A 54,317-nucleotide genomic window follows, 5' to 3' on the forward strand; every position below is an offset into this window, starting at 1 on the left:
GTCCCTTTTCGGGTTGGTCAGGCGCGCACCGCTGAAGTCGAGTTGACCGGCTACGCGAGCCCCGAGGAGGCGGACCTCGCCTTGTGCTTGGAACCCTTCTCGGCAGAAGATGTCTCCCCCGACGACCAACCCGTCGGCGCTGAGAGTGTCCCTTTTCGGGTTGGTCAGGCGCGCACCGCTGAAGTCGAGTTGACCGGCTACGCGAGCCCCGAGGAGGCGGACCTCGCCTTGTGCTTGGAACCCTTCTCGGCAGAACATGCTTCCCTCGACGACTAATTGGTCGGCGTTGAGGGCGTCCCCGTTCGGGTTGGTCAGGCGCGCACCGCTGAAGTCGAGTTGAGCTATGCGAACCGCGGGGAGGCGGACTGTGCCTTCTGTCTGGAACCCTTCTCGGCAGAACATGCTTCCCTCGACGACTAATTGGTCGGCGTTGAGGGCGTCCCTTTTCGGGTTGGTCAGGCGCGCACCGCTGAAGTCGAGTTGACCGGCTACGCGAGCCCCGAGGAGGCGGACCTCGCCTTGTGCTTGGAACCCTTCTCGGCAGAACATGCCTCCCTCGACGACCAACCGGTCGGCGCTGAGGGCGTCCCCGTTCGGGTTGGTCAGGCGCGCACCGTTGAGGTTGAGTTGACCGGCTACGCGAGCCCCGGGGAGGCGGACTGCGCCTTGTGCTTGGAACCCTTCTCGGCAGAACATGCCTCCCTCGACGACCAACCGGTCGGCGCTGAGGGCGTCCCCGTTCGGGTTGGTCAAGCGCGCACCGTTGAAGTTGAGTTGACCAGCGATGTGAACATCGGTGAGGGCAATGCTCTGAACCCGACACCTCTCCAGGGTCAGATGCCCCTTGATCTTGCTGTCGTTCGCATCCAGACGTGGGATGGAGCTACCGGTGAGGTGTACCGACCGAGTCGCCGCTTCATCCAGGCAGATCGGCTCGTCGAAGCAGCAGTCCACCAACAGTAGGGGAGACGTCACTTCTGCATAGGCCAACGATAGGTCACCGATCACCCGGGCCCCCGCCAGCCACAGCATTGCTACCCGGCCAGGATCTGGCTTCACTGCCGACAGCAGCAACGCGACGATGATCTCGGCCCGCACCTGCCGCTCTTTGCCCCACTCCTTTCCACGCTCGGGATCGTCCTTCTCCTGATCCTTCGCCCTCAAATCGAGCACATCACCACGTAAGAACACATCGCATAGCTGGCGCTCGACCGTCGAAAGTTCTCCAAGGCCCAACTTGGAGGTGAATGAAAGCCTCTCGTGCATAGGCTCGATTCTCGTTGAAATATCCGTAACCTGCTTCTCTTTGCTCTATGCGGACAAGATCTCATGTCGACGGTCGAGCGCAGGCCACGCCTCTGGTTCTACGAGATCAGCGTGACCGGGGGCCCGGCGACCATAGGAGGAAGTGCTGAAGGACCCGGCTGTACAGCCACGAGTACAGCCAAGAGAGCGAAATTCGGCGGAACTCGGTGGACGTCCGCGGACGCCGCGATCGCAGGTCAGAGCCTCGGATGTCGATCGAATCGTCTTCTTTTGATCCGGAGGTTCCAAGGGCGATCGTGGGCGGGTACTGCCTTGCGGGATATATGCGGGATGATCATCCCCGATGAGGGTAGGCGGAAGATGTATGCCGAGGTCAGAGGCTTGATGCTGCAGGAACGTCGGCCCGCTGTAAAACCGTCGGCTCAGCCTACGCAAGTTCGAACCTTGCACCTGCCACACGAGCCTAAAGAGGCCCGTCATCAGCGGAAACGCCGGGGCGGGCCTCTCGTGTTGTGTCCGGCTGTCCACGGCGACCGCCGACCATCTACGGTTGATCGTCCCAATGCGTTCCCACTTGATCAAGGGCACCTGACGCATCGGTGTGTGATCGTCGGCGAGGCATTTGCATCCCTGAGGGCGTTCCAGACGCGAACGCTTGGGCGCATGATGTCCGAGGCGACTCCGGTCAGACCGGAGGAGGAGCCTGCGCCTGGGGCCCACGGGAAGATCTGCAGTCTGCTCTACTCTGATCCATTTCAGCCATCTGGGTTCCGGCTCGCTGCGAGTGGCGACGTGTAGCTATAGCGAGCGGAATATTTTGATGGATCATTCGGAGGATTTACCTGCGCTATACTTGGAGGAGTCGCATCGGCTGGGAGGTGAAGGCGTGCTGCTAGAAGACATGACCGCGGATCCAGCCATGCTCGTCCTGGCCCGTGAGTCGCGGAGCTGGACGCAGGCTGATGTTGCTCAGGCCATGTCTCGATTGGAGGCAGACGCGCGCATCTCCCAGGGATACATCAGTCGGGCCGAGGCTGGGCGGTTGGCCGTTACTGGTGATCGGCTGTTACTGTTCGCCGCCGCTCTAGGGTATGCCCCAGAAGTGCTGTGCTCGCCCGCAGACGTTCATGGAGTGGGCATCGGACTGGTCCACCATCGCAAGCGCGCTTCCATGGGAGCTACTGGGCTGCGTCGTATCCACGCGATACTCGCTCTGACCCGCATGCAGATCAAGGCGCTAACGCACGCCGTCGGTCTGTCGGGAGAGCATTGTTTCTGTCACATTCCGATCGACGATCTAGATACTCCACAAGATGCGGCTGAGCAGCTCCGAGAGCGCTGGAGCCTGTCTAGGGGGCCTATCAGCAATCTCGTTGCTGTGATCGAGCAGGCCGGCGCCATGGTCGTGGTGCGCGATCTGGGCACGACGGAGTTGGATGCGGTAAGTCAGTGGTCGTACGGTGAGCCTCCGCTCTTCCTCCTGAATTCCGCCAGTCCACCAGACCGGTTTCGCTTCAGCTTGGCCCATGAACTCGGTCACGTCATCATGCATACCGACCCGGGCACTGGCCGGGAGCAGGAGGCCGAGGCCGACCGCTTTGCCGCGGAATTCCTCATGCCGCACGAGGACATTTCGGAGGAACTGAAGGACGGCGTAGACCTAACGCGGCTGCTCCATCTCAAGGGACGCTGGGGCGTGTCAATGGCCGCATTGGCTCGTCGCGCGTTGACATTGAGCGTCATTTCCGACTGGCAGTATCGCAATATCATGGTGGAGATGTCGGCCTTGGGATACCGCACGGCGGAACCTGGAGCTGTCTCCCGCGAGACGCCGCAAGCCTTGTCTAGCGTCGTCAAACAACTTCAAGAGCACGACGGCCTCAGCGTTGCTCAGATGGCGCAGTTGGCCGGGCTGACCCCCGATGAGTTCGACAAGATCTACCGGAGTGCTTCATCCCTGCCCGAGAGCCCCCTGCCCTCGGCACGTCTCTGAGGTGAACTGATGATCGACCCCTCCGTCCCGGGCCGTGCCACTGCCGAGCCCGAGATCACCGGTCCGCAGTCGACAGCGGCACAGCTGCTGACTGGCCGCGTGCTGTACCAAGAGAATGCTCGGTTCCGAGCCCGTGTGCGCAAGTCCGTCGACCGCCGGCTGAGCGGTGTGGTGATGACCGGCAAGAATGCTGATGACCGCGCCAGCCAGTTGCGTGACGCTGGCTATCGAGGGGTTGTCTTGATCGACAGCGCTGCATATTTGACCCACAAGGCCACTGTTGATGAGCCCTTCTTACTGCCGAAAGACACGCTGTTCCCGAGCCTTGAAGACTGTCTCGACTTCCAGCGTCACCGTGGCGCCGACGCGGCGTTGACCCCCACCGGATATGTCCGTGCGGCAGCCTCCAAGACGCTCAAGGCGATCATGCGTGCTGCTGAGCAGATCGAGCGCGAAGACACTGTAGTTGTCTTGCCGCTCGACATCGCGTGGCTCAATTCCGAGCACATCAAGCAGCTCATCGCCGTGTGCAAGGAGATCCGTCAGCCCAAGGCCATCATCTTGATCCGCCAGTTCGACCCGATGGCGGCCTTCAAGGAGACCACCGTGAACTTGCGGCGCCTGGTTACCGAGGCTGACCAGGTGGCCCTGTTGCGCAGCGATCTGGCTGCCTTGGACGCGATGGTCCACGGAGCGTTGTTTGCCGGGATCGGCGCCGACAGCTCCATCCGTCACGCTGTTCCGGCGGGAGAGCGACCGCAGAAGGCAGAGTCCAGCGGATTCGCGCAGTATCCAAGCGTGCTGATGCCCGAGCTGATGCGATTCAGCGGGGCGCAATCATTGGCGAGGCGGTACGCGAACGTTGAGCCCGCGCGCTGCAGTTGCGTGGTGTGCAGCGGGCGCGGTCTGGACCGTTTCAACAGTCCTGACGGCGAGGCCCGAATCGAGTCTGAGGACCACAACGCCTACGTTTGGGGCGCGTGGGTCAACGAGATGGCTGCGAAGAATCCTGGGCGTGAGCGCCATCTCTGGTGGCGCGACCGCTGTGCACGCGCCGTGAACTGCTACGAGTTGGAGAACGTGCGGATCCAGCAGCCCCGTGCCTTCAAGGTACCCCCGCCTCTTCGTGCGTGGGCCACCCTCCCGATCGAGGGTGATACGCCCGCCCCAGCTAGGGGTGCTTCTCAGGGGGTTAGTTCAACTGCTGGCTAACCTCCTCAAGGAACTGCCACGCGGCTACGGTGAATCGCTTGCGAACAAACGGCCGCGGCGGCACAACAACCTCTACGTCGTCTCCCCGGGTAGCTAGGAGGCCGATACCGTAGAAGTCCGTCTGTAGGATCGCATCCTCTCGGCGACGCAATGGTCCCTCTACCAAGATGGCGCGTGCGCAGAACGGTGTGAAGCGACCGACGCGTTCCAGTGCGGATTCCCACCCTCGAGCTGGAACCACGGCAAGATCCAAGCGGAGAGGGTGGACCGCATGTCGCACAATCCCTTGGTCTTGGCGGCTTACGGCTCCTCGTGGAATTCGCGCCAACATTCGCTGCTCGGCAGGTGTCAAGGAGGCTAGCGGTACCGGCTGGTCCAGCGGGAGGCTCATCAAGAAATCGAGAACCTCCGGCCGCAGAAGCGCTTCAGCACGAGCCAACGCTCGTCGCCGACGTTCTTGTTCATCCAGTTGGTAGGCGATCAGCGCCTGTGATCCGAGAACGTTCACCAGAGCAATCTGTGAGTCTGCTGGCACCAGACCACCCGGTCTTCTGGCAGCCGCCGACACCATGTCGATGGGTACCTGCATCGTGACTGCCATGCCTTCACCTTGCCCTAGTGCCGTGTCCGTCTCTCATCCGGGGTCATCTGAAGCCACCTCTGGTGGCGAGTAGTCCTCCAAGGCACGTGCCAGCGCCCGCAGCCCCCTCCACACTCGCGTGTCCCCGCACCGCTCATACCAGCGTCTTCGCTGCCCAGGAACGGCTTCGACCTGACGTACCAGTCCCAACGCCATCAGGTCTTTTGTCGGCTGGTAGTAGACCGACGCAGCGAGCCCATGTGAGGTGGCCAGATCGGTCAGGTTGACTCGGCCGTTCTTGGCCAGGGCCAGAGCTGTCACCACCGTTAGCTTGTGTCGGTTGCCCAGTAGGAGCGTCGACACGTCCTTCCGTGTTGCGCGGGCTAGTTGCCGCATGACTGCTCATTATGGATTCACGAATCATGAATATCAAGGTGATCGGAAGGATGGATCCCAGATGTTCATTGCACCAACGAGTCGTCACATCGACAAGCTCATGCACACTGCGCTTACGGCTGGACCCAATCAGCATGGACGGCCAGATGGTCGCAGGGCATCCGATCGCCGGCCTCGTCGCAGCCGAAGCTGGGGCTGAGTTGGCTAGGTAGAGGAACGTCGCTCCAGCGTGGCAGTCGCCGCCGGCATGCTCGCCCACTTCGACAAGTGGGGCCGTAGATAAGCACAATCGGGCCTTTGAGTGCCCTCCTGCTGGGACACGGCTTTCCCACCCGCGAGAGATGGCGGAGCGAGGTCGAGGGCATCCAACCTCAGCAATTCGGCCGGAATTTCATCCTGAAGATCGTTAATAGAGAAAGGTGCCTCCGACCTGCGATGATCGGATTGCCTAGATCACGAGACCGCAGAGAACGGGTGCACCTTTCGGGTGAACGCTACTTCATGGGACCGCCGCTTGTCCGTCCGAGGGGACGGCAAGGGGCTCATCGGGCACGCAGGAGCCGTACTCCTGCGCAAATGTGCTGATCAGACAGGGTTAACAGGAGCGCTGGGCAGTGTGTTCGCCCGGCTGGGCGGATCTGCGGTGTGGGACCGGGGCGTGGTGCTGGTCCAACTCGCGGTGGCGATCGCGCTGGGAGCCAGGAGCATGCGGCAGATCGCCCTGCTCGCTCACCAAGAGCAGCTCTTCGGCAAGCCCCCCTCGGACTCCACCGTGCGGCGGGCACTGGAACCCATCGGCACGTCGGAGCACCTGCAGGTCTGGATCGCCCGGGCCCGTGCGCGGGTACGCAGGCACGTGTGGCAACTGGTTGCCGCGACCGAGACGGGATTCGGAACCTCCCCCCGAGGTGTGGACACCTTGAGTACCGGATGATGGAGATCCGGAGACAAGGAGTTCCACGTGGCGATGAAGTCGTACCCGCCGGAGTTCAAGGCGGACGCCGTCGCGTTGTACCTGTCCGATCCGGGACGGACGCTGGCCTCGGTGGCCGAGGACCTGGGAATCAGCCGGGAGACACTGCGTAACTGGGTGCGTCAGGCGCAGGCGGAGGGCACCGCGGGCGCCAAGGTGCGGGGCCCGGCCGGGAAGCCGGCGCGTGGCCCGCTATCGTCCGACGACGTGCTGGAAGAGGAGAACAAGCAGCTCAAGGCCCGGATCCGGGAGCTTGAGCTGGAGCGTGACATCCTGCGCCGGGCGGCCAAATATTTCGCGGGAGAGACGAACTGGTGAGCCGCTTCGAGTTCGTTGACGACCACGCGGGCGCCTTCGGCGTCAAGCGGCTGTGCCGGGTGCTGAAGGTGTCCCGCTCAGGCTTCTACCGGTGGCGTAAGGCGGCGCCGGCCCGCGCGGAGCGGGCCGCGGCCGATGCCGCGCTGGCGGAGGAGATCAGGCAGATCCACGCCGCGTTCGACGGCACCTACGGCAGTCCGCGCGTCACCGCCGAGCTGCGGGCCCGAGGCCACACGGTCAACCACAAGAGGGTCGCGCGGGTGATGCGCCGGTCCGGCATCGTCGGGCTGCACCTGCGCAAGAAGGTGCGCACCACGGTGCCCGAGCCGTCCCATCAGAAGGTGCCCGACCTGATCCAGCGGGACTTCACCGCGCCGGCCCCGAACCAGCGCTATGTCGGCGACATCACATACCTGCCCGTCGGTGAGGGCCGGTTTCTGTATCTGGCGACCGTGCTGGACCTGGGCTCACGCCGGCTGGCGGGCTGGTCGATCGCCGATCGGATGCGCACCGAGCTGGTGACCGATGCACTGCGCGCCGCCGCCGCGACACGGGGCAGCCTGGCCGGGGCGATCTTCCATGCCGATCATGGAGCGCAGTACACCTCGGCCGAGTTCGCCAGAGTCTGCGCCGAGCTCGGCGTGCGCCAATCCATGGGCGCCGTCGGTACCAGCGCCGACAACGCCGCCGCGGAGGCCTTCAACGCCACGTTGAAACGCGAGACACTGCAAGGTGCCAAAGGTTGGTCCTCGGCGCGCGAGGCCCGCCTGGCCGTCTTCAAGTGGATCACCCGCTACAACACCCGAAGGCGGCATTCTGCCCTCGGCTACCTCAGCCCGATCGACTACGAGCAGCAGACCATCGATAGGGTGCAGCTCGTCGCATGACAACCGGTGTCCACACTGCGGGGTGAGCCCCCGACATCCGCCAACGCTATGACGGCGGCGGATGGTGGCCACGCGACGGCGAAGTGAAACTGTTCAACCCCGCAGCAGTGCGCACCGAGCGCTACCGCTACCGAGGCACAGCCATCCCCACGCCGTGGCCCAGCAGCGCAGTAAGAAGCACATCCACCTGACGGGACATGCGGAGAGCCGGTTGCCCGGAGACGGGCACGGCCGGTTCGGGGAACGGGCCGGGGAAACGGACTGACGGAAACGCCAGCACCGCGCCTCGACCCGATTCACCACGAATCGCCGGCGATGCTGCTGCGCACCGGATCGGCCGGCTCCAACACCGTGGCCGACCACGTACGCGTGCTCACCGAAGCCATCAGGCAGATCCCCGACAGCTTCCGAGCCAAGATCTGGATCCGGATCGACGGTGCGGGCGCCACCCATGAGCTCGTCGAACACATGAAGGGCCTGAACACCACCCGGCGCACCGTCCGCTTCACCGTCGGCTGGAAGATCACCGGCACCGACGAGAGCGCGATCGCCAAACTGCCCGCCACTGCCTGGCAGGCCGCCGTCCGCCAGGACGGCGAGGTCCACCCGCACGCCCACGTAGCCGAGCTGACCGGCTTGGACGAACGCGCCGCACTGTGGGGCGTCAGGTTGCTGGTCCGCCGCGTGCGCCCTTCGGCCCGCGACACAGCGCAGCTCACCGACCTGGAGAACAAGACCGATGGAAGTACGCCATCATCGCCACCAACCTCGGACCACGTGGCCTGCGCGGCATCCCCGGCAGCCACCGGCTCGCCTTCATTGACGCCGTCCACCGTGATCACGCCGAAGTCGAGGACAGGGTGCGGACGAACAAGGCCATGGGGCTGCGCAACCTGCCGTCCAAGATGTGGAATGTCAACGTCGGCTGGGTCCTGACCTGCAATCTCGCCGCTGATCTGCACGCCTGGACCCGGTTGCTCGGCCTGCACGACGACACCGAACTGGCTCGCGCTGAGCCGCAGACCCTCCGCTACTGCCTCTGGCACCTGCCCGCACGGCTGGTTTCTCACGCTCGCCGGAGGATGCTGAAGATCAGCGTCACCTGGCCGTGGAAGAACGCCTTCCTGATCTGCTGGCAGCGTCTGTGTGCTCTGCCGGCGCCCACCTGACCAGCGTGAACGTCTACCGACGATCCCGGAAAGGAGAGAGAGGGGATCCCCTCGCGGCCTGTGGAACCGCCGTCCGCCCGAGCGTCTCGGGTAAGCCGACGTGCCACTCGCCCGGATTGAACAGGACGATCAGGAAGAAAACTCCATCAGCCGAAATCGATCAGGAGGGACGACCACCCCGTGAGTCATCGAGGCCAGCAGAGCGATCTGCCGCATGCTGGTCGCTCCCAGCGCGATCGCCACCGCGAGCTGGACGAGCACCAGGCCCCGGTCCCATAACGGTGATCGGCCCAGTCGGGTGAATGCTGCGCCCAGCGCTTCGGTTAACCCCATCTGATCAGCGCATTTGTGCAGGAGGATGGCTCCTGCGTGTCCGATGAGTCCTTTGCCGTCCCCTTGGACGGACAAGCGGTGGTGCCATGCCGTACTGTTCACCCGGAAGGTGCGTCCGTTCTGTGCGATGTCTTGATCTAAGCAGTCGGATCATCGCAGGCCGGGGGCACCTTCTTCAGTTATCGATCTTCAGAGCGAACTCCCGGCTGAATAGCCGAGGTCATCGAGGCTAACGCTCAGTTTCGAAGCTTATGGCTGCGGGTTTTCACCAAGCGTGGCCTTGACGTCACAGATAACTACATTAGAGTGAGAGAGGCATTCTCCCGGGGTAGTGGCAGCCATCTTTGCACTGTCACAAATATCGACAAGTCGAGTCGAGAAGCGATCGTGCGACCAGAAGCATTAGCCTGCCGGTCGACGGTCCAGATGGGGGTACTGTGGTTGGTGGCGTTGCACTTATTCTTATTCCCTGCCCGCTGGCAATGGTTGCCTATGACTTCGGGAAGTTGCTGATAACCCCGGCTGTCCTGTGCCTCATAGTGTTCGTCCTCGCCGTTATGTTCGGACCTGGAAGAGGCGGGCAGATATCGAGCACTATTGACGTGATAGCTTGGATTTTCGGCGAACGCGTTCGTGCACTGACTTTCGCAGCAGTACTCCTGCTCGGCCTGCTGGGCTTCGGATTAATGAGTGGCGCAGATTACCTGGCCGCCGGCTGCATTTCTTGACGCGTATAACCTGCGGCGTCTCGATCAAAGCATACCCTGGCGCGAAACGCGGTATAGCTGCGTGAGGGACATGGTGGCGTGGGGAAGATATCTGCGCCCTCGATCATCGGTGCCAGAGTCCCAAGGGCCGTGCTGCCAGGTAGACAGGACCGCCTTGACGGTGTCCCGGTTCAAGTCATACCAGTCGATCTCTTCGAACTCATAGGCGCTATGAGCTCGTTGCGCAAGTTCGACGAGTTCCCCCTCCTCCAGCTTCGTCTTCACGTGAGCAAAGAAGTACGCCGACACCTCAACAGCATAGAGACCGAACCAGAAGAAAACAATGTTGTCATTATACAGCTCGGGATCGGTGAGATTCGCCTCTTCCACCAAGGCTCGAACTGCAAGATCATGGCAATTTTCGAGCGACCGTCCAGGTTCTCCCCAGTTCATTGTCTCATGGACACCGACCTGATAAAAATGCGGCCATACCCGCGCGCCCTGAGGTCTTCGAACCATCATTATCCGACCGTTGCGACTCTGCACTGTCACGTTGACGACGATGTTCGAGTTGGGCGAGCCTCGAATCAACTTACTCAGACCGCCTTCTTGGTCGCTGCGCAAGATGCGGCCCACAATGGCTTGGTAATCCTGAGGATGATCCCGCAGGTAGCGGCGGATTGCCACATGCTCATAATATTGACTCCGTGCGACACTAAGGCAGAGTTGCTGGTTCGCTGATTCCCGAGTGTCCTCATCGTAGGCAACAAGCGTCGGACATGGACTGCCAGGCTTTACAGACTCCTCCTCCAGATAAACTTGCAGGGAGACCGGGTCTACCCAATCCTGGTGGAGGGATGGAACGACTGTGATCGGACCGATATTATGCCGCCGGTCGAGGCGGCGGGAGAAGTTCCAATCGATTATGCGGAAGAAGCCGACTGACGCTGGATCGAATCCGAAAGGCTGAAAGTGCGTCTCGGTGGGCGGTGTCCCCAGGAATAGGGCAACGTATCTATGAGGAGATGCGCCAAGCGCTCTCTGTTCGGTCTCGATGTCGAAGCAGTGGTTCATCACGCTTTGGACTGCTTCAAGAAAGACCTGGCGCTGGTACGAGTCTCGCGGCAGAACGTTGTCCCCAGTCTTCAGGACGTTGAGAACAGTCTTACGGTCCCATCCAAGATCGAAATCCAGACCGTGTAATCGTGAATAGATCATGTCTGCCAGGTGTGGCCAACTCAGCCAGCCTCCGGTATAGAGACCGTACGATGCGTTCTCGTTCCGAGACAGATGCCTTCTCGTCTCCCTGTTTCCTTGGCACAACAGATCACGATCGCGCCTGACCGCGTCCCTGAAACGCCTGTTCAGGTCAGCACGATCTCTAGAAGAGAGAGGGGACACGGCGCCAGCATACCCCCGGCCCGCGACCTGTAACAGGGGGCAATTTGCCGACGATCGCAATACTCGCAGATCAGCACGGGTATGGATCATGGGCCTTTCCCCCCGTTCGCTCTCCTGCTACTGGGCTTACCCGCCGGAGCGCCTTCTGGCAACGTTTCTAGTAGACGTCGGGAGGTGAGCTGGATGAACAAGGTAACACCCGTCAGAGATATGTCGGGGCCTAGAACGATCGTCGTGCAGGTACCCAAGGTGAAGCAGCGCGTATGGAGGTCAGTTAGTCATATCGGCGTTCTTGTTCTTATCGCCACGGGGTGGGTATCGAGCACGCGCGACATCATTTCGATAGTCGTCATAAGTGTAATCCACGAGCTGTGCGCGGCACTGCGCGGCTGAATTAATTCCTAGAAGAGTGCGCTCGTGAGTGTTCGCAGAGTATCAGAGCAGATACGGATGCTCACGAGCCCTCTCGCAGGAAGTGACCAAGCGTTGCTTCATCTTCGAAATCGATTATCGAGTTAGCTCTGGAGGTTGAGAGCGGTAGCGAGGTGTCCTCGTAATGGACAAGGAAGATGTCGGCTGCCCGAAGAACTATCTTCACGCCTTCCTGTGAGACGAGCTCACGTGCGCGACCAAGACGCCTTGCAGCTTCTCGACTCTCTATTGCATCCGCATCATTCAGACCTCCCACAACCATATAAGCGTCCGGATCTGTCGCGTCTGGGGTCCGGTGATACTTGTGTGGAAATCCGTACCTTCCGCATTCTCTGCGCAACGTATCCAGGAGCGTCGTTGGATGATCGTTAATGATGGGCCATCCGATTGTCACACACTGGTTTCCCTGAAGCCAAAGAGTGCGGTCATACAGACGCAGCCCTCGGCTTGTGAACGCGTTGAGTGACTTATTGTAACCTCCGAACTGCACGGGCACCCCTCCGATAAACTCGGATCTGAGCATGCGTATCATCCGTAGGAGGCTGCCTAGCGACGCCGAATCGGTTGAGTGCTCCAAGCCGATGATGGTCGCATGGACCTCCTCTTGCACACGAGGCTGGAAAACGGGCCCCAGTAGCTGCTGCATCAATTCTTGAACGGTTCTGATGTAGTTATCGAGAAGAGCAGACTTCTCTCCGTACCAGGCAACTACAGTGACGCGTTGCATACCTGTTTCAGCCATGTCCCTTCCTTTCGCATTTCAGTGCCCAGTACCGTGAGCAGATGATCCGGGGTTCCGTCCGCCGGGATCGGCGGTGGTGCAGGCCGGCGGACCTTCCGTAATAGTAGAGGTACGACCCATACCAGTAAATACTCATTACTCGGTGGGATACTTGTTGCTCGCTCATCGAGATTGTCCGGCCGCGTCCCTATTCGCCTGATCGATACCTGGACGCCAATCGCATAGGTTCTGCGGATTGTGCTCGCAATCCATAAGCTGAAGCCGTTGTGGTCATCGCAGTTGACGCCTGGGGGCGTCCGAAGCTTAATCACGGCCAATACGCGGCCAAGTGGCTTCGTGAACCATAAAAGCCCAGGTCAGAGCTTGATCGCGACGGGACTGTAAAACCGTCGGCTCAGCCTACGCCAGTTCGAACCTTGCACCTGCCACCAGCAGTAACAGCAGGTCAGAGGCCCTACGGGGCCTCTTCTGCGTTTCAGGGTGTGCAGCCGGATGCCGCTACGTCGATGCACATCTGGCGGCCGCCAGGCCAGTCGTCGGCGAGGGCGGCCAAGGCGTGGACGCCGGCCAGGCGGACCGAGGGGGCCTCGGAGCCGAGTTTGTCGGTGGCCTTGTCGAAGCGTTCGGCGTACAGCTTCGTGTGCTCGCGGGCCTCTCCAGCTTCGGCGAGGCGTTGTTTACGGTAGGCGATGACCAGGGCGACCACCCCGCCGACGCCGGCGACCACGGCCAGGGAGATCTTGATGACTTCCAGCAGGTTGGTGACGTCAAGCTCGCCGCGGGGAAGGTCGGGCGAGCCGAGCCCGATCAAGGCAAGCACGATCAGTCCGACGGCCGAGGCCGCGGCCAGGACCAGGGTCAGCATCAGGGCGAGGCTGATCGGGATCAGAGGTACGGGGCGGCGCGGCCTGGAGACGGAGCGGCGGCGCTGGGGGAGTAGGCGCTTCAGGGGCGGAAGGCGGCGGGGGAGGCGCAGCATGTCTGCCACGATGCCGGGCCGATGCCATGGCTGTGAAGATCGGCAGCCTCCAGCGCATCGCCGAGTCCAAGCCAGCGCGAGGCGCGGTGAATAGTGTGCCGCCCACGCGACAAGTGCTTGATGAGGACTATCCCGCCAACCAAGTAGCGTAAAGCAGCGTCCCATATACCGTTCGTGTTCGCGCGGATCCGGAGGGGACGCCATGCCCAGCAAATCCAAGTCGGGCAAGCAGGGTGGGGCGTGGGGTTGCCTTGCCGTGCTCGCCTTTGTCGTCGTCGGCTGCAACGCGCTCTTCGTGGGCAACGACCCAGAGCCCGCAAACGACCCAGAGCCCGCAGCCGTGGCCAGCGCGCCGCCCACCATCACGTCGACGCCCTCCTGGACGCCGACACCGAAACCCGTCAGGCACATCAAAGACCTTGACGGTGACGGCATCGAAGACCGCTACGACGACGACAAAGACGGCGACGGCGTCACCAAGTCCCGCGATCGAGACGACCGCGATCCCGAAAAGGGGCGGCGCCGGCCGACGCGTACTCCCAAGCCCAAGCCGGAACGGGAACCGGAGCAGGCACCACTCGCCAGAGCACACCCGGGCGGCTTCTGCGGCAATCCAGGAGCGGTAGGCGTCGCGTCGAACGGGCGTACGTACATCTGCCGCGGCGGGCACTGGCGGAGGTAACGCCGTTCGGCCTGCTCGCCCCACGCGTACCAGGTGGCTGTGTGGCGCTTCTGGGCTCAGCGCTTTCAGGTCTCGGTCGATGGGGGCGGCTGGTGGTGCTGTGCGCCCCAGTCCCAGAGGGCTTGGAGGACGGGGCCGAGGCGTTGCCCCTGTGCGGTGAGTGTGTAGTGCACCCGGGACGGCCAGCCGGGCTCGCGGCGGCGAGCGAGCACACCGGCTTCCGTCAGGTGTGGCGAGCACACCGGCTTCCGTCAGGTGTGCCAGCCGGTCGGACAGGACCTTGTCCGACAGCGCGGGGAGGGCCTGGCGGAGTTGGGTGAAGGTGCGGTCGCCCTGGAGGAACTCGCGGATCACCAGGGTTGTCCACCGGCCGTGCAGGGCCGCGAGGGTGACCTCCACCGGGCAGGCGGGAACGGGCTCGGTGACATGGGCGCGGGGGTCGTCGGGCAGGAGGCCCAGGCCGCGAATGGTCGTTTCGTAGAGCTTGGGGTGCCGATCACGGTACGGCCTCGGCACGTCTACGCCACGGGCGACATCGCCTTGCTGATCGTCGATTGGGTCATCGACGGCACGGACCGCGACGGCCAGGCTGTGCACATCGAGGGCACGGCCACCGATGTCGCCCGACGTGGGCAGGATGGGCGCTGGCGCTATGTCATCGACAACCCTTTCGGCGTGCAACCAGAAGGCCACCAGGTCAGGTGACGGGACGGCGGGGTACGTGGGTGAGGGAGATGATCTAGGCTGGCGCTCCCATCTGCGACCATGTGGCGGCGATCTTGCTTCCGTTATCGGTGATCCCCCCGCGCTGGGGTGTGCCCCTGTTGACCGTGGCGGCTCTGGCGGCTCCCGCCTTGCGTATGTACGCCATGTACTTTCCTGAAGGGCCGACCTACTCCGCGCGAGGCTCCTACTGCGCTTTGAGCTCCGAGCCGCTGGTCCTCTCGGATCTCGACCGGCTGGCGGAGATCAACTTGCGGATCATCTTCGCGGAGATGAACGGCTGGCCCGTCGCGGTGATGGCGCTCGGGCTGTGTACGACCCTGGCTCTTCGGGGCAGGTGGGGGACAGTCGCCGCGTGGGTGACGGTGGCGGTGTTCGTGGTCTTCGCCGGGGTTTTCACCATTCCGTACGTCGTGCAGGTCATCTCGGACGGGTGCACGTCCACGATCCGATTCGGTGGGTGGCGCCTCGTCACGTACAGCCCGGTCCTGCACTATCTGGCGGGTGCGGTGCTGGTCGCGTTCTTGGCGTCGGTCCGTACGAGAGAACGGCTCTCCGACCGCCGATGGCGCTGACTTCCGCGTACGTCCCCGCACCCGTAGCCTGGCCCGAGCCGTCGACGGACAGGGACGCCCGCCTCATGAGCGCCATGCACGACTACTACCGCGCGCCCGATCGCGCCACCGCGACCTGGCGGCCGGACCGGTTGCGGGCGCCGGCCGAGCCTCTCCCCGGTGCGCCGGTGTTCGACGTGGTCGACACCAAGTGGATCGACCCCCAGGTGGCGATCGGTGAACTGGTGGCCCTCATCGGGAAGGTCCCCTACTCCGACGAGCTGGTCAAGACCGTCGTCCTGTATCCCCCGCCCGACGGCGCGCCCACGACCGATGTCGAGGTGGAGGCTCTGCCGAGGGACTCCCCTTACCTGGTGGGACCGCAGATCGAGGAGCTTCCCGTACGGGTGCGCGACGTGCTGGCCGGGTTCGATGATGCTCGCCTGCCTGACGTGGCTCGGCGGTGGCTGACGGAGGATCCCTCCGACAACCCGTACGAACGCGAGACGCGCGAGCTGGTCGAAGGGCTCGTCGCGCTGGCGCGGCGGGCCAAGGAGAGCGGCCAACTGCTCTACTGCTGGTCCATCGCCGGCTGACCGAAGTGATGAGTTGTCGCGCCCGCACCCGTCATACGTACGTCAGGACACGACGAGGCGGAAGGACGACGCGATGGGTACGGGCGGGCTGGGAGAGGTCGACGAGTCGGCGTTCTCTGGGTTGGCGGAGCGGCACCGGCGGGAGCTGCACGTGCACTGCTACCGGATGCTCGGGTCGTTCGAGGACGCCGAGGACACCGTGCAGGAGACGTTTCTCCGTGCCTGGCGGCGGCGGGAGACTTTCGAAGGGCGGTCGACGTTCCGGGCCTGGTTGTACCGGATCGCCACCAACGCCTGCCTGGACCTGCTGGCCAAGTACCGCCCGGAGCCCGCGACCGGCGGCGAGGTGCTGTGGCTGCAGCCCTACCCGGACCGGCTGCTCGACGAGTTGCCCGCGGGTGACGCGGACGAGCCGGAGGCCGTCGCCGTCGCGCGGGAGACGATCGAGCTGGCCTACCTGGTCGCGGTCCAGCATCTGGCGCCGCGCCCGCGGGCCGTGCTGATCCTGCGGGACGTGCTCGGCTGGCCGGCGAGAAACGTCGCGGAGCTGCTCGGCGACTCGGTCAACTCCGTGAACAGCGCGCTGCAGCGGGCCCGCGCCGGCATGCGGGAGCACCTGCCCGCCGAGCGGCAGGACTGGACCGGCGGCGAGGACGACGCCGGGACGCGCGAACTGGTGCGGCGCTATACCGACGCCAGCGTGGCCACGGACATCGACGCACTCGCCGCGCTGCTGCGGGACGACGTCCGCTGCTCGATGCCGCCCACACAGGGCCTGTACGTGGGCCGCGACGCGGTGGTGAGCGACTGGATCGAGAGCGGCTTCGCAGGCATGAAGAACCTGCGCACCGTCCTCACCTCCGTCAACCGGCAGCCCGCCGTGGCCTTCTACGACTGGCGGGAGCGGGAGGGCGCGTACCTGCCGCTGACGATCGACGTCCTGCGCGTCACCGGCGGGGCGATCAGCGAGATCGTCACGTTTCACGAGGACCGGTTCCCGCGGCTCGGGCTGCCGGAACGCCTGCCGGCGGACGGCACGGCGTAGTGCCGGAACTGACGCTCGCGCTGCGCGGCGGCGCGCGGGTGGCGGTGGTCGCGGCGGAGTGGCGCGATGCGTTCGGCGTCGTCATCCGCGGCCGGGTGCAGCTGGAGCTGCGCGACGGCGAGCTCGGGCCGGTCCTCGGACGCGACGCCGGGTTCTGGCTCCGCGGCACCGGCGTCCGCGCCCTGCGCAACCCCGGCCGCCGCACGGCGAGGGTGCGCATCGTCACCCCAAGGTCTCCCACATCCACGAACGATGGAGAAACGACATGAAGGACACCAAGACTGGGCTGGTCGGCCTCGGCGTCATCGCCGCGCTCGCGGCGATGGCGGCCACCACGCTCGCCGCGGCGCTCGCCCAGGCCGTCGGCGTCGTGTTCGAGATCCCCGACGGCGGTGAGACGATCCCGTTGGGCGGGTTCGCGGTGGTGACCGGGTTCTTCTCGCTCGTGGGCGTCGTCATCGCCGCGGCGTTTCTCCGGTGGAGCGCTCGCCCGGTTCAGCGGTTCGTGGGGACGACCGTGGCGCTGACCGCGATCTCGTTGGTCCCGCCCTTCGTCGTCGGGGCGAGCACCGCCACCTCCTTCGCCCTCCTGGTGCTCCACCTCGTCCCCGCGACGGTGATGATCTCCGTTCTGGCGCGCGGCCTCCGGGCCAGGACCGAGCGCGGGGTCCTCAGGGCGCATCCCAGGGCATGAACATGGGCCGAGAGCTCCACCCGGCGCTATCTGCGTCTCACGATGAGGCGCTGGGCCGGGCCGGTCATGTGCACGTGCTTTCTCATTTCGCCTGCCCGGTCACCGCAACGACTGGGATCCGTTGGCCGTGTTACCGCTGCCGACGTCATTGTTGCTGCCCGTGGAGCCGTTCACGTTCGAGAAGTTGCCGCTGTTGATGGGATCGCCTTCGCTATGGTAATTCCCGCTGTTCGTGGAGTTGCCGCTGTTTTCTGCGCCGTTGACGCATTTCGTGGGAGAATTAGACGAAGGAGAGTTGTAGTTGACCACCCGGTTGCCGCAGAAGACGGCCGGCACCATGGACAAGATGGTGCCCAGATCCGCGCCCACCAGCCGTGCGAGCTGCGAAGGCTCCTGGGATGGTGGTACGGCCGCCGCGTTGACGGCGCCGGTGAGCGACATGCCGCATCCGGTCATTGTCACGACCACGGCGAGCCGGACCAGGATTCTACTCAAGGGTTCCATGGCCGCCTCCGATGCGCAGTGACAGGTCGGTTCACGAACGCCGCCGAGCGTATAGCTCACCATGAGGCGGGGCCAATGTCCGCGATGCCGTGTCGGATTTCTCTGAGCGGCGATAAGAAAACACTGACCGGAAATTCCGAACAAGGCTCCCGGTCATAAAACGGAGTCGCGCAGGGCTTGGATGAGGGCGAGGGTGGCGGGCGGGTCCGGAGGGTCGCCGTAGGTGACAGCGTGGATCCTGCGCGCGAAGCCGGTCAGCTCGGTGGCGTGGATGTCGGGCCGGCGGTGGGCGCGCAGCGCGAGCCCGGGCAGGATGGTGACTCCCTTGCCGGCGGCGACGAGGGCCTGCACCACGACCATGTCGTCGCTGAGTGATCCGAAGCGCGGGGTGAAGCCCGCGTGCCGGCACACGTTGTCGAGCTCGCTCCGACAGCGTGAGCAACCGCCGATCCACGGGGAATCACGGTGATGGGCCATGCTGTCGTCGGGCTGCCGGCTTATGAGATAGATCGGATCATCGCAAAGGTGGACGAATCGGAATCCCGCTTCTTCTTCGAGCGAGGCGCCGGCGTGCTGGAAGATGAGAGCGATATCAATTTCGCCATGTTGCAACATTTGTAGCGCTTCGACTGGATGCCGGTCGACAAACACGAGCTCTATTCCGGGGTGTGACCGAGCCAGGGCGATGGCCGCCTGGGGCGCGATCGTGCTCAGCGACGAGGCGTTGGCGGCCAGGCGGACCCGCCCCGCCTGCAGGCCGACCTGCGCCGCCAGTTCGTTGGCCGCCGCGTCGACCCGCCCCATGATCTCGGTGGCCCGGAGGGCCAGGGTCCGACCTTCCGGGGTCAGGCGGATCCCGCGGCCGACCCGCTGAATGAGCTTGGCGCCGGTGGCCGCTTCCAGGCGGGTCAGGTGGTGACTCACCGACGATTGCGAGTAGTGCAACTCTTTCGCCGCTTCGGTCACGGACCCGTGTCGCGCCACCGAGGCCAGGACCTTGAGATGGGTCAGGTTGAGCATGCATCGAGAATATCGATGATATTGCCGGAAATTTGACATTAGACGTCATGAGAGTGTTCATCCATGCTGGTGGCTCGCCAGAAAATAGTTCACCTGAAGGAGCACACTCATGTCCGCAGTACGCGTGCACAATTTCGCGATTTCGCTCGACGGCTTCGCCACCGGGGAGGGTCAGGCCCCGAACGCCCCCTTCGGTCACGCTGGTGAACGCCTGCACGAATGGATGTTCACGACCCGGTTCTGGTACGAGATGGGTGGTGGCACCGGCGGCACCGCCGGCGTCGACAACGCGTTCGCCACCGCGCACAGCCGTGGCATCGGCGCCGAGATCATGGGCGCGGGCAAGTTCGGCCCGCCCGACTGGCAGGACGACCCCGACTACAAGGGCGCGTGGGGGCCCAACCCGCCGTTCCACACGCCGGTCTTCGTGCTCACCCACCGGCCGCGGCCTTCGATCGAGATGGACGGCGGCACCACCTTCCACTTCCTGGACGCCCCGCCGGCCGAGGCGCTCAAGCGGGCCCGTGAGGCGGCTGACGGCCTGGACGTCCGTCTCGGCGGCGGGGCCACGATGATCCGCGACTTCCTCGTCGAGGGGCTGGTCGATCACATGCACGTGGTGCAGGTCCCGATCCTGCTCGGCCGCGGCGTCCGGCTCTGGGACGGGCTGGAGTCGCTGGAGGAGGCGTACGACATCGAGTCGGTCTCCTCGCCCACCGGAGTCGTCCACCTGACGTTCACCGCCAAGGGCCGGTGAGCGCGATGCGAGTGAGTGCCACGAGAGCGGACACCCTGGACGCTTTCATCGAGGACGTGGCGTCGCTGGTCAGGAGCGTCGACGACCAGTACGAGATCACGAAACTGGTCGCGGATCGGCTGTCCGGACTGCTCGCCGACGGTTACCGGCTTCCCCAGGAGGTCACCCGGCCGTCGGCCGAGCATCACGTCACGTACCCGCTGTACATCGCCCCCGACGACAGCTGGTCGCTCGCGTCGGTGGTCTGGAACGTGGGCCAGCGCACTCCGGTGCACGGGCACGAGACGTGGGGCGTCGTCGGGATCTACGCGGGGGCCGAACGCGAGCTCCGCTACCTCAAGCCGGCGGAGTCCGAGCCGGCCGGCCCTCTGACGCCGGCCGGTGAGCAGGTGTGGGAGCGCGGGCAGGTCACGGTGTGCTGCACGACCGATGACGACGTGCACGCGGTCGCGGCCGTCGGCGACGAGCCCACCGTCGGGATCCACGTCTACGGAGGCAACATCGGCGTCATCAGCCGGCAGCTCTATGACCCCGCCACCGGAGAGGTCCGATGGTTCGTCTCCGGCTGGGACAGCCCGGCGGGGTGACCGGGCCCCGGCGTGTCACACGGTCTTGATCGGCGTCGCCGGGATGGCTAGCCTGATCGCCGTTTCGCCCGTAAGGCGAGGTCAGGGGATCGGGGGACGATGAGTGCGGAAGAGGACTTCAAGCGGGTCGGCGCCGAACTGGCCGATCTGGGGGTGGGGATCTCCAGGATGATGGGGCGTCCCGCGCTCAAGGATCAGGCGGGGAAGGTGTTCGCGAGCCTGCAGCGCGACGGCGCGATGGTGTTCCGGCTGGTCAGGGACACCCCTGAGCACGCGGCCGCGCTCCAGCTGGCCGGGGCGTCCCTGTTCGACCCCACGGGGCAGGGCAGGGTGGTGAAGGACTGGGTGGTCGTGCCCCACTCCTGGGTCGAGCAGTGGACGGACCTGGCCGAGGCCGCTCTCAGTCGTCCGCGCTGACCGCCTGAAGGCATTACCGGATAGGTCAGGATTCGAGAAGTGGTGATCACCGGGCCGCGTCTAGCGTGACTGTCATGGCTTCCATCGAATGCGTCACCCTTGAGGTAACCGATCAAGAGGCGGCCACCCGCTTCGCCGACGCCGTCCTCGGCCCGGACTCCTGGTTGCGGCTGCGGGCCGCGGAGGCGCCGACGACCGGCTTCCGCGGGTTCACGATGTCGCTCGTCGTGTCCCAGCCCGCCACCGTCAACGGTCTCGTCGACGCCGCACTCGACGCCGGGGCCAAGGCGATCAAGCCGCCCGAGAAGTCGCTGTGGGGGTACGGCGGGGTCGTCCAGGACCCCGGCGGGGTGATCTGGACGGTCGCCTCCTCGTCGAAGAAGGACACCGGCCCGGCCTCCAAGGAGATCGACGACATCGTGCTCCAGCTCGGAGCGGACGACGTGGCCGCGAGCAAGGCGTTCTACGTCGACCGCGGCTTCACCGTGGCGAAGAGCTACGGCCGCAGGTACGTCGAGTTCGCCACCCCGTCGAGCCCGGTCAAACTGTCGCTCTACAAGCGCCGCGCGCTGGCCAAGGTCGCCGGCGTCGCGCCCGAGGGCACCGGCTCCCACCGGCTCGTCATCGGCTCCGACGCCGGCCCCTTCACCGACCCGGACGGCTTCGTCTGGGAGGCGGCACGTCCCTCCTGACCCCTTGCTGGAACTTGGGCCTTGTGTGAAGGTTCCTTGTCAACCTATGCTGCGCCGCAAGTTAATAAAGTTTCCTAACCGATGGTCGGCATCGGGATCGGAGGCGCTCGTGAGGCGAAGCACAGGTGCGAGGATCTTCGCGGTGGCGGCCGCGCTGCTGGTGCCGCTGTTGGCGCCGTCCGGCGCGAGTGCGGCGGCCGACCCCCTGGTGTCCCAGGGCAGGACCACGACGGCCTCCTCGGTCGAGGCCGCCGGTCTGGAGCCGGGCAAGGCGGTCGACGGCAGCACGAACACGCGGTGGGCCAGCGCCGAGGGCGTGGACCCGCAGTGGATCCAGGTCGACCTCGGCTCCGCGCACACCGTCTCCCGGGTACGGCTGACCTGGGAGGTCGCCTACGCGCGGGCGTACCGGGTGCAGATCTCGCCCGACGGCTCCTCCTGGAGCGACGTCTACTCCACCGCGGCCGGCGACGGAGCGACCGACGACCTCACGGTCAGCGGCAGCGGCCGGTACGTGCGGGTGTACGGCACGGAACGCGGCACCCCCTGGGGCTACTCGCTGTGGGAGCTGGAGGTCTACGGGGCTCCCACCGGCGGCGGGGGCGGCGGCACCCCGGTCGAGGCCAACGGGCAACTGCACGTGTGCGGCCTCAAGCTCTGCAACGAGAACGGCAAGCAGATCCAGCTGCGCGGCATGAGCAGCCACGGCATCCAGTGGTACAACCAGTGTCTCAACAACGCCTCTCTCGACGCGCTGGCGACCGACTGGAAGGCCGACGTCCTACGCATCTCGATGTACATCCAGGAGGGCGGGTACGAGACCGACCCCCGGCTGTTCACCGACCGGGTGCACTCCCTGATCGAGATGGCCACCGCCCGCGGGATGTACGCGATCGTCGACTGGCACATGCTCACCCCGGGCGACCCCCACTACAACCTGAGCCGGGCCAGGACCTTCTTCACCGAGATCGCCCAGCGCCACAACGGCAAGCAGAACGTCCTGTACGAGATCGCGAACGAGCCCAACGGCGACGCCGTCACCTGGTCCGTCATCCGCGACTACGCGCACCAGCTCATCCCGGTGATCCGGCAGCACGACCCCGACGCCCCGATCCTGGTCGGCACCCGCGCCTGGTCGTCACTCGGCGTCTCCGCCGGGGCCGACGAGACCGAGATCGTGAACAACCCGGTCAACGCCGCCAACATCATGTACACGTTCCACTTCTACGCGGCCTCGCACGGCTCCACCTACCTGAACACCCTCTCCCGGGCCGCCGACCGGCTGCCGATCTTCGTGACCGAGTTCGGCACCCAGAGCGCCTCCGGTGACGGGGCCAACGACTTCACCCGGTCCCAGCAGTATCTCGACCTGCTGGCCCAGAAGAAGATCAGCTGGGTGAACTGGAACTTCTCCGACGACTTCCGTACCGGAGCGGTCTTCACCACCGGAACCTGCCCGAGCGGCCCGTTCGCCGGGACCGGCAGGCTCAAGGAGGCCGGCGTCTGGGTCCGCGACCGGATCCGCACCGCCGACGACTTCTGACGCGGTCGACGTACGCGCGCGGACCGCTCAGCCGGCGGACCGCGCGCGGAGCCACTCGGCGGCCCGGCGCGCGGACGCCCTCGACAGCCACGCGTCCTGCACCACCTCGGTCAGCTCGCCGAGGGTGATCTCGCCGATGCGGGCGGCCCTCAGCAGCACGGACGGGTGACCGTCGAAGTGCGGGGTGGTGAAGTACGGGGACGTCTCGTCCTGCACCATCGCCTGCTTGTCGGCCTCCGACTCGACCCAGAACACGATCACGTCGGGGTAGCGCTCGCCGGTGTCGGGGTCGAACGCGTCGGGCCGCGGGGTCCGGAAGAAGATGAACGACTTCCTGCCCACCTGGTAGATCGGGTTGCCGCCGCCGCCGTGCTCGACCGTGACGTGCGGCATGGCCAGGGCCAGCTCGTGCACGTCGTCGACCCGGGCGGGCCGGGTGTCGTCCTCGTCCGCCACGGACCCAGCCTAGCGAGCTGGACTCTCCCACGGGGGGAGGCCTCATGCTGGTCAGTCATGAGGAAGACCATCGTGCCCGGCGTCGAGCCGCGCGGCCTGCACCATTGTGAGACGACGACGCTGGGAGTGCTGCTCCGCCACGAAGGGTTCGACCTGTCCGAGCCCATGATGTTCGGGCTGGGCTCCGGCCTGTCGTTCGTCTACTGGGACCGCAAGGGCATGCCGTTCCCCTTTCTCGGCGGCCGGGTCAAGCCGTTCGAGCTCACCAGGAACCTGGCCGCCCGGCTGGGGCTGACGCTGACGGTCGAGGAGACCACGTCGGCGCGCAAGGCGTGGCGGAACGCGGCCGCCCCCGTCGACGCCGGCCGGCCCGTCGGCCTCCAGCTCGACTGCTACCACCTGGAGTACTTCGGGTCCAAGGTGCACTTCGGCGGCCATGTCGTCGCCCTGTACGGCTACGACGAGCAGGACGCCTACCTGGTGGACACCGACCAGCAGGGAGGCGCGGTCCGCACCGGCCTGGCGAGCCTCGCCGCGGCCCGGGCCGAGCGCGGCCCGATGACCGCCAGGAACCGCTCCTTCACCATCACCCTGCCGGACCGCCCGCCCGCCTGGCAGGACCGGATCGTCGGCGCCATCACGGACTGCGCCGGCGCCTTCCTCGCCGCCCCCATCGCCAACCTGGGACACCGCGGCATCGCCGAAGCCGGCAAACGGGTGCCCGGATGGCTGGACCGGGTCGCCGAGCCCCGGCGGGACCTGCCGGAGGTCGCCCTCCTCATGGAACGGGCCGGCACCGGCGGCGCCCTGTTCCGCGCCCTCTACCGCGACTTCCTGGACGAGTGCTCCCGGTTGATCGACGACCCCGGCCTCCGCACCGGTCACCGGCTGTACGCCGAGGCCGCCGAACGGTGGACCGAGGTGTCCACGTTGATCGCCAAAGCGGGGGATAGCGGCGACGCCGGCTGCCTGGAGCAGGCCGGCGCCGTCCTCCGCGAGCTCGCGCGCATCGAGCGGGACGCCATGGAGGCGCTCCGCCGGCTGTCCTGAGAGCGGCGGGCGCCCGTACGTCAGAGCAGGTCCAGCCGGCCGCTCAGGAAACGGCGCTCCGCGTCGGTGGGCGCCAGCTCGATCGCCGACCGGTAGTGGACGGCCGCCTCCGGCCCCCGGCCCGCGCGGCGCAGCAGGTCGGCGCGGGTGGCGTGCAGCAGATAGTAGTCGTCCAGCCGCCCGGACCCCGCGATCGCGTCGACCAGCCGCAGCGCCTCCTCGGGGCCGCTGACCATGCCGACCGCCACGGCCCGGTTCAGCTCCACGACCGGGCCCGGCGTCATGCGCACGAGCTCGTCGTACAGCCCGACGATCTGCGGCCAGTCGGTCAGGGACGCCAGCGGCGCGGTCGCGTGGCACGCCGCGATCGCCGCCTGGAGCTGGAACGGCCCGGCGCGGCCCCGGCGCAGCGCCTGCTCGCAGATCGCGGCGCCCTCCGCGATCCGCTCCTGGTCCCAGAGCGTGCGGTCCTGTTCGTCCAGGGTGACCACGTCGCCGGCCGCGTCCAGCCGTGCCGGCCGCCGCGCGTCGTGCAGCATCATCAGCGCGAGCAGGCCCTGCGCCTCCGGCTCGTCGGGCATCAGCTCCGTCACCAGCCGCGCCAGCCGGATCGCCTCCCTGCACAGCCTGGCCTTGCGCGGGTCGCCGTACCCCTCGTTGAACAGCAGATAGAGCACGTGCAGGACGGCGGGAAGGCGGTCCGGCAGCAGGTGCGCGGGCGGCACCCGGAACGGGATGGCCGCGTGCGCGACCTTCTGCTTGGCCCGGAAGAGGCGCTGGCTCATCGTGCGCTCGCGCACCAGGAACGCGCGCGCGATCTCGGCGGTGCTCATGCCGGCCAGGCTCCGCAGCGTCAACGCCACCTGCGCCTCGAGGTTCAGCGCCGGATGGCAGCAGGTGAACATGAGCTCCAGGCGCTCGTCGGGGATGTCCGCGTCGCTCAGGTAGGGCGGCGGTTCCTGGTCCATCGCGGCCACCTCTCGCAACTTCGCCGCCTCCGTGGACGCGCGGCGCATCCGGTCGATCGCGCGGTGGCGGGCCGTGGTGGTCAGCCACGCCAGCGGCTGGTCGGGCACTCCAGAGCCGGGCCACGTCTGAAGCGCCCGGGCGAACGCGTCCTGCGCGCACTCCTCCGCCAGATCCCAGTCGCCGCCGGTGAACCGGATCATGGCAGCCACGATCCGGCTCCATCCGTCGGCGTAGATCCCGGCGATCCGGTCCTTCACCCCGGCGTCCCGCCTAGTCCTCGTCGTCCGGCCAGAACGGACGCAGCTCGATCATCCCGGCCCACGCCATCGGGTGCTTGGACGCGACCTCGATGGCCTCGTCGAGGTCGGCGCACTCCAGGACGTCGAAGCCGGCGATCTGGTCCTTGGTCTCCGCGTACGGGCCGTCGGTCAGCAGCACCTCACGGTTACGGACCCGGACGGTGGTCGCGTCGCTCGCCGGTCGGGTGCGGTTGCCTATCAACCGGATCCCCTTGCCGTCCATCTCCTTGACCCACTCCTCCACATCGGGGGCGCCGTCCTCCTGACCAGGGGTGTAGTCGGGGTCGGTGCACACCAGCATGAGGTATCGCATCGGGTTGCTCCTGTCGTGAGTTTCTCGGTCGTCAGGTTGATGACGAACGGGAGAGCCTCTCTACTACACCCCCTTGGAGATTTTCTCGTCCGATTCGCCGGACGCTTGTCCCTCTCGCTAGCTACCCACGGCTGTCCACCGCGCGGTGACGCCTTCGCCTGGTGACCTGAGCCACCGGAACGAACCTCCCCACAACGGCGGCTCATCGGCGCCGCCAGGGAGGGCGGAGCGGGAATCCGCACGACGGCGGTTCGGCGACATCGCCGGGGTGGGTGGAGCGGAAATCCGCACGACGCGGTTCGGCGGCGCCATCGGGGTGGCGGAGCGGGAATCCACGCGACGGCGGCTTGGCGGCGCCTTCAGGGTGGCGGAGCGGAAACCCTACGACGATGGCTTGGTGGCGCTGACAGGATGAGCGGATGCCCCATGATCACCGACAGCTGCGCGCCACCTTCGACCAGGCGGCCGCCACCTACCAGGACGCGCGCCCCGACTATCCCGCCGAGCTCTACACCGACCTGCTGGACATCACGGGAATCACCCCACCCGCCCACCTGCTCGAAGTCGGATGCGGCCCGGGAAAGGCGACCCTGCCGCTGGCCCAGAGGGGATTCCGCATCCACGCTGTCGAACTCGGCGAAGCCCTGGCGACGGAGGCCCGGCAGCGCCTCGCCGAATACCCCGACGTCACCGTGGACACGTCATCGTTCGAAGCCTGGGAGCCGCCCCCGGGCCTCCGCTTCGCGCTGGTGTACGCGGCCACAGCCTGGAAATGGGTGGACCCGCGGATCGGCTACGCCAAGGCCGCCGCCCTCCTCGACGAGGGCGGCCACCTGGCCGTGTGGAACGCCGACCACGCGATGCCGGCAGACTTCGACCCCTTCTTCACCGAGATCCAACAGGTCTACGAGGAGATCGGCGAAGGCCACCCCGGCCCCTGGCCCGGCCCCACACCCGAGGACCGCCCCAACCCCCTGATCCCCGAGTTCGAGGCCTCCGGCCACTTCACCGTCGTAGGGACAAAACTGTACGTATGGGCCCTGCGCTACACGGCAGACGAGTACATAGCCCTCCTCGACACCTTCTCCGGCCACATCGCCATGGACCCGCCCAAGCGCGAACACCTCTACCAGGAGATCCGCCGCCGCCTCGCCACCCGCCCCGACGCCCGCCTCACCCGCCACTGGTCAGTCGTCCTCACCATCGGCCAACGCCGATAACCCGACGACCCTCCTCCCGACTGCAGGACGCACGCGAGCCCACCCTCAGCCCACCCGAGGCCGGGAGCCAGGCGCGAACCCGGTCCCAGCCCCTTGGTGCCCCAGGGCAGTGCGAACCCGCCCGGCGCCGGGGCCAGGTGGAGCCCGCCCGGTGTCGGGACCCGGCTCGGCCCCAGCCCATTCGGCGTTGGGATCAGGTGCGAGCCAGGCCCCAGCCCATTCGGTGCAGGGACCAGGCGTGAACCTGGCCTCAGCTTGCCTGGTGAACGGCCACATCATCTGTTGACGACCCGCTCCCCGGGACGGGTCATCCCCGTCAGGCGTCGCGGCGGGTGATCACCAGAGATGCCGTGAGGAGAGCCAAGGCGGCGTAGCCAGCGAGGAGCATGCTGGCCGTTAGAGAGCCGAAGGCGCCGGAGTCGGGGACCCCGGCCAGTTGCCTTGTCAGCGACGGGATCGTCAGGGATCCGGTCCAGTCGTTCCACGGGGCGGGGAGGAAGCGCTCCACCATGGTCGGGGTGAGCAGAAGCCCGGCCAGCGCGACGATCGCTCCTGGGGTCGAACGCAGCATCGTCGCCAGGCCCAACCCCAGCACCGCGGCGACGGCGGAGCCGGCTCCGGCCGACAGCACCTCGGGCAGGGCGGCCGGTTCCGAGAGTGAGGCGCCGATCGGGCGCGCGCCCACGACCGCCTGTGCGGTGCCGTAGGTGGCGAACGCCAGCATTTGGCCCACGACGGCGGCCACCGCGGCTACCACCACTGCCTTGGCCAGGAGCAGGACCCACGGACGCCGGACCGTGATCAAGGTCAGTCTGATCATGCCGGTGCCGTACTCGCCGGAGATGGCGAGCACGCCCAGCAAGCCGAAGAGCAGGGGAGTGAGGTCGGCGCTGAAGCCGAGCCCTGTGCCGACCGGCTCACCTCCGGCGCCGTGGGTGTCGAAGTAGCGCGAGATCGAGAAGGCGGCGAAGGCCGTGAGAGCCAGGGCGGAGAGCGTGGAGGCCAGGACGTAGGCGGTGGAGCGCAGCGAACGCAGCTTGAGCCATTCGGACGCCATGAGGTTGATCATCGAGTCAGCTCCAGGAAGGACTCCTCCAGCGACGCGCGGCGCGGCGTCAGCTCGTGGACGGCGCAGCCGCTCGCCAGCGCGGCGTCACCTATGGCGGCTGCCGACAGCCCGGTCACCAGCAGCTCGTCCTCGCCCGCGGACCGACTGGTCACTGGCAGCTCCTCTTTGCCCGTGGGCCGACTGGTCATCGGCATTTCGTCCTCGCCCGCGAACCGACTGGTCACTGGCAGCTCCTCTTTGCCTGTGGAGCGCCTGGTCATCGTCAGCTCCTCTTCGCCTGCGGACCATCCCGTCACCGGCAGCCCCTCCTTGCCGGCGGAGGGAGAGGCCGAGAGAGTGATCGTCTCGGTGGTGGTGGTTCGGGGGCGGTGGACGGTCGCTCCCGCCGCCTCCAGCACCCCGGCCAGGCGGGGCGCGTGGGGGGATCTCACCAGGACGTCGCCGGCGAAGCGGGCTTGGAGTTCGGCGACCGTGGTGTCTTCGATCAGTCGGCCGTGGCCGATGATGACGAGTCGGTCGGCGGTGAGGGACATCTCGGTCATCAGGTGGCTCGACAGCAGGACGGTCCGCCCTTCCGCCGCCAGCGATCTCAGCAGCGCTCTGAGCCAGCGGATGCCGTCAGGATCGAGGCCGTTGACAGGCTCGTCGAGGATGAGCACTCCCGGATCGCCGAGCAGCGCCGCCGCGATGCCGAGCCGTTGACGCATCCCCTGGGAGAACCCGGCGATCCGCTTGCGCGCCGCCCCGGTCAGGCCCACCTCCTCCAGCACGTGCACGACCCGGTGGCGGGAGATCCCGCCGGCGTGCGCGAGGGCGTGGAGGTGGTCGAACGCGGTGCGCCCGCCCTGCACCTCGGTGGCGTCGAGCATGGCGCCGACCTCGCGCATCGGGTGCCGGAGGTCATGCTTGCCGACGCCGTTGATCAGCGCCCTGCCCGACGTGGGTGCGTGGAGGCCGAGGATCACGCGCATGGTGGTGGACTTACCGGCGCCGTTGTGCCCGAGGAAGCCGGTGACCTGACCGGGCTCGGCGCGGAAGGACAGCCCGGAGACCGCGAGCGTGGAACCGTACACCTTTGTCAGGTCGATGACCTCGATCATTTTCCCACCTCCTGGATCCGCTCCGCGGGGCAGTGCGCGCCCGGCGCGGGCAGCGCGCCCGCCGTCAGGTAGGCCAGGACATGCCGCCGCAGGCAGGAGTTGCCCGCCCACGACGCGTGGCCGTCGCCGTGCGTCAGGACCCGCGCGGACGGAATCTGGGCGGCCACGCGCTGCTGGCCCAGGTAGTTGGTGTTGTTGTCGAGGTCGCCGATCGCGAAGAGGAGCGGCGGGATGTCACCCCTGACGCGCAGCGGGTGCGGCGCCCAGGACGCGCCCCCGCTGCGCCCCCAGCAGCGGCCCAGCTCGAAGCGTCCTTCGACCCAGCCGAACCGCGGCGCGATCGCGCGGAGCCTGGACTCGATGGCCTGGAACTCCTCGTAGGTCGGAAGGTCCGGCATGAAGTCGTTGCACAGCGAGTCTCCGCCGACGGATGAACTGCCCTCCTCAGGGCCCAGCACCGTCAGGAAGTCCGTGGCGTCGCCGTCGAGGGCCTTTCGGATGGCCGTCGCGAGCATCGGCCATCGTGGGGGAGTCATGCCGTTGACGGCACCCGCGTACAGCTGCCCCTCGTGCACCGTCCGCCCGGACGTGGCCGGCAGCGGCGCGCGGCGAGCCCGGGCGACCAGCTCGTCCCAGGCCTTGCCCGCGTCCCTGCCGTGCAGGGCACAGCTCTTCCGGCGGGCGCACCAGTCGTGGAAGCGGGTGAGATGCCGCTCCTGGGTCAGCGCGTAGGAGCGCAACCAGGCTTCCAGCGACGGCTGCGTGTGATCGGCGGTCCCGTCGAAGTAGATCCGGCCCACCCGCTGCGGGAACAGCTCGAGGTACGCCTGTGCGTAGACGGTGCCGTACGAGTTGCCCGCATAGCGCAGCTTCTCCTGCCCGAGCCGGTCGCGGAGGGCGTCGAGGTCGTGGGCGACGTTCCGTGCCGTCAGCCCGCGCCACGCGGACCTGGCCGCCTTGCGGCAGCCGGCCTGATGGGCGGCGTTCTGGGCGGCGTGGGCGTCCCAATCGTCCTTCGTACGGGCGATGATCAGGCCGAAGACGGAAGCCGCGGGCTCCGCGCAGCTCACCGCCTTGCCGGTGATCTGCTCGGACATGCCGCGGGGATCGACGGCGATGACGTCAAAGTGGCGCCGCAGCTCCTTGAGCAGGGCCGGCAGCTCGGGCGGAGTGTCGGGACCGGCTGCCGGCCGGAGCATCACCGTGCTGGTGCCCGGCCCTCCGAAGTTGACGATCAGCGGACCCGAGCTCCTGCCCGTCGCGGGCAGCATGGCCACGTGAACAGCGGTCTTCGGGCCGCCCGGATCGGCCCAGTCGACGGGGACGATCAGGTCGGCGCATCGCAGGCCGTCGCCGCACTCCTTCCAGGCGAGGCCATGAGCCCGCGCCGAAGCCAGCGCGACGCCCGCGAACGGCACGACGAGGCAGGCGGCGAGGCACAGGGCGGTGAGCGTGCGTCGATTCATGGGCCAACGATCGAACACATGGGCGGGTTCGCACATCGGATCGAGGTCTGATTTTGGATGTCGGACCAGGGGCGGATGACGCTTGCGTTCGAGGGCGGAGTAAGACCCTGGTCTGACGGCTCCTGGGCCGATTCGGATCGGGCCGCTCCTCGATAACGTCGAGGCGTGAATCCGTTCGCCCGGCCGTTGTCCATGCGAGTGCTCGTCCTCGCCGACGTCGCTCTCGCCGCGCTGCTGGCTGTGGCCGCCACGACGAGCGCGCCGAGCCTCACCGTGGGCGCCGCGTCGGCGCTGCTCTGCTGGCTGCCTGTGGCGGTGCGAAGGATCTGGCCGGTGCCGGCCTACTGCGGCGCGCTCCTGCTGAGCCTTCTCGTGCCCGTGTTCGGGGCGGGCCGCGTCATCATGATCGCGGCGATCGCCCTGACTCTCTATACGGTCTCGACCACCCAGCCGGTGCGGCGGTCGGCGATCGCTCTCGTGCCGGGGCTGCTCATCACCGGAGCCGTTCTGCTGGTCATGCTGAGCGGCGTCCCCCGGCAGGCCAACGGCTGGCCCGACCCCGTCTTCATCATCGGCACGGCCTGGCTGGTCGTGGGCGCGACCTGGAGCCTCGGCGCGGCCGCCCGTACCCGCCGTGAGTTCACCGCCCGCGAGGCGGAGAGGCAGGCCGAGAAGGCGGTGATGGACGAACGCCTGCGGATCGTACGCGAACTGCACGATGTCCTCGCCCACTCGATGAGCATGATCACCGTCAGGGCGGGCGTGGCGGCCAAGGTCTTCGACAAGCACCCCGAGGAAGGCCGCCGGGCGTTACGGGCCATAGAGGAGCTCGGGCGCGACTCGCTCGTCGAGATCCGGCAGTTCCTCGGCGCGCTGCGGTCGCCCGGCAGCACGCCCGAGAGCACGCCGCTCCCCGGCCTCGCCGACCTGCCGTCCCTGGCAGACCGGGCAGCGGAGGCCGGCGTACGGGTGGACCTCTCGGTGAGCGGGACCGTACCCGAGCCCATGGGGCTGTCCGTCTACCGCGTCGTCCAGGAGGCGATCACCAACGTCGTCAGACACGCCGCACCCACCCACTGCCGCGCCAGCGTGTCGGTCGTCGACGGGCTCCTGCGCATCTCCGTGGTCGACGACGGGCCGGGTCGGCGCGCCCCGCCGGGTGAGACTGCCGGCCACGGGCTCGCGGGGATGCGGGAACGGGTGGCGATGTACGGTGGCGTCTTCGAGGCCGGGCCGGTGCCGGGGGGCGGGTTCGGGGTGTCAGCCTCGTGGGAGGTCCCATGACGAGCCCCGTCGCGTGTTGGTCGCTGGGGCGTGGGGTGTTGTCTGGAGTCCGTGTTCGGGTCGGCCGGGCTTGCTGGGGCGGGGTGGGGCAATCAGGGCTGTGTTCGAGGTTGGCTGGGCTGGGGTTGCTGAGGCGGTGCTGGTCAGTAGCAGTCGGTGTTCGGGTCGAGCTGGGCTTGCCGTGGCGGAGTGGGGCAGCAAGAGTCGGTTTGGGTCGGGCCGGGTTGCTGAGCGGCGCTGGTCAGCAGGGGCCTGTGTTTGGGTCGGGTCGGGTTGCTGAGCGGCGCTGGTCAGTAGGGGCCCGTGTTTGGGTCAGGTCGGGTTGCCGTGGCGGTGTTGGTCAGCATGGGCTGGTGTTGGGGCGGGCTGGGCTTGCTGGGGTGGAGTGGGTCAGTCGGGGGTTGGGTTCGGGCAAGCTGGGTCTGCTGTGGGGGTGAGTGGTGATTCGGGTGCTCGTCGCTGACGATCAGGCTTTGGTACGAGGGAGCTTCCGTCTGTTGATCGAGTCGCAGGACGATCTGACCGTGGTCGGTGAGGCTGCTGACGGGCGGGAGGCGGTGGCGCTCACCCGGACGAAGTCGCCGGACGTGGTGCTCATGGACGTGCGGATGCCGGAGACGGACGGCATCACCGCCACCCGGGAGATCGCCGGAGAAACCCGTGTTCTTATCCTGACGACCTTCGACCTCGACGAGTACGTCTACTCGGCGCTGCGGGCGGGTGCCAGTGGGTTTCTGCTCAAGGACGCGCCGCCTGACGATCTGCTGAATGCGATCCGGGTTGTCGCCTCGGGTGAGACTCTGCTCGCGCCGAGCGTCACCACGCGTCTGATCGCGGAGTTCGTGAGCCGCCCCGCTCCCCGGGTCCTCCACGGGCTCGACACGTTGACGAACCGGGAGATCGAGGTGCTTACCCTCATCGCCCACGGACTGTCCAACACCGAGCTCAGTGCCCAGCTTCAGTTAAGCCCCGGGACCGTCAAGACGCATGTCGGTCGCCTGCTGGCCAAGCTGGGTGCTCGCGACCGTGCGCAGTTGGTTATCGCCGCGTACGAGGCGGGCCTGGTCGAGCCGCGTCGGCGCGGACCTGTCGACGGCTTGTGAACCACGAGGGTGTGAGAGGGCGGTTCGCGAGTTGATGTCCCATTGATCGCTTGCGCTGCATGAGGAGGGCCGGTCACAGGCTCTATGGGGCAGCAGGCTCCACTGGCAGCCGGTCCGGCTCTGGTAGACGATCGCGTTAACGATCTCCCACAATCTCGTAGTGGCCCGGGTGACCGCTGGCCGAAGGGGCGCGGCCTTCCACGCCGTGATCACCGGCTCGATAGGAGCCCAGCGTTCGTCGGATAAGTCGCTCGCGTACGGCTTGCGTTCACTCACCCGGCTATCCCCAGCACATCCACTCTCACCAGCCAGGCATAACGCTACAGATTCACCCGACCACAACGGGGCACGGCGGGCGGCAGCTCTGGAACCGCCCTCTCAGGCCCCGGGGTGGACGTTCGGGTCGAAGTCGACGTCGATGATGTCCTCGGGAACCGCGAACGGCTGCCGGTCGCCGAACAATCGCCGACGGCGCTCCGCCTGCTCGTGGCGGGTCTTCTCGCGGGCCCGCTCGACCACCTCGGGGCTGAAGGTCCGCCGGCTCCAGCGCTGCCCGCTGGCGTCGTCCGTGCCGGGGTTCGCCTGGCCGCTCGCGTCGGTCATGTCGTCCTCCTTCTCCCAGAGTAGCCGGAGGCTGGTGTGCCCGTCGCCTCCGCCTTGGGTGCCGGAGATCGAGCAGGGATTGTTAGCTCAGCCGCGCCCGTAGCCTGATCGGAGGGTTCGTGACCAGCTCTTCCAGGGCAATGCAAGCGATCAAAGGGACATCAACTCGCGAGAAACCCTCTGATGTGTTTGGGCTGATCGTGTTCGCGCTCGCGGTCGGCTGCTTGATGGCTTGGGTCAGGACGATTGGCCTGGCTGGGGTGTTCGCGCTCCCGGTGCAGCTCGTGCTCGTGATCGGGTCGCTCGATGGCTTGGGCCAGGACGTATTGGTGCGGCTGGGGTGTTCGCTCTCCCGGTGCAGCGCGCTTGTGATCGGGGCGCTCGATGGCTTGGTGCTAAGAGGGTGCGGCGTGGCTGGGGGTGCTCGGGCTTGCGGGGTGGAGTGCTCGATGGCTGCTGAACGTTCGGTGATTCGCGTAGCGGGTCGATTCTGTCGGTGGGACGGGGCATGGTAGCCACCTGGTCGGAAACGACTTTGGCTGGACCAGTCTGGTGATGGAGGTCTGGTTGGTGAGCGGAGCTTCACTCGTACGCGAGAGCTGTGGACGGGGGAGGTCTGGTTTGCGAGCGGAGCTTCACCCGTACCCGAGAGTTTTGAACGGAGCGATTCGATGAGTCGTCATATGCAGGTCACCTTCGATGCTCATGATCCGCGGGCGTTGTCGTCCTTCTGGCGTGAGGTCTTGGGCTACGTCCACCCGGGTCCGCCTGGGGTGGATGTGCCGGAGGGGGCCGACCCGCTGGCCGCGTGGGATGACTTCCTCGCGCGGATCGGGGTGCCGGAGGACCAGCGCAACAGCAGGTCGGCCATCGAGGATCCGGAGGGGCACGGTCCCCGGTTGTTCTTCCAGCGGGTGCCGGAGGGGAAGACTGCCAAGAATCGGGTGCACCTTGATGTCCGCGCGGCTCCTGGGTTGCAGGGGGAGGAGCGGATGGCGGCGTTGGAGGCCGAGTGTGCGCGGCTTGTCGCGTTGGGGGCGGAGCGGCTGCGTCGCATCGATCCCGCTCCTCCGCTGGACGCCGGAACCATCGTGATGGCCGATCCCGAGGGCAACGAGTTCTGCCTGGACTGATGGCCTGAGCTCTGACCGGCGGGGGCGTGGCAGCGGCTGGGCTGCTAGCTCTTGGGGGTTGTGAGCAGGTGGGCCGGGTCGGGGGTGTAGACGGTCATCCACTGTGGGCGGAGCCGGTAGTAGACGACCTCCTGTTCCCAGTCGAAGGCGTCGTCGCCGTAGAAGTTCTTGAGGTACGCGAGCAGGTCCGGCCAGTGCGGGGAGGCCGGGCCGCTTCGGGGGTTGAGGATCTCGGCGGTGCCGTGGGTGAAGACGCCGAGGTCCTCGCCGCGCAGGTGGGCGGCGCTGGCGGCGGGGCGGGCGGCGAGGTGGCGGGCTTTGGCGGCGTCGCGTGCGGTGCCGAAGTGCCACATGCCGTGCAGGAAGTGTCCGTCCACGCCGCTGATGCGGGGTTCGCCCTTCGCTGTCACGGTGGAGAGGGCGAGGGTGCACATGCCGGTGAGGACCTGGGTGAGCTGGGCCGCGGTCAGGGTGCGGTCGGTGTTGATGATCGAGCGCAGGTGTGAGGTGGAGCGGGAGAGTGAGGCGTCGAGGAGTGCTTGGAGTGCTTCCAGTTCCTCTGGGGTTTCACGCATCTGGTTCCTTGTCCTTCGATGGGTTGCCGTCACATGGTGGATGCGAAACCCGACACCTTGTGTCGTGTTTCTTGGTGTCAAGCTGATCGCCTCATGTCTGCTGTGCCCGCCGGTGACGGGCCTCAGACGGTGATCTGGAACGTCTGGGGTCCCCGGCCGGAGTTGGTAGGGCCTGGGCGGATGGGTCTGTCACCTGGTTGAGGAGGAAGGCGGGTCGGTCCAGCTCTGTCACGCCCGGGGCCGCGGAGTCCGTGGGGCCTGCTTCGTGGTGCCTCCTCCACCCCGTCCGTTGAGCGGTGCGGGCCTCGGGTCGGGGAGGGTGGGCTGGTACGTTCGCAGCGAGGCACCATGGAGATCCCCACCCCCCTCTCCGCCAGGTTGCACCGGGTCGCGCGCACGCTCGTCTCCCGGTTCTCACGGCTGCCGTTGCTGGCCGGGTTGGTCGCGACGACGGGGGCGGCCGGGGCGCTGGTGGCGGGGCCGTGGCCGGTGGCGGCGGCGCTGGCCGCGTTCGCGGGTGGGGTGGGGCTGGCGGTGGCGGGCATGCGCCGGTTGGTCGCCGCCCAGCAGGCGGAGCTGGACCGGCTGGGTGAGCTGGTCGAGCGGCGGGCCGAGCAGGTGACGTCGCTCAGTCACGAGCTCCGTACGCCGCTCAGCATGATGAAGGGGGCCGTCGACCTGCTGGTGGAGCGGACCCCGGGGCCGTTGACGTCGGCGCAGGAGCGGTTTTTGGCGGTGGTCGACCGGCAGTGCGCGCACGTGATCGCGCTCTGCGAGAGCCTGCTCATCCAGGCGAAGATCGAGGCCGGCCTGTTCACCCCGCGCCTGGAGCGGGTGGACGTGTCCGTGCTCGCCCGCGACGTGGTCACCGCGATGCGCCCGCTCTGCGCGGAGCGGCGGCAGCGGATCACGCTCGACACCCCGCAGGTCACCCCCGACATCGCGGCCGACCCGCTGCTGCTCACGCAGGCGCTCACCAATCTGCTGTCCAACGCGAGCCGGTTCACCAGCGTCGGTGGCAGCATCGACGTCCGGGTGGCGGTCATCGACACCGGGACGTATCTCGGCATCGCCGTGTACGTCACCGACGACGGCGCGGGGATGACCCGGGAGCAGCGGCGCAGGTTGTTCCACCGGTTCGCCACCGGCCGGCCGTTGGCCGACGGCACCGGGCTGGGGCTGGTGATCACCAAGACCATTGTGGAGTTGCACGGCGGGTCCATCATGGTGGACACGACGTCCATGCACGGCACCACCTTCCTGTTCACCCTGCCCGGCTGAGGGGGCGCGATGGCCACCGCTCTCGTCGTCGACGACGAACCGCAGATGACCGCGATCGTCGAGTTCGCGCTGCAGACCCAGGGTTTCACCGTGCACACCGCGCATGACGGGGCGACCGCGCTGCACCTGCTGCGTTCGTACGACGTGGATCTGGTGGTGCTGGACGTGCTCATGCCGACGCTCGACGGGCTCACGCTGTGCGAGCGGATCCGGGCCAGGTCGGACGTGCCGATCATGCTGCTCACCGCGCTGGCGCAGCACGAGGACATCATCGCCGGGCTGGAGTGCGGCGCCGACGACTACGTGACCAAGCCGTTCCATCCGCGGGAGGTGGCGCTGCGCGCGCAGGCGCTGGTGCGGCGCCGCCACGGCGGCAAGGGGGCGGTGCTGCGGGTCGGGGACCTGGTGGTGGACTCGGCGCTGCACACCGTCACGGTGGCCGGACGGCGGGTGGAGCTGCCGTACACCGAGTTCAAGCTGCTCGCCCATCTCGCGGCGCGGCGCGGCAGCCCGCAGTCGTGGCGGGACCTGCTCCGCGCGGTCTGGGGTACCGCCGACCTGGTGGGCGGCCGCGACGTGGTGAAGACGACGGTCTACCGGCTGCGGTCGCGGCTGACCGCGCTGGACGGGGACGCGACGAGATACGTGCAGACCGTGCGCGGCGTGGGCTACATGATGCCGGACCTGCTTCCCGGCGACGACCCGCCCCGGTGACGCCGCTGTCACCAAGCCTCACAGCGCTGTTACGGAGCGGTGCGCGCCCGCGACCTACGGTCGGTACACAGCAACCAAGCGGCCCGCCCCGGGCGCCGGTCGATCCCTGGAGGCATCCATGACTCCGCAACACATCTGTCGTTTCCGGCAGCCGGTGGTGGCGCTCGCCGGCGTGCTCGCGCTGGCCGTCTCCGGCTGCGCCCGTACCTCGGCGGCCCCGGCGGACGCGGCCGCCGCCGACGGCGGCAAGGTGACGGTGGCCTGCGGCGCCACGGAGGAGTGGTGCGCGGCGATGGCCGCCGGTTTCACCGCCGCGACCGGCGTCAAGGCGGAGTTCGTCCGCCTGTCCAGCGGCGAGGCGCTGGCCCGCATCCAGGCGGGCAAGGCCGACGCGGAGTTCGACGTGTGGCACGGCGGCCCGGCCGACGGCTACGCCGCCGCCGCCGACCAGGGGCTGCTGGAGGCGTACGTGTCGCCGAACGCCGCCGCCATCCCCGACCGGTACAAGGAGCCGAAGGGCACCTGGACCGGCGTGTACGTGGGCGTCCTCGGTTTCTGCGCCAACACCGAGGTGCTGAAGGAGAAGGGCGTGGCGGTGCCCGCGTCGTGGCAGGGCCTGCTGGACCAGGGGCTGGCCAAGAACGTCGGCATCGCGCACCCGTCCACCTCCGGCACCGCCTACACGGCGGTGTGGACGCAGGTGCTGCTCAACGGGGGCTCCGAGGACGGCGCGCTGGCGTACATGAAGAAGCTGCACCCGAACGTGCTGCAGTACAGCAAGTCCGGGGCCGCGCCCGCGCAGCAGGTGGCGCGCGGCGAGGTCGGCGTCGGCGTGGTCTTCTCCCACGACTGCGTGGCGACCCGGGAGCAGGGCTTCCCGCATCTGGAGGTCAGCTTCCCGGCCGAGGGCACCGGCTACGAGGTGGGCGGCGTCGCGCTGGTCAAGGGGGCGCACAACCCGGTGAGCGCGAAGAAGTACATCGACTGGGCGCTCACCCCCGAGGCGCAGGAGATCGGGCCGACCGTCAAGTCCTACCAGGCGCCGACGAACCCGGGCGCGAAGAAGTCGGACAAGACGGTCGACCTGGCGGCGGTGAAGCTCGTCGAGTACGACAGCGTCGTCGCCGGCGCGGCCAAGTCCGCGCTCACCCGGCGGTTCGACAGCGAGGTCGCGCAGGCCCCGAAGGAATGACCGCCCCGGCCGAGGGCGGCACGGGGCCTCGCCCCCGGCCGGTTCACCACCTGCGGGAGACCCACACATGACCACTTTGATCCCCACTTCCGATCCGCCCGGCGCGGTCCACCGGCCGCGCCGCCGGCGGCGCGAGCTGAGCGTGCTGCTGGCGATCGTCGCGTGCGTCGCGCTCGTCGTCGTCGGCACCGTCTTCCCCATCGGCGCGGTGCTGACGGCGGCCTTTTCTCCGGAGGCGATGCCCCGGTACGCGCAGTTCTTCACCTCGGCGGTGGATCTGCGCATCCTGTGGAACACGCTCGTCCTCGGCCTGCTGGTCGGCCTGGCCGGCACCGCGATCGGTTTCCTGTTCGCGTTCGTGCAGACCCGGCTGGACGTGCCGGGCAAGCGGGTGCTGCACCTCATCGCGCTGGTGCCGGTGGTCAGCCCGCCGTTCGCGGTGGCCACCGCCACGATCGTGCTGTTCGGCCGGCGCGGGCTGATCACGCACGGGCTGCTCGGCCTGGAGTACGACATCTACGGCCTGGACGGCCTGGTGTTCGTGCTGTCGTTGTCCCTGTTCCCGGTGGCCTACCTGGGCCTGCTGGGCATGATGCGGGGCCTGGACCCGGCCATGGAGGAGGCCGCCATGACGCTGGGCGCCTCCCGCTGGCGGATCTTCCGCACCGTGATGCTGCCGCTGCTGGCGCCCGGGCTCGCCGCGCCGTTCCTGCTGCTGTTCGTGGAGGCCATCGCCGACCTGGCCAACCCGCTCGTGGTGGGCGGCGACTACACGGTGCTGGCCAGCCGCGCCTACCTGGCCGTCACCGGCGAGTACGACACCACCAGCGCCTCGGTCTACAGCCTGATCCTGCTGGTGCCCTCCATCGGGGTCTTCCTGGCGCAGCGCTACTGGCTGGGCCGCAAGGTCCGCACCACCATCACCGGCAAGCCGTCGGGCAGCGTGCATCTGATCACCGGCTGGGTCCGCTGGCCCGTCTACGCGCTGGCGGTGCTCGTCGCGCTGGTCATCGTGGCCCTGTACGGCACGGTCGTCGCGGGCGGTGTCACCCGGGTGTTCGGCGTGGACCACACGCTCACCTTCGCCCACCTGCACGAGGTGCTGCTCGGCGTCGGCCGGGAGGCGATCGCGGACACCGCCACGCTGGCCGTCATCGCCACGCCCATCGCCAGCGCGTTCGGCCTGGTCATCGCCTGGCTCGCGGTCCGTCACCTGCCCCGCTCCGGAGGCTGGCTCGACTTCGCCGGCACGCTCGGCGTGGCCGTGCCGGGCACCGTGCTCGGCATCGGCTACCTGCTCGCCTACCGCCCCGACCGGTACGTCGGTGACCTGATGGTGCTGCCCGGCCTGGTCGGCGGCAGCGCGGTGGCGGGCGGCTCGATCGCGATCGTGCTCGCGTACATCGTCCGCTCGGTCCCCGCGGGACTGCGCACCGGCACGGCGGCGCTGTCGCAGGTGCACCCGAGCCTGGAGGAGGCCTCAACCGATCTCGGCGCCGGGCCGCTGCGCACCTTCCGCAAGGTCACCCTGCCGCTGATCCGCCCGGCCCTGCTCACCGGCCTCAGCTACAGCTTCGCCCGGTGCATGACCTCGATCTCCACGATCATCCTGCTGGTCACGCCCGGCACCCGCATCATCACCTCGCAGATCCTCAGCGCCGCGAACACCGGCAGGTACGGCGTGGCCTTCGCCTACTGCACGGTGCTGACCGCCATCGTGCTGGCGGGCTTCGGGATCATCCGGCTGCTGGTCGGCCGGAACGCCACACTCCACCGGGTCACCGGCTCCACCGAAAGGCAGAAGCGATGACGGCCACGCACGTCGGCACCGACCCCGGCAGCGCCCACCGCGGCGACGAGGCCGGCCGCCTCCACCTGGACCGGCTGACCAAGAGCTTCCAGGCCCGCGGCGCGGATCCGGTCGTCGCCGTCGACACGGTCACGCTCGACGTGGCGCCCGGCGAGTTCATCACCCTGCTCGGCCCCTCGGGCTGCGGCAAGACCACCACGCTGCGGATCGTGGCCGGGCTGGAGGAGGCCACCAGCGGGCACGTCAGGCTCGACGGCGACGTGATCGACGCGCTGCCGCCGCAGCGCCGCCCGATGGCCATGGTGTTCCAGAGCTACGCGCTCTTCCCGCATCTCACGGTCAGCGAGAACATCGCGTACGGGCTGCGTACCCAGCGGCGCGGCAAGGACGAGACCGCGGCCGCCATCGAGATCGCCCTCACCAGCATGAACCTCGTCGGCCTGGAGAACCGCAGCCCGCACGAGCTGTCCGGTGGGCAGCAGCAGCGGGTCGCGCTGGCCCGCGCGCTCGTCGTCCAGCCGAAGGTGCTGCTCTTCGACGAGCCGCTGTCCAACCTGGACGCCAAGCTGCGCGGCGCCATGCGCGCCGAGATCCGCCGCATCCAGCGCCGGCTCGGCATCACCAGCCTGTACGTGACGCACGACCAGGACGAGGCGATGACCATGTCCGACCGGGTGGTGGTGATGAACAAGGGCCGGATCGAGCAGGTGGCGGCCCCGGCCGACATCTACTTCCGCCCGGCCACCGTGTTCGTCGCGGACTTCATCGGCCGGGCCAACTTCATCGAGGTCGTCCCGGAGCGGGTCGGCCGGGACGGCGCGGTGGTCAACGCCCTGGGACGGGAGATGACGGTGCCGGCGCATCAGGACGTGCGGGCCGGCGGGCCGGCGTACCTGATGCTGCGGCCGGAGACCCTCTCGCTCGCGGCCGCGCCCGACGGCGGCGTCGGCACGGTGCTGCGCTCGACCTTCCACGGCCACAGCGTGGACTACGAGGTGGAGACGAGCTCCGGCACGCTCGCGGTGACGCTGGCCGGTCCTGAGCCGCGCCGCATGCTCGACGAGGGCGCCAACGTCACGGTCACCGTCGACCCGGCGCGGGCGTACGTCCTCGGCAAGGGCGGGGCCCGCGTTTGACAGTGATCGGGCGTACGGCTGCAATATGCTGCATGCCGGTTCCCCGTGATCGCGGTCTGGTCTCCAGGTCGCTGCTCCGCGACAACGCCTACCGGGCGATCCGGGACGCCATCGTCGACGGCACGCTCGCCCCGGGCGAGCGGCTCAACGACGCCGACCTGGTCGAGTGGCTCGGCGTCAGCCGGACCCCGGTGCGCGAGGCGCTGGCGCGGCTGGAGCAGGCGGGCCTCGTCCAGACCAAGCCCGGCCGTTACACGATCGTCAGCCCCGTCGACGTGCGGGCCGTGCGCAACGCCCAGTCGGTCACGGCCGCCATGCACGAGCTCGCCGTCCGGGAGGCCCTGCCCGGCCTGCCCGCCGCCGCGCTGGACGAGATGCGCGAGGCCAACGCGCGGTTCGCCGACGCGCTGCGCCGCGAGGACGTGCCCGGCGCGATCGCCGCCGACGACGACTTCCACGGCGTGCTGGTCACCGCCTGCGGCAACGACGCCCTGCGCGACGTGCTGGAGAGGTATACGCCGGTGCTGCGGCGGCTGGAGCGGCTCCGCTTCTCGTCGCTGAGCGGCCGGGAGTCGGTCGCCCAGCACGAGCGGATCATCGCGCTGTGCGCGGCCGGCGACGTGGCGGGGGCGGCGGCCGCCACCCGGGCCAACTGGGAGACGCTGGCCCCGCTGCTCGACACCCTGCCGGAAGACGCCGAGCCGTCAGACTGACCGCTCGTCCTCCGCGGCGGTCCTGGCGGCCTGCCACATGATGTCGAAGGTCCGCAGCAGGTGGTCGTACATCGCGCCGCCGGCGCGGAAGACCAGGCACGGCGAGTTCCGGCCGTGCACGCCGGGCTGGTACGGGGTGAAGTAGGCGACGCGGTCGGTCAGGATCACGCGATGGGTGTGCGGCGCGTCGAACAGCCTGACCTCGATCTTGGCTTCGCGTGCGGCGACCGCGTTCAGGTAGCGGATGTTGACCCGCAGCTGGTCGGCCAGCAGGCCCGCGCCGAAGCCGGGGTCCGCGTGCCGCACCTCCTGCTCCCGCCTGGCCAGCCAGCCGCCGGGATCGTCGGGATCGGGCAGCAGGACGTGCCCGTACTCCAGGACCGGGTTGCCGGCCTGCCACACGACCTGGAAACTGTCGCGGGTGAGCTCGTTGCCCCGTCCGGTCAGGACCTTGATCCAGCGGGCCGTGCGCAGGTCGGCGGCCAGGTCGGCGTTGGCCGCCGACTGCTTGGTGTAGGAGCGCTCGATGCCCACCCCGGTCAGCTTCGACAGCCCGCGCACCAGCACCCGCCTGGGCCAGGCCAGCCCCAGCCAGCCGGCCGCGACGGTGATGCCGCCGGCGAGGAGGGAGCTGACGATGCCGATGATCAATTCCTGCATGGCACCATCGTGATCCACCGGTCGTCGCCGGTCTAGGGTGAAGGCTCCCCGCCCCGAGGAGTGGACATGATCGGTGTCATCACCGCGCTGCCCGTCGAAGCGGCGGCGCTCCAGCACGCGCTCGGCCCGGTCGAGCCCGTACGGGTGGACGGCGACGGCAACCACTACGTCCTGGCCCGTCTCGCCTGCGGGGACGTGGTGACCACGTCGCTCGCCGCGACGGGCAACGTCATGGCCGCCGAGGCCTGCGCGCACCTGGTGCGCAGCTTCCCGCGGATCCGGGCGGTGATCATGTGCGGCATCGCGCTGGGCGTGCCGCGCCGGGGCGTACGGCTCGGCGACGTCGTGGTCGGCACCGACGGGGTGGTCCACTACAGCCACCGGCGGGTCACCGACGCGGGCAGCTCGCTCCGCGGGCACACCCTCGCGCCGTCCCCGCTGCTGCTGCGCGCGGTCAACGACCTGCGGGTGGCGGAGCTGCGGGGGGAGAAGCCGTGGGAACGGTGGCTGACGCCGCTGCCCGGCTTCGAGCCGCCGGAGGGCGAGCCCCGGGTCTTCCACGGCGCCATCGGCAGCGGTGACGAGCTTCTGCGCAGCGCGGCCCGCCGCGACGAGCTGGAGCTGGCGCACGGCATGCTGGCGATCGAGATGGAGGGCGCGGGCACGGCGTCGAGCGCCTGGCTGGGCGGGCGTGAATGTCTGGTGGTACGCGGCGTCAGCGACTACGGCGACGCGGCCAAGAACGACGACTGGCACCGGCCCGCGGCGACGGCCGCGGCGGCCTACACACGGGCCCTGCTCGAAGCCCTGCCACCGGACGCGGCGGGCGCCCGGGAGCGTCCGCCGCTCTCGCTGCTCGACCTGGTGGAGGTCATGGAGCAGGTGTCCACCTTGCGGACCCCGGCCGGGCGCGACGACGTGCTGCTCCTGCTGGGCCCGGACATCGCCGGCCGGGTACGGCGCGCCGACTCGACCCGTCCGGCGCTGCTGAGCCTGGCGAAGGTGTGCGAGGAGTATCCCGACGGGCTGCGGCGCCTTCAGGAGGTCGTGGAACGCCTGGACGGGCGCGACGCCCGGCCCGTGCGCGCGCTGGCCGCCGCGGTCGAGGATTACCGGGCTCAGTCGTAGTCGAATTCGCCGCCGAGCACTCCCGCGACGAACGCCTCCCATTCCGGCTGCGTGAACACCAGGATCGCGCCGTCGTCCTGGCCGCCATTGCGCATGAGGATGACGTTCTCGACGAACGCCACTTCCACCGGATCGCTAATATCAAGATCTGCAGCGCTATTTACCCACGTAATAGATGAAAGGTCGAAATCTGTAGCTTTGGGCTTCATGGGCAGCATGCGCCCATCTTATGCGATATTCGGGATTTGTCCGATATGGCGCACTCGGAATTCCCGTTATTCCCTGGCGGCAACGGGCACTAGAGTAGTGAAACTGTCACTGACAGTAGTCAAGATAGGAGTGAAGATGCTTCCAGCGCCATCGTGGCGGAGGAGTTCCCACTGCACCGAGCAGGACCTCGGCACCTGTGTCGAGGTCGCGCCGCAGGGCCTCCGAGTCGCCGTCCGCGACTCGAAGGACCCGTCCGGCCCGCATCTGAGCATTTCGCGCGAGGACTGGCAGAGCTTCCTCGACGCGATCAAGTCACGCTCGGTCTGAGTGGATGGGGCGCGGCGACGGCGCCCCATCCGGCCCGGTCATGAGGTCCGGGCCGATCTCCCCCCGTTTGACGCCGGCGACGAAGGCCCGCCAGGAGGCGATCGACACCACGAAGTACGGGCCGGCCGTCCGGCTGTCCTTGACCGCACAGGACGCGCCGAGATAGGCCACCGTCACGCAGCCGCCGCCGTCATCACTCCAACTCGATTTCCGCCAGGGCAACTGCACGTCGTCATACTCCGGTTCTCGGGTACGTGTCGATACGAGCATCTCCGCCTCGGGGTCGGACGCGGGGATCATACGGGCATCGGGTAGATGTCGCAGTTGGCTCTCCTCCCCTGCGCCCGGGAGAGCAGCGCGGGGTGATCGTCACCCAGCACGCGCCGGTAGGCGTCCATCGCCTGCGCCTGGGTCACCGCGGCCTCCTCGTGCCGGCCCACCGCCTTGAGGTCGAGGCCGAGGTTGAACAGGCAGGCGATGGCCGTCGGGTGGTCGTGACCCTGATGCATACGCAGCTGCTCCAGAGTCTGCCGGTCGAGGGCGAGCGCCTCCTCGTGGGCGCCGAGCGCGTGCAGGTCGCTGGCGTAGTTGATGGCGCACAGCAGCGTGCGCGGATGCTCGGCGCCGAGCATCCGGGTCAGCTCCTCCAGCGAATCGCGGTCGAGGTCGCGGGCCTCCTCGACCCGGCCCATGAGCCGTAGGGCCACCGCGATGTTGACCGCCGCCGTGGGGGTGTTGGGGTGGTTCGGGCCGAAGATCCGGGAGTATTGCTCCCGGGCGAGGCTGCCCAGCTCCACCGCCTGCGTCAGGTCGCCGATGGCCCGCAGGTTGAGCGCGTGGTTGAGCACCACCGCGACGGTGCTCTGCGAGTCCTCGCCGTATCGGGCCTTGAACAGCGACATCGCCTCTTCGGAGAGCTTGAGCGCCTCGTCGTTCCGGCCCGCCTTGCGGCTCATCACCGACAGCAGCACGATCGCGTCCATCGTCGACGGATGGGAGTTCTGGAAGCGGGCGCGCAGCTCGTTGGTGTGCTCCTCCTGCATGTCACGGGCCGCGAGATACTCGCCGCACTCCATGACGTCGATGGCCAGCGCCAGCCGGGTACTGACGGTGCTGCGGCTGTCGGGCCCGAGCAGCTCCAGCTTGCGTTGGTAGGTGTCCTCGTCCAGCTCTCTGGCCCGGACCGGGTTGCCGGCCAGGCGGTAGTCGATGGCCAGGAGGTGGGCCTGCTCCAGGGTCAGCGGCTCGTCCGGGCCGAAGCGGCGGCGCAGCGTCTCGTAGGCCTCGCGGTCGATCTCCATCGCCTCGGTGAAGCGGCCGAGGTAGCGCAGGTCGGCGCTGAGATAGCCCTGCGCCTCCAGGGTGCGCTCGTGGTCGGCGCCGAGCCGCTCGCGCAGCGCGTCGCGGGCGTGCAGGTGGTGCCGGTACGCGTCCTCGAAGTGGCCGAACAGCCGCTTGGCGCGGCCCAGCCGCAGCTCGGCCGTCAGGGTGGCGTCGTGCTCCGGCCCCAGTTGCGCGCTCCAGGTCTCCACCACGCGCTCGGCCATCGACAGGTAGCCGGACCGGTCGCCCCACAGGAAGAGGAAGTCGATGGTGTTGAGCATCAGCCCCCTGGCCCACGGGTCGGGGCACTCCTCCAGCCGCGAGGAGAAGATGTGCGGGAACAGGGCGTGATAGCTGGGCCAGCGCCCCTGGTCGTTGGGCGCCTTGGGGTCGGCGTTGGCCAGCAGCAGGTGGCCGCAGTGGCGCAGCTGGTGGCGTTCGTCCTCGGTGAGCTGGCTGGTCACCACGCGCTGGACCAGGCGGTGCAGGGAGATGGTGTTGTCGCGGTAGTTGACCTTGGCGAGCGCGTACCGGTTGAGCGCCCGGGTGGTGCGGCTGATCTCGATCGGGTCGCGCAGCACCTGCAGCAGCTCCTCCGGGCCCTCCAGGTCGCGGCTGCCGACCAGCAGCGACCTCGGGATCGGCTCGGGCGCGAGGAAGGCGCAGACCTGCAGGAGCTGGAGGGCGGCGGGGTTGGTGGTGCGCAGGCGGTCGAAGGAGACGTTCCAGGCCGCCGCCACCGACTTCTCGGTGCCCTCGACGTCGAGCAGTTCGTTGCGCTGGGCGTCGAACAGCTCCAGATACTCCGAGACCGGCATGCCCGTCTCGGCGAGCCACACCGCCGCCTGCTCGATGGCCAGCGGCAGGTCGCCGAGGCGGTCGGCGATCTGGTCGGCGTCGTGGTCGCTCAGATCGGGGCCGCGGCGGCGGAGCAGGTCGCGGCTCTCCGCGCGGGTGAAGACGTCCACCTCCAGCGGCGTGGCGTAGGAGAACCAGTCGCGCGAGCGCGAGGTCACCATGATCTTGCCGGGCCCGTTGGTGGGGAAGAACTTCCTGATCTCCTCCACGTCCTCGGCGTTGTCGAAGACCATCAGCCAGTTGCCGTACGGTCTGCCGAGCCGCAGCGCCTCCTTCACCGCCAGCTCCGCCACGTTGGGCTCCGACACCCGCAGTTCGAGCTGGGCGGCAAGGTCGACGAAGGCCTGACGGACCATGGTCAGGCGTTCGGAGGGAATCCACCAGATCAGGTCGTACTCCTTCTGGTGGCGGTAGCAGTATTCGACGGCGATCTGCGACTTGCCGACGCCGCCCAAACCGTGGAGCGCCTCGGGGAGCACCGCGGTGGTCCCGCTCGACAGTCGCTCGTGCAGCCGGGTGAGAATGTCTTCGCGCCCGGTGAAGTTGTGGTTCTTCTGCGGGACGTTCCAGACCGGCGTCGGCTCGTGCGACTCTCGTTTCGGTGCCACAGGTGTCGCGCTCATATTGATGGTCACTCCAAAGGGATCCGGCGTCGGCAGATCTTTGACGACATGCGTGTAGACACTGTCTTCAGGGCGAGGCAGATCGCGGTTCGAGGCGTGCCCGGCGGGCGGCTCTTCACTCCTGCCCATCTGGTCACTAATGGCATCCCTGAGGTCACGCGCGGGCGCGCTGTAGCTGCCGGCCATCGCCTCCAGGGCCGACACCGTCGGCTCGACCAGCGGTGACAGCTCGGGCGACAGCTCGGGCACGGCGGCGCTGCCGGGGGAGACGATCACCTCGCGCAGCGCCTTCAGCGCGTCGACCTCCTGGCTCAGGTGATCGACCACCGTCACCAGCACCTCGGCGGTGGTCGAGCGCCGCCCCGCCAGCAGCAGCTCCGCCCGGACCCCCGGCACGAAGTCGTACGGCACGCTCGGGCTGACCGGGTGCGGCTCGGCGCGGCGCACCAGATCGCTGCCCAGCACCTCGGCGAGGTGCGCCTCGGTGGCCCGGGGCACGAGCTTGCGCTGGACGAGCCGGACCACCGAGAGGTTCAGCGGCGCGGCGGCCAGGTGGACGGCGAGCTCGAACGCCGTCGACGAGACGCCCATGCGGAAGCGCCAGACCCGCTGCTCGGCCGAGAGCTCGTCCTCCGGCTGCGGCTCGGGCTCGGGTTCGGCCTGGTCGTGCGAGCAGGCGACGATCGTGCCGTGCCAGGCCGGCTGGACCGCCATGGCGAACGCCGCCCACGAGCGCGCCTGGCCGGCGTCGAGCCCGATGACCGGCACGGGCACCGATCCGGGCGGCGTCGCGGCCACGTACGCCCCGGCAGGTCCCGCCGGGCGGCGGTTGCGCAGCAGGGCCCGTACGGGCGTGATGCCGGTGCGCCGCCACAGCCGGGCGGGCAGCAGGTGGATCACCACGAGCGCGTGAGCGGCCCCCCAGCGGGCGAGCTTGCGGTGCGCGGCCCGGGTGTGCCAGGCGTCGCCGACGCCGTCGGTGAGCACGACGACGAGCCGGCGTCCGGCGCCGGGGCGGGCGAGCGAGGAGGCCGGCACGGCCGGGCCGCCGGGCCCTCCGCTGCGCAGGAACAGCTCGTACTCGTGCTTGACGTCGGTGTCGAGCAGGTGCGTGCGCACGGTGCGGAAGGCGGCGGTGTCGGTGAGCGCGGCGGCGAAGCCGTTCGCGGCGTTGCGATGCAGCAGGGCGAAGCGGCTGTCGTCGATGACGATGTCGAGGTCGAGGAAGCGTTCGAGCGGAGCGGTCAGGACCGGGAGCCAGAGGTCGTCCTCGGCGGCCCGGTCGGCCGTCGCCTCCTCGTCCAGCTCGCTCGTGCCGTGCACGGAGGCGGTCAGCCGGCGGAAGGCGAGCAGCGCCCGGGTGACGGCGCGGCGGCGGCTCGCCGAGGCGGTGGTGACCTCGCGGGGGTTCTCGGCGCCGCCGGTGAGGTCGGGGACGGCGGGGACGCCGCGCACCTCGCCTTCGGGATCGGGCGGGCTCGGCGGGGCGGGGGAGGGCGGCGGGCGGCCGGAGGGGTCGGCGGGCTGCTCGGAGGGTGGCGCCGGGGGCGGCAGGCGGGCCGGGGGCGCGCCCCCGCCGCCGGTGTCCGGCCGACGGGCCGCCAGTGCGGCGAGCCAGAGCAGGTCGGCTGATTCCTGCCAGTGCGGCACGCGGTCCGGCGGTGGGTCGGCCGGGCGGCTCACCCCGCGCCTGCCTCGTCCAGCCGTCGCAGCACGACGTCGAGGATCTGCCGCCAGGAGCGGTCGTCGGGGTCGGCGTTCCCGTTGATCACCAGGTGGAGCGCGTTGAGCAGCTGGTCGGCGGCCACCGGGCTGTGCCTGCGGTACTCCAGGAACTCCCGGACGATGCGGTCCTGGTGCGGTGTGGGCCGGTCGGCGAAGTGCGCCCCGACCAGCTCGGCCAGGCGTTCCTCACCGGGCTGGGTCATCTCCAGCCGGATGCAGCGGCGCAGGAACGCGGGCGAGAACTCGCGTTCGCCGTTGCTCGTGATGACGATGAAGGGGAAGGCGCGGCAGCCGACCCAGCCCTCCCTGACCGTGGCGGTGCCCTCGCGGTCGGCGGTGTAGACGGTCGACTGGGGCTCGCGGGCCCGCGCGCGGAACAGCTCCCTGATCAGGAAGCCGCCCTCCTCCAGGACGTCCAGCAGGTCGTTGGCCAGGTCGGCGTCACACTTGTCGAACTCGTCGATCAGCAGCACGCGCGGCAGCTCGTACGGCAGCAGCGCGGTGCCCAGGGGGCCGAGCTGGACGTACTCGCCGACCCGGGGCTCGGCGCCGGTGAGCCGCGCGTCCTGCACCCGCGCCACGGCGTCGTAGTCGTACAGCCCGGAGCGCAGAGTGCTGCGGCTGTTGACCGGCCAGCGCAGCACCGGCCCCAGCCGGAGTTCGCGGCTGACCTGGTAGGCCAGAGTGGACTTGCCGACCCCGGGCGGGCCGGTGACCAGCAGCGGCCGGCGCAGGCACAGAGCGGCGTTGATCGCCAGGATCTCCTGCTCGTCGGGGGTGCGCCTGATGGCGTCGCCGAGCCGTCTGCGCAGCTCGGGCAGGTCCTCGGCGGGCCGGGGCAGGACGGGACCGCCGTCGAAGGCCCGCCACGGAGGCGGGGGCGGGAGCTCGTCGAGCAGGCGTGCGCCGTCACGCGGCTGCCCGGTGCCGCTGTAGACCAGCCAACCTCGCGGGATGGCCGCCGATCCACCCTCCCCGGGAAGCCGCTCCGTGGGTGGTCGATCCACGCTCATCTGTGGATAATCCTCACTCGAATGTCCGGGCTGGGGAGTGTGGAAGTGCGGACTATTCGAAGGATCTCCTTGATCGCTCTCCGGCGCAACCTTTTAGGAAGGCGTCCTCAGCGGTTGGACTTCCGGAATGGGTCTGCCGGGATCGTCCCAGAGGAGGGCGACATTGCCGCATGTCGGAGTTGAGCTGCGGAGTTGGTGAATACTCTCGGGTAGCTTCTTGAGTTTCTGCGGTTGGAGAACCTCGCTGACGACTGTCCGAAATTCCCCGTTGGCCGATGAATCCCGGCACCAGAGGACAATCGGCACTCCGGCGTCCATGGCGGCATCAAGTTGCGCTCTGCCCTGCGGGCTGTCGGGCGGCGCGGACAGGACGCACGCCACCACGTCGGCGCCGCCCATCAGGTCGGCGTGCACGATTCCGGCGTCGCCGCCGTCCAGGGGAGCCAGGTGGGCCGCGCCCCTGCCGTCGAGGAACACGTGCCACCGGTCGAACCAGCGCCGGTAGGTGCTGTTGGGCCGCAACCGCCGGTCGCTGCGCAGGACCACCTCGTAGTCGGCGCCCAGAGCACGGGGCGGCAACTCCTCGCTGATCTTCCTCGGCCACTGGTCGACCGAGAGGTTGACCAGGTCCGGCGCGAGGCGGAACTCCAGCAGCAGCGGGCCGCCCTGCTTGGGGGTCCACTCGCGCTCGGCCGCCAGCACCAGCTCGACCACGTAGTCGGCGACGCGGGCCAGCGGCAGCTCGACCTCCCCGCCGCGCTCCGGGTTCCAGCCCAGGGGGCTCGTGTGCGTCCAGTGCGTGACCAGGTGCGGGTCGTCGCCTTCGTCGGGCACGGCGAGCGGGTCGATCTCCACGATCAGGCAGGTGGGCAGGTCGGTACGGGTCTCGAAGGCGAGCCGCTGGCGGAGCAGGATCTCCAGCTCGGTGGCCTCCGGGTCCTTGTTCTCGGCCCTGAGCTGGTCGCGCTGGCTGTAGAGCCAGCGGCTCAGCTCGGAGACCACGTCAGGGTCGCTGGTCTGGCGCTGCAGGAGCTGGCCGCGCACGTAGGCGGCGAAGCGCAGGTGGGGCAGGAGCCGCCGCTCGCCGGTGGGGGCGTCGAGCAGGAACTCGAAGACGTGGCCCGCGTCCTGGAAGGCGCCGGGGAAGCCGCGGCCCTTGCCCTCGGTGGCCACCTGGTAGAGGATCCGCAGGTCGTCGACCTCGCACCCGCGCAGCAGGGTGGCGATGTGCTGGGCCTCCGGCGGTGCGAGCAGCTCCTCGGCGGGGCTGAGCAGCCGGGTGATCCGCTCGGCCCACGGCGTGCCCGATCCGATGTACTGGACGCCTCGTTGCAGCGCGCGGCGTCCGTCTTCGGTGGATACGGCACTTTTGACAATATTGAGAAAATATATCCCCGGCTGCGGAGACGAAGCCACGTGCAACTCGCCGGACTCCAGAGCCGTATTCACCACGTCCAGCAGCTCTTCGGGTCTCAGGTGGGAAACACGGCCGAGCTCCCGGGCGACCTGCAGGATGTCGATCTGTCCCACCAGGCTCCTTCCCCCCATCCTGATGTCGAGACCGGGAGATTTCCGCGATTGTACTAGGGCAGGTGGCATCGTCCCTTGTTTCAATGCCGCGACTTCTTCCGCGGCGCCCGTCTTGCCTGATTCTTACTGTGAACCGTGACCGGTGGGACCTTTCCGCACCGGTCCGGTCACGTCACCGTCGCATCACTGCGGCCAGTTGGCGATGATCTCGGGCTTGATGGCGTCGGCGTGGCACTTGAAGGTCTTGCGCGCACCGCGGTCGTACAGGCAGACCCGCACGTCCACGCGCTTGATCTCGCCGTCGGAGGAAAGCCGGAAGCTCTTCCTGGCCGAGCAGGTCGTGCCGGGGCGGCTCCAGCCGGTGCCGCCGCCCGCGTAGTGGAAGCGGGCGCGGACGTAGGCGCAGTGGCCCGGATGCGCGTCGCGGTCGTACAGCCTGCCGCGCACGACGAACGTCTGAGCACTGAAGCCGGTGATCCAGACGTCGGCCTTGGCCTGGCCGGAATGCCCCTTCGCCGACGCGACCGGGCCCCAATGGATGCCGGCGGCGGCCTGCGCCGGGGCGGGCAGGCCGGCGACGATCACGAAGGCCAGGGCGGCGCCGATGACATGTGTCTTTCTCATGACCGCGACGATAGGAGGGACGACTTGGAATGATCTTGCATCCGGCTGGGGCGTCACCGGAGGACCGACGGGCTCTCCACGCCGCCGCCGAACGCCGGGCCCCACATCACCTCAGCCGTCAGAGGCCGAGGGCGTCATCATCGGGCATCCGGGCGCGCAGCGCCGTGGAGACGTCGGGGTCGATCGGGATGAGGGCGCCGACGCCGGTCACGTCGAGCAGGCGCCGCAGCACCCCGCGCGCGCCCGTCAGCCGCAGCCAGCCGCCCGCCAGCCTGGCCCGCTCCACGTGGTCGATGAGGGTGCGCAGGCCCATCGAGTCGCAGAAGGTCAGCTCGGCGGTGTCGATGACGAGGTGCACCCGGCCGGCGGCCAGGCAGGCGTCGAGCGCCTCGGCCAGCCGTGAGCACCGGGTGGTGTCGAGCTCCCCGACGACGCTGATGACCGCTGTGTCACCGAAGTATTCACTGGTGATGGCGAACGGTGCGTGCATCCGGCGGCCTCCATCGTGTATGGGGGTGACACTACACCGGTCAAGAACGACAGGTCCGAATGCCGCCGGTACCGGCGACCCGTCGGGCGCGACAGTGTCATCCGTGACGCACACCCGTATCGAACCCTCGATCCTCTATTTCGGCACCCCCGTCGTGTTGATCTCCACCGTCAACGAGGACGGCACGCCGAACCTGGCCCCGATGTCCTCGGCGTTCTGGCTCGGCTGGCGGGGGATGCTCGGCCTGGGCCGGCGGTCCAAGACCGCGCGCAACCTGACGAGGACTCGCGAATGCGTGCTCAACCTGCCCTCAGACGCGCTCGCCCCGGCCGTCGACCGGCTCGCCCTGACCACCGGCGCCGACCCGGTGCCGCCGTGGAAGCGCGAGCGCGGCTACCGGTACGTGCCGGCCAAGTTCGAGCGGGCGGGGCTGACGCCGGTGCCGAGCGAGACCGTGGCGCCGCCCCGGGTGGCCGAGTGCCCGGTGAGCATGGAGGCGGTGGTGGTGACCGAGCACCCGGTGGGCGACGGCGGGATCGCCGCGTTCGAGGTACGGGTGCAGCGCGTGTGGGTGCACGACGACATCCGCGCGGAGGGCTCCGACGACCACATCGACCCGGACCGGTGGCGGCCCCTGATCATGAGCTTCCAGAAGCTGTACGGGCTCGGCCCGCAGGTGTGGGGCTCCACGCTGGCCCGCATCCCCGAACGCGCCTACCGGAGCCCGGACGTGGACCGGGCCCGCGCGGTGTGACTCAGGCGAACAGCGCCCGGTGCAGGGGCAGCCATGTGCGGCCGGCGCAGAGCCGCTCGACCTCGGCGCGGGTCCGCCAGCCCGCCCGGCTGCTTTCGGACCCGGCGGGCGGACTGGTCGCCCGCCCGGCCCCGGCCACCCGGGCGCGGAACATCACCAGGTACGCGGGAGACGGGTAGCGGTAGCCGGCCGGGGCGGCGGCGAGCAGCTCGATGCGGTGCCAGGCGAACACCGTCAGCCGCTCCGCCGCCAGCCGGAACCCGGTCTCCTCCACCAGCTCGCGGGCGGCCGCCTCGGCGGGCGTCTCGCCCGGGTCGAGGTGGCCGCCCGGGACCTCCCAGCCGCGGCCCGGGCGGTCGACGTG

The 54,317-nt window shown here is 68.4% G+C and carries 59 protein-coding genes and 2 pseudogenes (1 of these 61 only partly in view); 33 read left to right on the forward strand and 28 right to left on the reverse strand.

The window, feature by feature from the left end:
- A partial coding sequence (locus ACGFI7_RS00210; RefSeq protein ID WP_393397351.1) for a hypothetical protein occupies window positions 1–1,266 on the reverse strand: 1,266 nt, incomplete at its 3' end.
- A gap of 820 nt (window positions 1,267–2,086) precedes the next feature.
- Here ACGFI7_RS00210 and ACGFI7_RS00215 point away from each other — a divergent pair.
- Complete coding sequence (locus tag ACGFI7_RS00215) at window positions 2,087–3,259, forward strand: ImmA/IrrE family metallo-endopeptidase (RefSeq protein ID WP_393397353.1); 1,173 nt, start codon at window positions 2,087–2,089, stop codon at window positions 3,257–3,259.
- 9 nt (window positions 3,260–3,268) lie between these two features.
- Window positions 3,269–4,471 carry a hypothetical protein gene (locus ACGFI7_RS00220; protein WP_393397355.1) on the forward strand — a complete coding sequence of 401 codons (1,203 nt, stop codon included), beginning with the start codon at window positions 3,269–3,271 and terminating at the stop codon, window positions 4,469–4,471.
- On the opposite strand, the gene ACGFI7_RS00225 is transcribed toward ACGFI7_RS00220, so the two are convergent.
- Complete coding sequence (locus ACGFI7_RS00225; RefSeq protein WP_393397357.1) at window positions 4,452–5,072, reverse strand: hypothetical protein; 621 nt, start codon at window positions 5,070–5,072, stop codon at window positions 4,452–4,454. The two genes, ACGFI7_RS00220 and ACGFI7_RS00225, sit on opposite strands and share 20 nt — an antisense overlap.
- A 991-nt stretch (window positions 5,073–6,063) precedes the next feature.
- On the opposite strand from ACGFI7_RS00225, the gene ACGFI7_RS00230 reads away from it, so the two are divergent.
- The 4 genes from ACGFI7_RS00230 (at window position 6,064) to ACGFI7_RS00245 (ending at window position 8,794) form a co-directional block, all read left to right on the forward strand.
- Window positions 6,064–6,381 carry a hypothetical protein gene (locus ACGFI7_RS00230; RefSeq protein WP_393397360.1) on the forward strand — a complete coding sequence of 106 codons (318 nt, stop codon included), beginning with the start codon at window positions 6,064–6,066 and terminating at the stop codon, window positions 6,379–6,381.
- A gap of 27 nt (window positions 6,382–6,408) precedes the next feature.
- Window positions 6,409–7,625 (forward strand): IS3 family transposase gene (locus ACGFI7_RS00235; protein ID WP_393397363.1). Its coding sequence is split into 2 segments (ribosomal slippage): window positions 6,409–6,718 and window positions 6,718–7,625, totalling 1,218 coding nucleotides; the frame shifts between segments, so codons are not numbered across the junction.
- Window positions 7,626–7,940: 315 nt separating this feature from the next.
- Window positions 7,941–8,561: a hypothetical protein gene (locus ACGFI7_RS00240; RefSeq protein ID WP_393397366.1), complete on the forward strand. Its 621-nt coding sequence runs from the start codon at window positions 7,941–7,943 to the stop codon at window positions 8,559–8,561.
- Window positions 8,486–8,794 (forward strand): transposase, encoded by a 309-nt coding sequence (locus ACGFI7_RS00245; protein WP_393397369.1) that lies wholly within the window; start codon window positions 8,486–8,488, stop codon window positions 8,792–8,794. The genes ACGFI7_RS00240 and ACGFI7_RS00245 overlap by 76 nt, the downstream gene beginning before the upstream one ends.
- Window positions 8,795–8,923: 129 nt before the next feature.
- On the opposite strand, the gene ACGFI7_RS00250 is transcribed toward ACGFI7_RS00245, so the two are convergent.
- Window positions 8,924–9,127 (reverse strand): hypothetical protein, encoded by a 204-nt coding sequence (locus tag ACGFI7_RS00250; protein ID WP_393397372.1) that lies wholly within the window; start codon window positions 9,125–9,127, stop codon window positions 8,924–8,926.
- A 437-nt stretch (window positions 9,128–9,564) separates the two neighbouring features.
- Here ACGFI7_RS00250 and ACGFI7_RS00255 point away from each other — a divergent pair, with 437 nt between their 5' ends.
- Complete coding sequence (locus ACGFI7_RS00255; protein ID WP_393397375.1) at window positions 9,565–9,855, forward strand: hypothetical protein; 291 nt, start codon at window positions 9,565–9,567, stop codon at window positions 9,853–9,855.
- Between the two features lie 24 nt (window positions 9,856–9,879).
- On the opposite strand, the gene ACGFI7_RS00260 is transcribed toward ACGFI7_RS00255, so the two are convergent.
- The 3 genes from ACGFI7_RS00260 to ACGFI7_RS00270 form a co-directional block, all read right to left on the reverse strand.
- Window positions 9,880–11,052 (reverse strand): hypothetical protein, encoded by a 1,173-nt coding sequence (locus ACGFI7_RS00260; RefSeq protein ID WP_393397378.1) that lies wholly within the window; start codon window positions 11,050–11,052, stop codon window positions 9,880–9,882.
- A gap of 637 nt (window positions 11,053–11,689) precedes the next feature.
- Window positions 11,690–12,409 (reverse strand): hypothetical protein, encoded by a 720-nt coding sequence (locus ACGFI7_RS00265; RefSeq protein WP_393397381.1) that lies wholly within the window; start codon window positions 12,407–12,409, stop codon window positions 11,690–11,692.
- Between the two features lie 475 nt (window positions 12,410–12,884).
- Window positions 12,885–13,274 carry a hypothetical protein gene (locus tag ACGFI7_RS00270; protein WP_393397384.1) on the reverse strand — a complete coding sequence of 130 codons (390 nt, stop codon included), beginning with the start codon at window positions 13,272–13,274 and terminating at the stop codon, window positions 12,885–12,887.
- A gap of 316 nt (window positions 13,275–13,590) precedes the next feature.
- Here ACGFI7_RS00270 and ACGFI7_RS00275 point away from each other — a divergent pair, with 316 nt between their 5' ends.
- Window positions 13,591–14,070: a hypothetical protein gene (locus tag ACGFI7_RS00275; protein ID WP_393397387.1), complete on the forward strand. Its 480-nt coding sequence runs from the start codon at window positions 13,591–13,593 to the stop codon at window positions 14,068–14,070.
- A 65-nt stretch (window positions 14,071–14,135) separates the two neighbouring features.
- Here the strand turns inward: ACGFI7_RS00275 and ACGFI7_RS00280 are convergent, their stop codons facing one another.
- Both ACGFI7_RS00280 and ACGFI7_RS00285 read right to left on the reverse strand, forming a co-directional pair.
- A complete protein-coding gene (locus ACGFI7_RS00280) occupies window positions 14,136–14,312 on the reverse strand; it encodes a winged helix-turn-helix transcriptional regulator (RefSeq protein ID WP_393397390.1) in 177 nt (58 codons plus the stop codon).
- Between the two features lie 49 nt (window positions 14,313–14,361).
- A pseudogene (locus tag ACGFI7_RS00285) lies at window positions 14,362–14,469 on the reverse strand (winged helix-turn-helix transcriptional regulator); the annotation flags it as partial.
- Here ACGFI7_RS00285 and ACGFI7_RS00290 point away from each other — a divergent pair.
- The 6 genes from ACGFI7_RS00290 to ACGFI7_RS00315 all read left to right on the forward strand — a co-directional run bounded on the left by ACGFI7_RS00290 (window position 14,443) and on the right by ACGFI7_RS00315 (window position 17,682).
- Complete coding sequence (locus ACGFI7_RS00290; protein WP_393399556.1) at window positions 14,443–14,775, forward strand: YybH family protein; 333 nt, start codon at window positions 14,443–14,445, stop codon at window positions 14,773–14,775. The pseudogene ACGFI7_RS00285 and the gene ACGFI7_RS00290 overlap by 27 nt on opposite strands.
- A 62-nt stretch (window positions 14,776–14,837) precedes the next feature.
- A complete protein-coding gene (locus ACGFI7_RS00295) occupies window positions 14,838–15,368 on the forward strand; it encodes a hypothetical protein (RefSeq protein ID WP_393397393.1) in 531 nt (176 codons plus the stop codon).
- Window positions 15,369–15,433: 65 nt separating this feature from the next.
- Window positions 15,434–15,943, forward strand: coding sequence for a hypothetical protein (locus tag ACGFI7_RS00300; RefSeq protein WP_393397396.1), 510 nt, complete (start codon window positions 15,434–15,436; stop codon window positions 15,941–15,943).
- 73 nt (window positions 15,944–16,016) lie between these two features.
- Complete coding sequence (locus ACGFI7_RS00305; RefSeq protein ID WP_393397399.1) at window positions 16,017–16,988, forward strand: RNA polymerase subunit sigma-70; 972 nt, start codon at window positions 16,017–16,019, stop codon at window positions 16,986–16,988.
- Window positions 16,988–17,257: a hypothetical protein gene (locus tag ACGFI7_RS00310; RefSeq protein WP_393397402.1), complete on the forward strand. Its 270-nt coding sequence runs from the start codon at window positions 16,988–16,990 to the stop codon at window positions 17,255–17,257. The genes ACGFI7_RS00305 and ACGFI7_RS00310 overlap by 1 nt, the downstream gene beginning before the upstream one ends.
- Window positions 17,254–17,682, forward strand: coding sequence for a DUF6069 family protein (locus ACGFI7_RS00315; RefSeq protein WP_393397405.1), 429 nt, complete (start codon window positions 17,254–17,256; stop codon window positions 17,680–17,682). The genes ACGFI7_RS00310 and ACGFI7_RS00315 overlap by 4 nt, the downstream gene beginning before the upstream one ends.
- Before the next feature lie 99 nt (window positions 17,683–17,781).
- Here ACGFI7_RS00315 and ACGFI7_RS00320 read toward each other — a convergent pair whose 3' ends face one another.
- Complete coding sequence (locus ACGFI7_RS00320) at window positions 17,782–18,249, reverse strand: hypothetical protein (protein WP_393397408.1); 468 nt, start codon at window positions 18,247–18,249, stop codon at window positions 17,782–17,784.
- A 90-nt stretch (window positions 18,250–18,339) separates the two neighbouring features.
- A complete protein-coding gene (locus ACGFI7_RS00325) occupies window positions 18,340–19,206 on the reverse strand; it encodes a LysR family transcriptional regulator (protein WP_393397411.1) in 867 nt (288 codons plus the stop codon).
- A 109-nt stretch (window positions 19,207–19,315) separates the two neighbouring features.
- Between ACGFI7_RS00325 and ACGFI7_RS00330 the strand changes: the two genes are divergently transcribed.
- The 5 genes from ACGFI7_RS00330 (at window position 19,316) to ACGFI7_RS00350 (ending at window position 23,202) form a co-directional block, all read left to right on the forward strand.
- A complete protein-coding gene (locus ACGFI7_RS00330; RefSeq protein WP_393397414.1) occupies window positions 19,316–19,963 on the forward strand; it encodes a dihydrofolate reductase family protein in 648 nt (215 codons plus the stop codon).
- Window positions 19,964–19,974: 11 nt separating this feature from the next.
- The gene (locus ACGFI7_RS00335) at window positions 19,975–20,550 is read left to right on the forward strand and encodes a hypothetical protein (RefSeq protein WP_393397417.1); all 576 of its coding nucleotides are present in this window, start codon (window positions 19,975–19,977) and stop codon (window positions 20,548–20,550) included.
- 99 nt (window positions 20,551–20,649) lie between these two features.
- A complete protein-coding gene (locus tag ACGFI7_RS00340) occupies window positions 20,650–20,967 on the forward strand; it encodes a hypothetical protein (protein WP_393397420.1) in 318 nt (105 codons plus the stop codon).
- A gap of 74 nt (window positions 20,968–21,041) precedes the next feature.
- Entirely contained in the window at window positions 21,042–21,659 is a 618-nt protein-coding gene (locus tag ACGFI7_RS00345; protein ID WP_393397423.1) for a glyoxalase, read from the forward strand.
- 109 nt (window positions 21,660–21,768) lie between these two features.
- Window positions 21,769–23,202: a cellulase family glycosylhydrolase gene (locus ACGFI7_RS00350; RefSeq protein WP_393397426.1), complete on the forward strand. Its 1,434-nt coding sequence runs from the start codon at window positions 21,769–21,771 to the stop codon at window positions 23,200–23,202.
- A 27-nt stretch (window positions 23,203–23,229) separates the two neighbouring features.
- Here the strand turns inward: ACGFI7_RS00350 and ACGFI7_RS00355 are convergent, their stop codons facing one another.
- Window positions 23,230–23,658, reverse strand: a complete 429-nt coding sequence (locus ACGFI7_RS00355) for an MmcQ/YjbR family DNA-binding protein (protein ID WP_393397429.1) — start codon at window positions 23,656–23,658, stop codon at window positions 23,230–23,232.
- A 57-nt stretch (window positions 23,659–23,715) separates the two neighbouring features.
- On the opposite strand from ACGFI7_RS00355, the gene ACGFI7_RS00360 reads away from it, so the two are divergent.
- On the forward strand, window positions 23,716–24,708 hold the full coding sequence (locus tag ACGFI7_RS00360; protein WP_393397432.1) for a BtrH N-terminal domain-containing protein: 993 nt from the start codon (window positions 23,716–23,718) through the stop codon (window positions 24,706–24,708).
- A gap of 20 nt (window positions 24,709–24,728) precedes the next feature.
- Here ACGFI7_RS00360 and ACGFI7_RS00365 read toward each other — a convergent pair whose 3' ends face one another.
- Both ACGFI7_RS00365 and ACGFI7_RS00370 read right to left on the reverse strand, forming a co-directional pair.
- Window positions 24,729–25,886: an RNA polymerase sigma factor gene (locus ACGFI7_RS00365; RefSeq protein WP_393397435.1), complete on the reverse strand. Its 1,158-nt coding sequence runs from the start codon at window positions 25,884–25,886 to the stop codon at window positions 24,729–24,731.
- A gap of 61 nt (window positions 25,887–25,947) precedes the next feature.
- Window positions 25,948–26,289, reverse strand: coding sequence for a YciI family protein (locus tag ACGFI7_RS00370; RefSeq protein ID WP_393397438.1), 342 nt, complete (start codon window positions 26,287–26,289; stop codon window positions 25,948–25,950).
- A gap of 419 nt (window positions 26,290–26,708) precedes the next feature.
- On the opposite strand from ACGFI7_RS00370, the gene ACGFI7_RS00375 reads away from it, so the two are divergent.
- Complete coding sequence (locus tag ACGFI7_RS00375) at window positions 26,709–27,509, forward strand: class I SAM-dependent methyltransferase (protein ID WP_393397441.1); 801 nt, start codon at window positions 26,709–26,711, stop codon at window positions 27,507–27,509.
- Window positions 27,510–27,825: 316 nt separating this feature from the next.
- Here the strand turns inward: ACGFI7_RS00375 and ACGFI7_RS00380 are convergent, their stop codons facing one another.
- The 3 genes from ACGFI7_RS00380 to ACGFI7_RS00390 are packed head-to-tail and all read right to left on the reverse strand — an operon-like array spanning window position 27,826 to window position 31,144.
- Window positions 27,826–28,566, reverse strand: a complete 741-nt coding sequence (locus ACGFI7_RS00380; RefSeq protein WP_393397444.1) for a hypothetical protein — start codon at window positions 28,564–28,566, stop codon at window positions 27,826–27,828.
- A gap of 8 nt (window positions 28,567–28,574) precedes the next feature.
- Window positions 28,575–29,678, reverse strand: coding sequence for an ABC transporter ATP-binding protein (locus ACGFI7_RS00385; RefSeq protein ID WP_393397447.1), 1,104 nt, complete (start codon window positions 29,676–29,678; stop codon window positions 28,575–28,577).
- Entirely contained in the window at window positions 29,675–31,144 is a 1,470-nt protein-coding gene (locus tag ACGFI7_RS00390; protein ID WP_393397450.1) for an alpha/beta fold hydrolase, read from the reverse strand. Before ACGFI7_RS00390 ends, ACGFI7_RS00385 begins: the two co-directional genes overlap by 4 nt.
- A gap of 165 nt (window positions 31,145–31,309) precedes the next feature.
- Here ACGFI7_RS00390 and ACGFI7_RS00395 point away from each other — a divergent pair, with 165 nt between their 5' ends.
- Window positions 31,310–32,428 (forward strand): sensor histidine kinase, encoded by a 1,119-nt coding sequence (locus tag ACGFI7_RS00395; RefSeq protein ID WP_393397453.1) that lies wholly within the window; start codon window positions 31,310–31,312, stop codon window positions 32,426–32,428.
- 440 nt (window positions 32,429–32,868) lie between these two features.
- On the forward strand, window positions 32,869–33,531 hold the full coding sequence (locus ACGFI7_RS00400) for a response regulator (protein WP_393397456.1): 663 nt from the start codon (window positions 32,869–32,871) through the stop codon (window positions 33,529–33,531).
- A gap of 63 nt (window positions 33,532–33,594) precedes the next feature.
- On the opposite strand, the pseudogene ACGFI7_RS00405 reads toward ACGFI7_RS00400, so the two are convergent.
- Together ACGFI7_RS00405 and ACGFI7_RS00410 are read right to left on the reverse strand one after the other, a co-directional pair.
- Window positions 33,595–33,807, reverse strand: a pseudogene (locus ACGFI7_RS00405) (transposase); the annotation flags it as partial.
- A gap of 102 nt (window positions 33,808–33,909) precedes the next feature.
- The gene (locus tag ACGFI7_RS00410; protein ID WP_393397459.1) at window positions 33,910–34,134 is read right to left on the reverse strand and encodes a hypothetical protein; all 225 of its coding nucleotides are present in this window, start codon (window positions 34,132–34,134) and stop codon (window positions 33,910–33,912) included.
- A gap of 671 nt (window positions 34,135–34,805) precedes the next feature.
- Between ACGFI7_RS00410 and ACGFI7_RS00415 the strand changes: the two genes are divergently transcribed.
- Window positions 34,806–35,267 (forward strand): VOC family protein, encoded by a 462-nt coding sequence (locus tag ACGFI7_RS00415; RefSeq protein ID WP_393397462.1) that lies wholly within the window; start codon window positions 34,806–34,808, stop codon window positions 35,265–35,267.
- 44 nt (window positions 35,268–35,311) lie between these two features.
- On the opposite strand, the gene ACGFI7_RS00420 is transcribed toward ACGFI7_RS00415, so the two are convergent.
- Window positions 35,312–35,842: a pyridoxamine 5'-phosphate oxidase family protein gene (locus ACGFI7_RS00420; RefSeq protein ID WP_393397465.1), complete on the reverse strand. Its 531-nt coding sequence runs from the start codon at window positions 35,840–35,842 to the stop codon at window positions 35,312–35,314.
- Between the two features lie 348 nt (window positions 35,843–36,190).
- On the opposite strand from ACGFI7_RS00420, the gene ACGFI7_RS00425 reads away from it, so the two are divergent.
- The 6 genes from ACGFI7_RS00425 (at window position 36,191) to ACGFI7_RS00450 (ending at window position 42,688) form a co-directional block, all read left to right on the forward strand.
- Window positions 36,191–37,123, forward strand: a complete 933-nt coding sequence (locus ACGFI7_RS00425; RefSeq protein ID WP_393397468.1) for a sensor histidine kinase — start codon at window positions 36,191–36,193, stop codon at window positions 37,121–37,123.
- 9 nt (window positions 37,124–37,132) lie between these two features.
- The gene (locus ACGFI7_RS00430) at window positions 37,133–37,837 is read left to right on the forward strand and encodes a response regulator transcription factor (RefSeq protein ID WP_393397471.1); all 705 of its coding nucleotides are present in this window, start codon (window positions 37,133–37,135) and stop codon (window positions 37,835–37,837) included.
- A gap of 118 nt (window positions 37,838–37,955) precedes the next feature.
- Window positions 37,956–39,029: an ABC transporter substrate-binding protein gene (locus tag ACGFI7_RS00435; protein ID WP_393397474.1), complete on the forward strand. Its 1,074-nt coding sequence runs from the start codon at window positions 37,956–37,958 to the stop codon at window positions 39,027–39,029.
- 67 nt (window positions 39,030–39,096) lie between these two features.
- Window positions 39,097–40,839: an ABC transporter permease gene (locus ACGFI7_RS00440; RefSeq protein WP_393397477.1), complete on the forward strand. Its 1,743-nt coding sequence runs from the start codon at window positions 39,097–39,099 to the stop codon at window positions 40,837–40,839.
- Window positions 40,836–41,975: an ABC transporter ATP-binding protein gene (locus ACGFI7_RS00445; RefSeq protein WP_393397480.1), complete on the forward strand. Its 1,140-nt coding sequence runs from the start codon at window positions 40,836–40,838 to the stop codon at window positions 41,973–41,975. The genes ACGFI7_RS00440 and ACGFI7_RS00445 overlap by 4 nt, the downstream gene beginning before the upstream one ends.
- Window positions 41,976–42,007: 32 nt before the next feature.
- The gene (locus ACGFI7_RS00450; protein WP_393397483.1) at window positions 42,008–42,688 is read left to right on the forward strand and encodes a GntR family transcriptional regulator; all 681 of its coding nucleotides are present in this window, start codon (window positions 42,008–42,010) and stop codon (window positions 42,686–42,688) included.
- Here ACGFI7_RS00450 and ACGFI7_RS00455 read toward each other — a convergent pair.
- On the reverse strand, window positions 42,680–43,348 hold the full coding sequence (locus ACGFI7_RS00455; protein WP_393397486.1) for a hypothetical protein: 669 nt from the start codon (window positions 43,346–43,348) through the stop codon (window positions 42,680–42,682). The two genes, ACGFI7_RS00450 and ACGFI7_RS00455, sit on opposite strands and share 9 nt — an antisense overlap.
- 66 nt (window positions 43,349–43,414) lie before the next feature.
- On the opposite strand from ACGFI7_RS00455, the gene ACGFI7_RS00460 reads away from it, so the two are divergent.
- Window positions 43,415–44,476 carry a hypothetical protein gene (locus ACGFI7_RS00460; protein WP_393397489.1) on the forward strand — a complete coding sequence of 354 codons (1,062 nt, stop codon included), beginning with the start codon at window positions 43,415–43,417 and terminating at the stop codon, window positions 44,474–44,476.
- Here ACGFI7_RS00460 and ACGFI7_RS00465 read toward each other — a convergent pair.
- On the reverse strand, window positions 44,467–44,694 hold the full coding sequence (locus ACGFI7_RS00465; RefSeq protein WP_393397492.1) for a DUF397 domain-containing protein: 228 nt from the start codon (window positions 44,692–44,694) through the stop codon (window positions 44,467–44,469). The two genes, ACGFI7_RS00460 and ACGFI7_RS00465, sit on opposite strands and share 10 nt — an antisense overlap.
- Before the next feature lie 127 nt (window positions 44,695–44,821).
- On the opposite strand from ACGFI7_RS00465, the gene ACGFI7_RS00470 reads away from it, so the two are divergent.
- Entirely contained in the window at window positions 44,822–45,013 is a 192-nt protein-coding gene (locus ACGFI7_RS00470; RefSeq protein WP_393397495.1) for a DUF397 domain-containing protein, read from the forward strand.
- Here ACGFI7_RS00470 and ACGFI7_RS00475 read toward each other — a convergent pair.
- The 6 genes from ACGFI7_RS00475 to ACGFI7_RS00500 form a co-directional block, all read right to left on the reverse strand.
- Window positions 44,999–45,313: a DUF397 domain-containing protein gene (locus ACGFI7_RS00475; RefSeq protein ID WP_393397498.1), complete on the reverse strand. Its 315-nt coding sequence runs from the start codon at window positions 45,311–45,313 to the stop codon at window positions 44,999–45,001. The two genes, ACGFI7_RS00470 and ACGFI7_RS00475, sit on opposite strands and share 15 nt — an antisense overlap.
- Window positions 45,310–49,500 (reverse strand): FxSxx-COOH system tetratricopeptide repeat protein, encoded by a 4,191-nt coding sequence (gene fxsT, locus ACGFI7_RS00480; RefSeq protein WP_393397501.1) that lies wholly within the window; start codon window positions 49,498–49,500, stop codon window positions 45,310–45,312. Before fxsT ends, ACGFI7_RS00475 begins: the two co-directional genes overlap by 4 nt.
- A complete protein-coding gene (locus tag ACGFI7_RS00485) occupies window positions 49,497–50,555 on the reverse strand; it encodes an AAA family ATPase (RefSeq protein ID WP_393397503.1) in 1,059 nt (352 codons plus the stop codon). Before ACGFI7_RS00485 ends, fxsT begins: the two co-directional genes overlap by 4 nt.
- Before the next feature lie 93 nt (window positions 50,556–50,648).
- On the reverse strand, window positions 50,649–52,085 hold the full coding sequence (locus tag ACGFI7_RS00490; protein ID WP_393397505.1) for a hypothetical protein: 1,437 nt from the start codon (window positions 52,083–52,085) through the stop codon (window positions 50,649–50,651).
- A gap of 183 nt (window positions 52,086–52,268) precedes the next feature.
- Window positions 52,269–52,709 carry a hypothetical protein gene (locus ACGFI7_RS00495; protein ID WP_393397507.1) on the reverse strand — a complete coding sequence of 147 codons (441 nt, stop codon included), beginning with the start codon at window positions 52,707–52,709 and terminating at the stop codon, window positions 52,269–52,271.
- 118 nt (window positions 52,710–52,827) lie between these two features.
- Window positions 52,828–53,199: an STAS domain-containing protein gene (locus tag ACGFI7_RS00500; RefSeq protein ID WP_393397509.1), complete on the reverse strand. Its 372-nt coding sequence runs from the start codon at window positions 53,197–53,199 to the stop codon at window positions 52,828–52,830.
- Window positions 53,200–53,302: 103 nt separating this feature from the next.
- Here ACGFI7_RS00500 and ACGFI7_RS00505 point away from each other — a divergent pair, with 103 nt between their 5' ends.
- A complete protein-coding gene (locus tag ACGFI7_RS00505; RefSeq protein WP_393397511.1) occupies window positions 53,303–53,953 on the forward strand; it encodes a flavin reductase family protein in 651 nt (216 codons plus the stop codon).
- A gap of 1 nt (window position 53,954) precedes the next feature.
- On the opposite strand, the gene ACGFI7_RS00510 is transcribed toward ACGFI7_RS00505, so the two are convergent.
- On the reverse strand, window positions 53,955–54,317 hold the 3' portion of the coding sequence (locus ACGFI7_RS00510; RefSeq protein WP_393397513.1) for an NUDIX hydrolase. The gene runs 150 nt beyond the window's last position; only the last 363 of its 513 coding nucleotides appear in the window; its start codon lies beyond the right edge, outside the window — the gene reads right to left on this strand; it ends in the stop codon at window positions 53,955–53,957.

The sequence above is a fragment of the Nonomuraea sp. NPDC048826 genome (genome assembly GCF_043198225.1).
Lineage (GTDB): Bacteria > Actinomycetota > Actinomycetes > Streptosporangiales > Streptosporangiaceae > Nonomuraea.

Coding starts and splice junctions, on each gene's coding strand:
- ACGFI7_RS00495 (WP_393397507.1), bottom strand. CDS start 52,709: ATGAGAAAGACACATGTCATCGGCGCCGCCCTGGCCTTCGTGATCGTC.
- ACGFI7_RS00460 (WP_393397489.1), top strand. CDS start 43,415: ATGATCGGTGTCATCACCGCGCTGCCCGTCGAAGCGGCGGCGCTCCAG.
- ACGFI7_RS00385 (WP_393397447.1), bottom strand. CDS start 29,678: ATGATCGAGGTCATCGACCTGACAAAGGTGTACGGTTCCACGCTCGCG.
- ACGFI7_RS00465 (WP_393397492.1), bottom strand. CDS start 44,694: ATGCTGCCCATGAAGCCCAAAGCTACAGATTTCGACCTTTCATCTATT.
- ACGFI7_RS00500 (WP_393397509.1), bottom strand. CDS start 53,199: ATGCACGCACCGTTCGCCATCACCAGTGAATACTTCGGTGACACAGCG.
- ACGFI7_RS00455 (WP_393397486.1), bottom strand. CDS start 43,348: ATGCAGGAATTGATCATCGGCATCGTCAGCTCCCTCCTCGCCGGCGGC.
- ACGFI7_RS00305 (WP_393397399.1), top strand. CDS start 16,017: ATGGGTACGGGCGGGCTGGGAGAGGTCGACGAGTCGGCGTTCTCTGGG.
- ACGFI7_RS00425 (WP_393397468.1), top strand. CDS start 36,191: ATGGAGATCCCCACCCCCCTCTCCGCCAGGTTGCACCGGGTCGCGCGC.
- ACGFI7_RS00270 (WP_393397384.1), bottom strand. CDS start 13,274: ATGCTGACCCTGGTCCTGGCCGCGGCCTCGGCCGTCGGACTGATCGTG.
- ACGFI7_RS00390 (WP_393397450.1), bottom strand. CDS start 31,144: ATGAATCGACGCACGCTCACCGCCCTGTGCCTCGCCGCCTGCCTCGTC.
- ACGFI7_RS00470 (WP_393397495.1), top strand. CDS start 44,822: ATGCTTCCAGCGCCATCGTGGCGGAGGAGTTCCCACTGCACCGAGCAG.
- ACGFI7_RS00315 (WP_393397405.1), top strand. CDS start 17,254: ATGAAGGACACCAAGACTGGGCTGGTCGGCCTCGGCGTCATCGCCGCG.
- ACGFI7_RS00445 (WP_393397480.1), top strand. CDS start 40,836: ATGACGGCCACGCACGTCGGCACCGACCCCGGCAGCGCCCACCGCGGC.
- ACGFI7_RS00265 (WP_393397381.1), bottom strand. CDS start 12,409: ATGGCTGAAACAGGTATGCAACGCGTCACTGTAGTTGCCTGGTACGGA.
- ACGFI7_RS00420 (WP_393397465.1), bottom strand. CDS start 35,842: ATGCGTGAAACCCCAGAGGAACTGGAAGCACTCCAAGCACTCCTCGAC.
- ACGFI7_RS00250 (WP_393397372.1), bottom strand. CDS start 9,127: ATGGGGTTAACCGAAGCGCTGGGCGCAGCATTCACCCGACTGGGCCGA.
- ACGFI7_RS00220 (WP_393397355.1), top strand. CDS start 3,269: ATGATCGACCCCTCCGTCCCGGGCCGTGCCACTGCCGAGCCCGAGATC.
- ACGFI7_RS00475 (WP_393397498.1), bottom strand. CDS start 45,313: ATGATCCCCGCGTCCGACCCCGAGGCGGAGATGCTCGTATCGACACGT.
- ACGFI7_RS00240 (WP_393397366.1), top strand. CDS start 7,941: ATGCTGCTGCGCACCGGATCGGCCGGCTCCAACACCGTGGCCGACCAC.
- ACGFI7_RS00380 (WP_393397444.1), bottom strand. CDS start 28,566: ATGGCGTCCGAATGGCTCAAGCTGCGTTCGCTGCGCTCCACCGCCTAC.
- ACGFI7_RS00345 (WP_393397423.1), top strand. CDS start 21,042: ATGGCTTCCATCGAATGCGTCACCCTTGAGGTAACCGATCAAGAGGCG.
- ACGFI7_RS00215 (WP_393397353.1), top strand. CDS start 2,087: ATGGATCATTCGGAGGATTTACCTGCGCTATACTTGGAGGAGTCGCAT.
- ACGFI7_RS00340 (WP_393397420.1), top strand. CDS start 20,650: ATGAGTGCGGAAGAGGACTTCAAGCGGGTCGGCGCCGAACTGGCCGAT.
- ACGFI7_RS00410 (WP_393397459.1), bottom strand. CDS start 34,134: ATGACCGACGCGAGCGGCCAGGCGAACCCCGGCACGGACGACGCCAGC.
- ACGFI7_RS00300 (WP_393397396.1), top strand. CDS start 15,434: ATGAGCGCCATGCACGACTACTACCGCGCGCCCGATCGCGCCACCGCG.
- ACGFI7_RS00415 (WP_393397462.1), top strand. CDS start 34,806: ATGAGTCGTCATATGCAGGTCACCTTCGATGCTCATGATCCGCGGGCG.
- ACGFI7_RS00260 (WP_393397378.1), bottom strand. CDS start 11,052: ATGATCTATTCACGATTACACGGTCTGGATTTCGATCTTGGATGGGAC.
- ACGFI7_RS00440 (WP_393397477.1), top strand. CDS start 39,097: ATGACCACTTTGATCCCCACTTCCGATCCGCCCGGCGCGGTCCACCGG.
- ACGFI7_RS00320 (WP_393397408.1), bottom strand. CDS start 18,249: ATGGTGAGCTATACGCTCGGCGGCGTTCGTGAACCGACCTGTCACTGC.
- ACGFI7_RS00375 (WP_393397441.1), top strand. CDS start 26,709: ATGCCCCATGATCACCGACAGCTGCGCGCCACCTTCGACCAGGCGGCC.
- ACGFI7_RS00485 (WP_393397503.1), bottom strand. CDS start 50,555: ATGAGCGTGGATCGACCACCCACGGAGCGGCTTCCCGGGGAGGGTGGA.
- ACGFI7_RS00370 (WP_393397438.1), bottom strand. CDS start 26,289: ATGCGATACCTCATGCTGGTGTGCACCGACCCCGACTACACCCCTGGT.
- ACGFI7_RS00275 (WP_393397387.1), top strand. CDS start 13,591: ATGCCCAGCAAATCCAAGTCGGGCAAGCAGGGTGGGGCGTGGGGTTGC.
- ACGFI7_RS00360 (WP_393397432.1), top strand. CDS start 23,716: ATGAGGAAGACCATCGTGCCCGGCGTCGAGCCGCGCGGCCTGCACCAT.
- ACGFI7_RS00325 (WP_393397411.1), bottom strand. CDS start 19,206: ATGCTCAACCTGACCCATCTCAAGGTCCTGGCCTCGGTGGCGCGACAC.
- ACGFI7_RS00225 (WP_393397357.1), bottom strand. CDS start 5,072: ATGGCAGTCACGATGCAGGTACCCATCGACATGGTGTCGGCGGCTGCC.
- ACGFI7_RS00450 (WP_393397483.1), top strand. CDS start 42,008: ATGCCGGTTCCCCGTGATCGCGGTCTGGTCTCCAGGTCGCTGCTCCGC.
- ACGFI7_RS00435 (WP_393397474.1), top strand. CDS start 37,956: ATGACTCCGCAACACATCTGTCGTTTCCGGCAGCCGGTGGTGGCGCTC.
- ACGFI7_RS00430 (WP_393397471.1), top strand. CDS start 37,133: ATGGCCACCGCTCTCGTCGTCGACGACGAACCGCAGATGACCGCGATC.
- ACGFI7_RS00330 (WP_393397414.1), top strand. CDS start 19,316: ATGTCCGCAGTACGCGTGCACAATTTCGCGATTTCGCTCGACGGCTTC.